Source organism: Sphingomonas sp. 2378 (assembly GCF_038084995.1).
Lineage (GTDB): Bacteria > Pseudomonadota > Alphaproteobacteria > Sphingomonadales > Sphingomonadaceae > Sphingomonas.
The window spans coordinates 169442-223544 of record NZ_JAXCMJ010000002.1; the positions used below are offsets into that span (position 1 = coordinate 169442).

At 67.6% G+C, this 54103-nt stretch carries 60 protein-coding genes and 1 tRNA gene (2 of these 61 cut by a window edge); 38 read left to right on the forward strand and 23 right to left on the reverse strand.

The genetic code is table 11. The features are described from left to right. Positions 1 to 163: the 3' portion of a DnaJ domain-containing protein gene (locus SM191_RS01940; RefSeq protein ID WP_341504729.1), read on the forward strand. 107 nt of this gene lie to the left of the window's left edge; only the last 163 of its 270 coding nucleotides appear in the window; its start codon lies beyond the left edge, outside the window; it ends in the stop codon at positions 161 to 163. Next, positions 156 to 1529: a phosphoglucomutase/phosphomannomutase PgmG gene (gene pgmG, locus SM191_RS01945; RefSeq protein ID WP_341504730.1), complete on the forward strand. Its 1374-nt coding sequence runs from the start codon at positions 156 to 158 to the stop codon at positions 1527 to 1529. The genes SM191_RS01940 and pgmG overlap by 8 nt, the downstream gene beginning before the upstream one ends. A gap of 136 nt (positions 1530 to 1665) precedes the next feature. On the opposite strand, the gene SM191_RS01950 is transcribed toward pgmG, so the two are convergent. Both SM191_RS01950 and SM191_RS01955 read right to left on the reverse strand, forming a co-directional pair. After that, the gene (locus tag SM191_RS01950) at positions 1666 to 2772 is read right to left on the reverse strand and encodes a M14 family metallopeptidase (protein ID WP_341504731.1); all 1107 of its coding nucleotides are present in this window, start codon (positions 2770 to 2772) and stop codon (positions 1666 to 1668) included. 4 nt (positions 2773 to 2776) lie between these two features. Then, entirely contained in the window at positions 2777 to 3394 is a 618-nt protein-coding gene (locus SM191_RS01955; protein ID WP_341504733.1) for a DUF4136 domain-containing protein, read from the reverse strand. Between the two features lie 203 nt (positions 3395 to 3597). On the opposite strand from SM191_RS01955, the gene ykgO reads away from it, so the two are divergent. Beyond that, positions 3598 to 3723: a type B 50S ribosomal protein L36 gene (gene ykgO / locus SM191_RS01960; RefSeq protein ID WP_003046794.1), complete on the forward strand. Its 126-nt coding sequence runs from the start codon at positions 3598 to 3600 to the stop codon at positions 3721 to 3723. Positions 3724 to 3732: 9 nt separating this feature from the next. After that, the gene (locus tag SM191_RS01965; RefSeq protein ID WP_341504734.1) at positions 3733 to 4392 is read left to right on the forward strand and encodes an HAD family hydrolase; all 660 of its coding nucleotides are present in this window, start codon (positions 3733 to 3735) and stop codon (positions 4390 to 4392) included. A gap of 145 nt (positions 4393 to 4537) precedes the next feature. Here the strand turns inward: SM191_RS01965 and SM191_RS01970 are convergent, their stop codons facing one another. Beyond that, the gene (locus SM191_RS01970) at positions 4538 to 5140 is read right to left on the reverse strand and encodes a L,D-transpeptidase family protein (protein WP_341504735.1); all 603 of its coding nucleotides are present in this window, start codon (positions 5138 to 5140) and stop codon (positions 4538 to 4540) included. A 197-nt stretch (positions 5141 to 5337) separates the two neighbouring features. On the opposite strand from SM191_RS01970, the gene SM191_RS01975 reads away from it, so the two are divergent. The 13 genes from SM191_RS01975 to SM191_RS02035 all read left to right on the forward strand — a co-directional run bounded on the left by SM191_RS01975 (position 5338) and on the right by SM191_RS02035 (position 18342). Further along, on the forward strand, positions 5338 to 6057 hold the full coding sequence (locus tag SM191_RS01975; RefSeq protein WP_306997749.1) for a murein L,D-transpeptidase catalytic domain family protein: 720 nt from the start codon (positions 5338 to 5340) through the stop codon (positions 6055 to 6057). A 189-nt stretch (positions 6058 to 6246) separates the two neighbouring features. Beyond that, positions 6247 to 6909 carry an ATP phosphoribosyltransferase gene (gene hisG / locus SM191_RS01980; protein WP_306997747.1) on the forward strand — a complete coding sequence of 221 codons (663 nt, stop codon included), beginning with the start codon at positions 6247 to 6249 and terminating at the stop codon, positions 6907 to 6909. Then, positions 6906 to 8201, forward strand: a complete 1296-nt coding sequence (gene hisD / locus SM191_RS01985) for a histidinol dehydrogenase (RefSeq protein WP_341504736.1) — start codon at positions 6906 to 6908, stop codon at positions 8199 to 8201. Before hisG ends, hisD begins: the two co-directional genes overlap by 4 nt. A 302-nt stretch (positions 8202 to 8503) precedes the next feature. Further along, complete coding sequence (gene nusB / locus SM191_RS01990; RefSeq protein ID WP_341504737.1) at positions 8504 to 8959, forward strand: transcription antitermination factor NusB; 456 nt, start codon at positions 8504 to 8506, stop codon at positions 8957 to 8959. Between the two features lie 16 nt (positions 8960 to 8975). After that, positions 8976 to 9881: a thiamine-phosphate kinase gene (gene thiL / locus SM191_RS01995; RefSeq protein WP_341504738.1), complete on the forward strand. Its 906-nt coding sequence runs from the start codon at positions 8976 to 8978 to the stop codon at positions 9879 to 9881. Positions 9882 to 9959: 78 nt separating this feature from the next. Next, positions 9960 to 11927, forward strand: coding sequence for an alpha/beta hydrolase family protein (locus SM191_RS02000; protein WP_341504739.1), 1968 nt, complete (start codon positions 9960 to 9962; stop codon positions 11925 to 11927). Positions 11928 to 12207: 280 nt separating this feature from the next. Continuing rightward, positions 12208 to 12426, forward strand: a complete 219-nt coding sequence (gene infA / locus SM191_RS02005) for a translation initiation factor IF-1 (RefSeq protein WP_007403889.1) — start codon at positions 12208 to 12210, stop codon at positions 12424 to 12426. 14 nt (positions 12427 to 12440) lie between these two features. Next, a complete protein-coding gene (locus SM191_RS02010) occupies positions 12441 to 13010 on the forward strand; it encodes a Maf family protein (protein ID WP_341504741.1) in 570 nt (189 codons plus the stop codon). Further along, a complete protein-coding gene (locus tag SM191_RS02015; RefSeq protein ID WP_341504742.1) occupies positions 13003 to 13956 on the forward strand; it encodes a ribonuclease in 954 nt (317 codons plus the stop codon). Before SM191_RS02010 ends, SM191_RS02015 begins: the two co-directional genes overlap by 8 nt. A gap of 67 nt (positions 13957 to 14023) precedes the next feature. Further along, on the forward strand, positions 14024 to 14191 hold the full coding sequence (locus SM191_RS02020; protein WP_341504743.1) for a DNA gyrase inhibitor YacG: 168 nt from the start codon (positions 14024 to 14026) through the stop codon (positions 14189 to 14191). 31 nt (positions 14192 to 14222) lie between these two features. Beyond that, a tRNA-Phe gene (locus tag SM191_RS02025) sits at positions 14223 to 14298 on the forward strand. 291 nt (positions 14299 to 14589) lie between these two features. After that, entirely contained in the window at positions 14590 to 17502 is a 2913-nt protein-coding gene (locus tag SM191_RS02030) for a sensor histidine kinase (RefSeq protein ID WP_341504744.1), read from the forward strand. Positions 17503 to 17634: 132 nt separating this feature from the next. Next, positions 17635 to 18342: an alpha/beta fold hydrolase gene (locus tag SM191_RS02035; RefSeq protein ID WP_341504745.1), complete on the forward strand. Its 708-nt coding sequence runs from the start codon at positions 17635 to 17637 to the stop codon at positions 18340 to 18342. An 83-nt stretch (positions 18343 to 18425) separates the two neighbouring features. Here SM191_RS02035 and SM191_RS02040 read toward each other — a convergent pair whose 3' ends face one another. Next, a complete protein-coding gene (locus SM191_RS02040; protein ID WP_341504746.1) occupies positions 18426 to 19628 on the reverse strand; it encodes an MFS transporter in 1203 nt (400 codons plus the stop codon). A gap of 216 nt (positions 19629 to 19844) precedes the next feature. On the opposite strand from SM191_RS02040, the gene SM191_RS02045 reads away from it, so the two are divergent. After that, positions 19845 to 20051 (forward strand): hypothetical protein, encoded by a 207-nt coding sequence (locus tag SM191_RS02045; RefSeq protein WP_341504747.1) that lies wholly within the window; start codon positions 19845 to 19847, stop codon positions 20049 to 20051. 51 nt (positions 20052 to 20102) lie between these two features. Here SM191_RS02045 and SM191_RS02050 read toward each other — a convergent pair whose 3' ends face one another. The 3 genes from SM191_RS02050 to SM191_RS02060 all read right to left on the reverse strand — a co-directional run bounded on the left by SM191_RS02050 (position 20103) and on the right by SM191_RS02060 (position 22064). After that, positions 20103 to 20663 (reverse strand): AraC family transcriptional regulator, encoded by a 561-nt coding sequence (locus SM191_RS02050; RefSeq protein WP_341504748.1) that lies wholly within the window; start codon positions 20661 to 20663, stop codon positions 20103 to 20105. A gap of 149 nt (positions 20664 to 20812) precedes the next feature. Then, positions 20813 to 21442, reverse strand: a complete 630-nt coding sequence (locus SM191_RS02055; RefSeq protein ID WP_341504749.1) for a response regulator transcription factor — start codon at positions 21440 to 21442, stop codon at positions 20813 to 20815. Between the two features lie 19 nt (positions 21443 to 21461). Then, complete coding sequence (locus tag SM191_RS02060; protein WP_341504750.1) at positions 21462 to 22064, reverse strand: M17 family peptidase N-terminal domain-containing protein; 603 nt, start codon at positions 22062 to 22064, stop codon at positions 21462 to 21464. A 235-nt stretch (positions 22065 to 22299) separates the two neighbouring features. On the opposite strand from SM191_RS02060, the gene SM191_RS02065 reads away from it, so the two are divergent. After that, entirely contained in the window at positions 22300 to 22590 is a 291-nt protein-coding gene (locus SM191_RS02065) for a UBP-type zinc finger domain-containing protein (protein ID WP_341504751.1), read from the forward strand. Between the two features lie 83 nt (positions 22591 to 22673). Here the strand turns inward: SM191_RS02065 and SM191_RS02070 are convergent, their stop codons facing one another. Then, entirely contained in the window at positions 22674 to 23495 is an 822-nt protein-coding gene (locus SM191_RS02070; protein ID WP_341504752.1) for an alpha/beta fold hydrolase, read from the reverse strand. A gap of 81 nt (positions 23496 to 23576) precedes the next feature. Here SM191_RS02070 and SM191_RS02075 point away from each other — a divergent pair, with 81 nt between their 5' ends. Together SM191_RS02075 and SM191_RS02080 are read left to right on the forward strand one after the other, a co-directional pair. Continuing rightward, positions 23577 to 24236 carry a response regulator transcription factor gene (locus SM191_RS02075; RefSeq protein ID WP_341504753.1) on the forward strand — a complete coding sequence of 220 codons (660 nt, stop codon included), beginning with the start codon at positions 23577 to 23579 and terminating at the stop codon, positions 24234 to 24236. A 76-nt stretch (positions 24237 to 24312) separates the two neighbouring features. Beyond that, on the forward strand, positions 24313 to 24690 hold the full coding sequence (locus SM191_RS02080; protein ID WP_341504754.1) for a response regulator transcription factor: 378 nt from the start codon (positions 24313 to 24315) through the stop codon (positions 24688 to 24690). On the opposite strand, the gene SM191_RS02085 is transcribed toward SM191_RS02080, so the two are convergent. The 6 genes from SM191_RS02085 to SM191_RS02110 all read right to left on the reverse strand — a co-directional run bounded on the left by SM191_RS02085 (position 24610) and on the right by SM191_RS02110 (position 31520). Beyond that, positions 24610 to 26265, reverse strand: coding sequence for a sensor histidine kinase (locus SM191_RS02085; RefSeq protein WP_341504756.1), 1656 nt, complete (start codon positions 26263 to 26265; stop codon positions 24610 to 24612). The two genes, SM191_RS02080 and SM191_RS02085, sit on opposite strands and share 81 nt — an antisense overlap. A 122-nt stretch (positions 26266 to 26387) precedes the next feature. Further along, positions 26388 to 26954 (reverse strand): carboxymuconolactone decarboxylase family protein, encoded by a 567-nt coding sequence (locus tag SM191_RS02090; protein ID WP_341504757.1) that lies wholly within the window; start codon positions 26952 to 26954, stop codon positions 26388 to 26390. Between the two features lie 23 nt (positions 26955 to 26977). Then, the gene (locus SM191_RS02095) at positions 26978 to 28636 is read right to left on the reverse strand and encodes an FAD-dependent oxidoreductase (RefSeq protein ID WP_341504758.1); all 1659 of its coding nucleotides are present in this window, start codon (positions 28634 to 28636) and stop codon (positions 26978 to 26980) included. Then, entirely contained in the window at positions 28636 to 29499 is an 864-nt protein-coding gene (locus SM191_RS02100) for an alpha/beta fold hydrolase (RefSeq protein ID WP_341504759.1), read from the reverse strand. The genes SM191_RS02095 and SM191_RS02100 overlap by 1 nt, the downstream gene beginning before the upstream one ends. Then, the gene (locus tag SM191_RS02105) at positions 29496 to 30512 is read right to left on the reverse strand and encodes an MBL fold metallo-hydrolase (protein ID WP_341504760.1); all 1017 of its coding nucleotides are present in this window, start codon (positions 30510 to 30512) and stop codon (positions 29496 to 29498) included. Before SM191_RS02105 ends, SM191_RS02100 begins: the two co-directional genes overlap by 4 nt. Positions 30513 to 30545: 33 nt before the next feature. Continuing rightward, complete coding sequence (locus SM191_RS02110; RefSeq protein ID WP_341504761.1) at positions 30546 to 31520, reverse strand: alpha/beta fold hydrolase; 975 nt, start codon at positions 31518 to 31520, stop codon at positions 30546 to 30548. 440 nt (positions 31521 to 31960) lie between these two features. Here SM191_RS02110 and SM191_RS02115 point away from each other — a divergent pair, with 440 nt between their 5' ends. From SM191_RS02115 to SM191_RS02160, 10 genes are all read left to right on the forward strand, one after another. Then, positions 31961 to 32275, forward strand: coding sequence for a hypothetical protein (locus SM191_RS02115; RefSeq protein WP_341504762.1), 315 nt, complete (start codon positions 31961 to 31963; stop codon positions 32273 to 32275). Positions 32276 to 32429: 154 nt separating this feature from the next. Next, positions 32430 to 33089: an isochorismatase family protein gene (locus tag SM191_RS02120; RefSeq protein ID WP_306997691.1), complete on the forward strand. Its 660-nt coding sequence runs from the start codon at positions 32430 to 32432 to the stop codon at positions 33087 to 33089. A gap of 3 nt (positions 33090 to 33092) precedes the next feature. After that, positions 33093 to 33350: a XapX domain-containing protein gene (locus SM191_RS02125; RefSeq protein ID WP_341504763.1), complete on the forward strand. Its 258-nt coding sequence runs from the start codon at positions 33093 to 33095 to the stop codon at positions 33348 to 33350. A gap of 80 nt (positions 33351 to 33430) precedes the next feature. Beyond that, positions 33431 to 35278, forward strand: coding sequence for an amidohydrolase (locus SM191_RS02130; RefSeq protein ID WP_341504794.1), 1848 nt, complete (start codon positions 33431 to 33433; stop codon positions 35276 to 35278). Positions 35279 to 35292: 14 nt separating this feature from the next. Then, positions 35293 to 36189, forward strand: a complete 897-nt coding sequence (locus SM191_RS02135; RefSeq protein ID WP_341504765.1) for a VOC family protein — start codon at positions 35293 to 35295, stop codon at positions 36187 to 36189. Continuing rightward, positions 36186 to 36623, forward strand: coding sequence for a DoxX family protein (locus SM191_RS02140; RefSeq protein ID WP_341504766.1), 438 nt, complete (start codon positions 36186 to 36188; stop codon positions 36621 to 36623). The genes SM191_RS02135 and SM191_RS02140 overlap by 4 nt, the downstream gene beginning before the upstream one ends. Before the next feature lie 28 nt (positions 36624 to 36651). Further along, positions 36652 to 38007: an alginate export family protein gene (locus SM191_RS02145; protein WP_341504795.1), complete on the forward strand. Its 1356-nt coding sequence runs from the start codon at positions 36652 to 36654 to the stop codon at positions 38005 to 38007. Between the two features lie 10 nt (positions 38008 to 38017). Further along, positions 38018 to 38725: a YoaK family protein gene (locus tag SM191_RS02150; protein WP_341504767.1), complete on the forward strand. Its 708-nt coding sequence runs from the start codon at positions 38018 to 38020 to the stop codon at positions 38723 to 38725. A gap of 94 nt (positions 38726 to 38819) precedes the next feature. Continuing rightward, on the forward strand, positions 38820 to 39641 hold the full coding sequence (locus SM191_RS02155) for an alpha/beta fold hydrolase (RefSeq protein WP_306997682.1): 822 nt from the start codon (positions 38820 to 38822) through the stop codon (positions 39639 to 39641). A 7-nt stretch (positions 39642 to 39648) separates the two neighbouring features. Continuing rightward, positions 39649 to 40824, forward strand: coding sequence for a sensor histidine kinase (locus SM191_RS02160; protein WP_341504768.1), 1176 nt, complete (start codon positions 39649 to 39651; stop codon positions 40822 to 40824). A 28-nt stretch (positions 40825 to 40852) separates the two neighbouring features. Here the strand turns inward: SM191_RS02160 and SM191_RS02165 are convergent, their stop codons facing one another. Beyond that, positions 40853 to 41449 (reverse strand): TMEM175 family protein, encoded by a 597-nt coding sequence (locus tag SM191_RS02165; protein ID WP_341504769.1) that lies wholly within the window; start codon positions 41447 to 41449, stop codon positions 40853 to 40855. Further along, the gene (locus tag SM191_RS02170; RefSeq protein WP_341504770.1) at positions 41442 to 42371 is read right to left on the reverse strand and encodes a LysR family transcriptional regulator; all 930 of its coding nucleotides are present in this window, start codon (positions 42369 to 42371) and stop codon (positions 41442 to 41444) included. The genes SM191_RS02165 and SM191_RS02170 overlap by 8 nt, the downstream gene beginning before the upstream one ends. A gap of 112 nt (positions 42372 to 42483) precedes the next feature. Here SM191_RS02170 and SM191_RS02175 point away from each other — a divergent pair, with 112 nt between their 5' ends. Then, a complete protein-coding gene (locus tag SM191_RS02175; RefSeq protein WP_306997676.1) occupies positions 42484 to 43182 on the forward strand; it encodes a pirin family protein in 699 nt (232 codons plus the stop codon). 104 nt (positions 43183 to 43286) lie between these two features. Here SM191_RS02175 and SM191_RS02180 read toward each other — a convergent pair whose 3' ends face one another. The 5 genes from SM191_RS02180 to SM191_RS02200 form a co-directional block, all read right to left on the reverse strand. Then, positions 43287 to 43955 carry a sensor histidine kinase gene (locus tag SM191_RS02180; RefSeq protein ID WP_306997674.1) on the reverse strand — a complete coding sequence of 223 codons (669 nt, stop codon included), beginning with the start codon at positions 43953 to 43955 and terminating at the stop codon, positions 43287 to 43289. Between the two features lie 344 nt (positions 43956 to 44299). Further along, positions 44300 to 45199, reverse strand: coding sequence for a pirin family protein (locus tag SM191_RS02185; RefSeq protein WP_341504772.1), 900 nt, complete (start codon positions 45197 to 45199; stop codon positions 44300 to 44302). Further along, positions 45192 to 45653, reverse strand: coding sequence for an NUDIX hydrolase (locus SM191_RS02190; RefSeq protein ID WP_306997669.1), 462 nt, complete (start codon positions 45651 to 45653; stop codon positions 45192 to 45194). The genes SM191_RS02185 and SM191_RS02190 overlap by 8 nt, the downstream gene beginning before the upstream one ends. Beyond that, positions 45650 to 46342 (reverse strand): glutathione S-transferase, encoded by a 693-nt coding sequence (locus tag SM191_RS02195; RefSeq protein WP_341504773.1) that lies wholly within the window; start codon positions 46340 to 46342, stop codon positions 45650 to 45652. Before SM191_RS02195 ends, SM191_RS02190 begins: the two co-directional genes overlap by 4 nt. Before the next feature lie 4 nt (positions 46343 to 46346). After that, a complete protein-coding gene (locus SM191_RS02200; RefSeq protein ID WP_341504774.1) occupies positions 46347 to 46631 on the reverse strand; it encodes a BolA family protein in 285 nt (94 codons plus the stop codon). 39 nt (positions 46632 to 46670) lie between these two features. Here SM191_RS02200 and SM191_RS02205 point away from each other — a divergent pair, with 39 nt between their 5' ends. From SM191_RS02205 to SM191_RS02225, 5 genes are all read left to right on the forward strand, one after another. After that, positions 46671 to 47285, forward strand: a complete 615-nt coding sequence (locus SM191_RS02205; protein WP_341504776.1) for a J domain-containing protein — start codon at positions 46671 to 46673, stop codon at positions 47283 to 47285. 146 nt (positions 47286 to 47431) lie between these two features. Next, entirely contained in the window at positions 47432 to 48436 is a 1005-nt protein-coding gene (cobS, locus tag SM191_RS02210; RefSeq protein WP_294269930.1) for a cobaltochelatase subunit CobS, read from the forward strand. A gap of 5 nt (positions 48437 to 48441) precedes the next feature. Next, on the forward strand, positions 48442 to 50265 hold the full coding sequence (gene cobT, locus SM191_RS02215) for a cobaltochelatase subunit CobT (protein WP_341504777.1): 1824 nt from the start codon (positions 48442 to 48444) through the stop codon (positions 50263 to 50265). Continuing rightward, a complete protein-coding gene (locus tag SM191_RS02220) occupies positions 50262 to 50507 on the forward strand; it encodes a ribbon-helix-helix domain-containing protein (RefSeq protein WP_306997656.1) in 246 nt (81 codons plus the stop codon). Before cobT ends, SM191_RS02220 begins: the two co-directional genes overlap by 4 nt. Positions 50508 to 50868: 361 nt before the next feature. Beyond that, on the forward strand, positions 50869 to 51921 hold the full coding sequence (locus SM191_RS02225; RefSeq protein ID WP_341504778.1) for a PepSY-associated TM helix domain-containing protein: 1053 nt from the start codon (positions 50869 to 50871) through the stop codon (positions 51919 to 51921). On the opposite strand, the gene SM191_RS02230 is transcribed toward SM191_RS02225, so the two are convergent. Both SM191_RS02230 and SM191_RS02235 read right to left on the reverse strand, forming a co-directional pair. Continuing rightward, positions 51864 to 52220, reverse strand: a complete 357-nt coding sequence (locus tag SM191_RS02230; RefSeq protein ID WP_341504779.1) for a GntR family transcriptional regulator — start codon at positions 52218 to 52220, stop codon at positions 51864 to 51866. The genes SM191_RS02225 and SM191_RS02230 overlap by 58 nt on opposite strands. A gap of 71 nt (positions 52221 to 52291) precedes the next feature. Continuing rightward, complete coding sequence (locus tag SM191_RS02235; protein ID WP_341504780.1) at positions 52292 to 52894, reverse strand: nitroreductase family protein; 603 nt, start codon at positions 52892 to 52894, stop codon at positions 52292 to 52294. Positions 52895 to 53022: 128 nt separating this feature from the next. Here SM191_RS02235 and SM191_RS02240 point away from each other — a divergent pair, with 128 nt between their 5' ends. Beyond that, on the forward strand, positions 53023 to 54103 hold the 5' portion of the coding sequence (locus SM191_RS02240) for a peptide MFS transporter (RefSeq protein WP_341504781.1). Its footprint extends 506 nt past the window's final position; 1081 of the gene's 1587 nt are visible here — the first part of the coding sequence; the start codon lies at positions 53023 to 53025; its stop codon lies beyond the right edge, outside the window.

Genomic DNA, 54103 nt, shown 5'->3' on the forward strand with positions numbered 1-54103 from the left:
GCTGGCGGTCCTCGACCTGCCGCCCAATGCCGATCCCGACGCGATCCGACAGGCGCATCGGCGGCTTGTGACGCAGGTCCATCCCGATCGCGGCGGCTCGGCTGACCTGACGCGCCGGGTCAATGCCGCGCGCGACCTGTTGCTGGCGCGCCGTGATGGTTGAGCGGGTCGCCGCGATCCACCCCAGCGCCTGCCGCGAATATGATGTGCGCGGCACCGTGCCAGAGACGCTGGACGAAGGCGCGGCCTATGCGGTCGGGCGGGGCTTCGCGACACGGGTGCGGCGGGCGGGCGGCACCCGCGTCGCGGTGGGGCGTGACGGGCGGCTGAGTTCGCCCGCGCTGGAGGCCGCGCTAGTCGAGGGGCTGACCGACAGCGGCGTCGACGTCGTCCGGCTGGGCCTGGGCCCCACGCCGATGGTCTATTTCGCCGAGGCGACCCTAGGGGTGGACGGTGCCGTACAGGTAACGGGCAGCCATAATCCCCGCGACGACAATGGCTTCAAGATGGTCCTTCGCCATCACCCCTTTTACGGCGAGGACGTGCAGGACCTGGCGCGCATGGCCGCCGCGCGCGACTGGACGCAAGGGGCGGGCGTGGTCGAGGATCGCGACATTCTCGACGCCTATGTCGACCGGCTGATGGCGGGCTATGCGGGCGGCGAGTTCCGCATCGGCTGGGACTGCGGCAGTGGCGCGGCGGGGCCGGTCGTGGAAAAGCTGGTCCAGCGCCTGCCGGGTGAGCATCACACGCTGTTCACCGATGTGGACGGTCATTTCCCGCATCATCACCCCGATCCGACGGTCGAGGCCAATCTAGAGGCGCTGAGGGCACTGGTCGCCGAGAAGCGGCTCGATTTCGGATTCGCTTTCGACGGCGATGGCGACCGGATCGGTGCGGTCGATGGTCGGGGGCGGGTGATCTGGGGCGACCAGATACTGATGCTGCTGGCGAGCCCCGCCCTGGTGGATCATCCCGGCGCGCCGATCGTCGCGGATGTAAAGGCCAGCCAGACGCTGTTCGACCATATCGAAGGCCTGGGCGGCCAGCCGGTGATGTGGAAGACCGGCCACAGCCTGATGAAGTCCAAAATGGTTGAAACCGGTGCTCCGCTGGGTGGCGAGATGTCGGGCCATATGTTCTTCGCGGGCGAATGGTACGGCTTTGACGACGCGCATTACGCCGCGATCCGCCTGATCCGCGCGGTGCATCTCGCGGGCCGATCGATGACCGACTTGCGTGGTGCGATGCCTGCGACGGTCGATATCCCCGAGACGCGGATCGCGGTGGCGGAGGCGGACAAGTTCGCCTTGGTCGAGCGGGTGGCGGCGGCGCTCGCCCGGGACGGCGCGGAGGTCAACGATACCGATGGCGTCCGGGTGCGGACGGCGGATGGCTGGTGGCTGTTGCGCGCCTCCAATACCCAAGCCGCGCTGACCGTGCGGGCCGAGGCGGGGGATGCGGACGCGCTGGCGCGGGTGCTCGCGGATCTGGACCGGCATTTGTCGGCACAGGGGGTTCGGCGGTAGTTCGGGGCGTGGCCTTCGACTTCGCTCAGGCTGAACGGAGGTTAGATTACTTGGCTGGAATTCCCCCACTCCGTTCAGCCTGAGCGAAGTCGAAGGCCAAGGGAAGCCCTTTACCAAGGACTCCCCCAAAACCCCGTCAAATCTCCGCGATCAACCCGGACAGCACCTCCAGGCACGACACGCCCAGCTTGGCCGAACGCTCGCCCGACCAGCCGTGCACCGCATCCGGGTTCGGATCATGGTCCTTGAACGGCATTTCCAGCGTCACCGACACCGCGCCGAATCGCTCGGCCAGCTGGTTGGTCGACATGGCGAGGTTGGCATTGCCCGCGCTCGACTTCTCATAGCCCATCTGGGTCTGGAAATCGGGCGTATGCGCGGCCAGGCGGCGGCCATATTCATAGAATTTGGCGCCCTGCTCCTCGGTCCAGCTCGGAATCCCCTCGAACCCCGCGATGAAGTTCGCCGGGATCGCCTCGTCCCCATGCGCGTCGATGGCGAAGTCGACGCCGGTCCGGTCCATCCGATTGCGCACGCACAGCACTTCCGGGCTGCGCTCCGGGGTCGGGTCATGCCATTCGCGGTTGAGGTTCACCCCGGCCGCATTGGTGCGCAGATGCCCGCGCCGCGTGCCGTCGGGGTTCATGTTGGGCACGACATGGACGGTCGCCGCCGCCAGCAGATCCGCCGCCGCCGGGCCGGTCAGCCAGTCGAGCGCACCCTCCATCCACCATTCGGCCATCGATTCGCCCGGATGCTGGCGGGCATAGAGCCAGACCTGTTTGGGGCCGTCGCCAAAGCGGAAATAGTCGATCGGCTGACCGTCCAGGCTCTGGCCGATCTCCTCATGATGGACGCCCCGAGCCGCGATCCGGGCGACCAGATCATGGTGCCGCTCCATCGTATAGGGCTCGAAATAGGCGAACCAGACCAGGTCCGACTCGCCCGTCCACTGCCATTCGATCACGCCATCGGCATAGGTCGTCGGCGTCATCCGCCAATCCCGCCGATTGGTGGAGGCACGGACGTGGTAGCCGGGCCAACCTTGCGGAAAGGCCGACCCCGCGCCGTTCAGGATGCGGAAGGTGAGCGTCCGCCCCTTCGCCCCGCCGACGCGGAAATAGAACCACTGGTAAAAGTCCGAATCCTTGTCGGCGATGATCTCCAGGTCGACACGGTCGCCCTCGATCCCGACCAGGCGGATATTGCCGCCGTCGAACGCGGCACTGATGGTCAACGTCATGCCCTTACTTCACCTCGACCGTGCGGCCCGACTCGCCGGGGAATTTGGTGAACAGCGCATCGGCCAGCTTCGCCGCTTGCGCCTGGGCATCGATCCGGGCCAGCGCCTGCACCGGCGCGATGTTGCGGGCGCTGCCTTCCCAGATGGGCGACTGGTCGGCGCGGCGCTTGATCTGGACCGACAATTCGGTGCCGATGATCTCTTGCGGGCGGCTCTTGCCGATGGGGAAGCTCAGGCCGCCACCCAGCCCGACACCGCCGCCGCGACCGCCCGAGAAGCTGCCGCCCCCCAGACCGACCGAGAAGGGCGAGGGGCGCGGCGGGCCGAGTCGGTTGGCGCGGGTGAAGGCGACGGTCGCGATGAAATCGGGCTGCGCATCACCCTGCGCCACCGAATAGCCGTTGCGCAGAAGCGCGGTTTCCACGGCGGCGGCATAGGTCTTGAACTCGATGCTGGCGGGGCCGGTGTTGGACAGCGGCTCGACCCGGATCGTGCCGCGCGCGATCGGCTCGCCCAGGTGATAGCGAATCACCTCGGTCGGGGGCAGGCGCCCACCCGTGGTGGAACAGGCGGCCAGCGTTCCGGCGGCGGCCGCGAGGATCAGGAGCGAACGGGCTTTCATGGACAGGAGCACCTTGGAGGATGTTACGGATGGGCAACGCATGACATATGGGGGTTGATCCGGCGGCGGAAGAGCCTGTGTGGATCGTGACGCGCCTGTCATCCCCCAGTCGGTCATGCCCCCAACCTTGACTTGGTGGCCCTTTGTCACTAGGCGGCGACGCTTTCCAGATCACCCTCCAGTTCAAAAGAAGCGAATCGATCATGAAGATCCGCAATTCCCTGAAGTCGCTCAAGGATCGCCACCGGGACAACCGCGTGATCCGCCGTCGCGGCCGCACCTATGTCATCAACAAGACCAACCGTCGTTTCAAGGCGCGCCAGGGCTAATCAGCCCTGATGCCGATCGATTCGAACGGGACGGGCACCCTGCCCGGACTGCGTGCCGATCGGCCGACCGCCGTCATCTTCGATGTCGGTCGCGTCCTGTACGACTGGGATCCCCGGATCCTGTATCAGCGCCTGATCGCGGACGATCGGGCGCTCGATGCGTTTCTGCGCGATGTCGTCACGACCGAATGGCATTTCCAGCATGATGCGGGACGCGACTTCGCCGACACCTCGGCGGAGTTGATCGCGCTGTATCCGCAGCATCGCGACCTGATCGCCGCCTGGGGACCGCGCTTCAACGACAGCATCGGCGATCCGATTCCGGGGATGCACGAACTGGTCGCCGAACTCGATTCGGCGGGCGTGCCGTTGTTCGCGATCACGAACTTCAGCCATGAATTCTGGCTGCCCTTCCGTGCGCGCGAAGCGGCGCTGTTCGACCGATTCCGCGACGTAGTAGTATCGGGGGCCGAAAAGCTGGTGAAGCCCGATCCCGCCATCTACGCTCTCGCGCTCGCCCGTTTCGGGCTGGAGCCGCATGAGGCGGTGTTCATCGACGACAGTCGCGCCAATATCGACGCGGCGGCGGCGATGGGCATTCATGCGCTGCACTTCACCGATGAGGCGACGTTGCGGCCCCAGTTGCGGGCGTTGGGATTGGTTGCATAGGCCAAACGTCATCCCGTGCGCTTCGACTTCGCTCAGCGCGAACGGAGGGGCGGAGATCAATCCAACGTCCGTTCAGCCTGAGCGAAGTCGAAGCCTGTCCTGATCGCCTGCCTTCGCATGCAGTCGAAGGGGCCACGCTCAACCCTCACCGCTCCAACGACGCCATCTGAGTCCGATTCGCCTGCATCGTTTCGGTTTCCAGCAGCGCCGGATCGAAATGATCCCCAACCATCTGATCGGTGACGATCACCGTCGTGCCGACCGTAGTTATGGCAAACAGCTTCTTCGCAAAGGCGGTCGGCAGGCGGATGCAACCATGCGAATCCGGAAAACCGGGATTGTTGCCAGCATGAAGCGCGACACCGTCCCAGGTCAGCCGCTGCATGAACGGCATGGGCGCGTCGTTATAAAGATTGCTGCGATGCATTTCGCGCTTTTGCAGGATCGGGAAAACGCCGGTCGGAGTGTCCTTGCCGTCCTTGCCGGTCGATACCGAGGCGGCGGCGATCATCGCATCGCCACGATAGACATAGGCGCGCTGCATCGGCAGGCTGACCACGACCGTCACCGGCTGCGCCACCGGGTCGACCGCCGTCATCTGCGAATCGGTCCAGACGAATCGGTTGGGGGCCAGCGCGGCGGCGGCCTGGGCGACCGTGACGGTGCCCGGCCCCTCTTCGGCGATGGCGGGTGCGGCGAAACCCAGCGTCGTGACGCCGAGCAGGGCGGCAAGAGCGAGTGCCTTCATGTCCCTTTTCCTTGGCGAGTTCATAATTTCTTAAACCCGTCAATAGACAATTTGTGCCGAGCGAAATTTTTTGCGCTGGAGCGGAACTTTCGCCGAATCGATGGAACCAAGCGATCAACCGAGACGGGACGGGGAGAAAAACCGCCCCTTCTCTGCTACATCGGAGTCGCGGGATTTCTGGGGTTTGAAGGATCATAATGTTCGATAATCTGGACGCTGCGCCGGGTCGGCGCGCGCTGCTGAAGAACGCGCTGGTCTTGGCCGGTGCGCTCGCGGTTCCGGGGGCGGCAGGTGCTCGCGAACGGCTGACGGCCGGTGATTTGCGGCCCGTTCGCCAGCCGCCGCTGCCCAGCCATCCGACGATGCCCTCGCCCATTCCGGCGCAACCGATCCTCGCCTCGTCGCGGGTGGTTCGCCCGGCGCTGCTGCGGGCCGCGATGGCCTCGCTGCAACAACATGGCGCGCGGGTGCGCCAGCGCGACCGGATGGCGATCGTCGATTTCGCGGTCGGCTCGTCCGAACCCCGGCTCCATCTGGTCGATCTGGTCAGCGGCAAGAGCACCTCGCTGCTCGTCTCGCACGGCAGCGGGTCGGACCCATCGCACAGCGGCTATCTTCAGCGCTTTTCCAACGCGTTCAACTCGAATGCCAGCTCGGAAGGCGCGTTCCTGACCGACGATTATTATGTCGGCAAACATGGCCGGTCGCAGCGTCTGATCGGGCTGGACCCGACCAACGACAACGCGCTGGGTCGCGCGATCGTGGTGCATTCGGCCTGGTACGCCAATCGCGACATGATCAAGACGCACGGCATGCTCGGCCGCAGCCAGGGTTGCTTCGCGGTCGGCGAAAGCGATCTGGACCGGGTGTTCGCCAATCTCGGTCCGGGCCGGATGATCTACGCCGCCAAGGTGTGATCCAATCCTCCCCAAGCTCCGCTTGGGGAGGGGGACCGTGCCCTTCAGGGCGTGGTGGAGGGGCATCGCCGCAAGCGACGTACTTTGCCGCATGCCCCCTCCACCCCCGCTGCGCGGCGGTCCCCCGCCCCGTTCCGGGGAGGATAAGAATTGCGATCCCCCACCGGGGTGGGTAAGTCCCCGATCCTCATGGTCCAGCCGCTCATCATCGCCGTCCCCAAGGGACGCATCCTGGCCGAGGCGCTGCCGCTGCTCGCCGCCGCCGGAATCCGGCCCGAACCGGCCTTCACCGACAAGGACAGCCGCGCGCTTCGCTTCGCGACCGATGTGCCGGGCATCGAGCTGATCCGCGTCCGCGCCTTCGACGTCGCCACCTTCGTCGCCCATGGTGCCGCGCAACTGGGGATCGTCGGCTCCGACGTACTGTCCGAATTCGGCTATTCCGAGCTTTATGCGCCGGTCGACCTGAAGATCGGCCATTGCCGCATCTCGGTCGCGGAGCCCGCCGCAATGGCGGAAAGCGACGACCCGCGCGGATGGAGCCATGTCCGCGTCGCGACCAAATATCCGCATATCACCAGCCGCCACTTCGCACGCCGCGGGGTTCAGGCCGAGTGCGTCAAGCTGAACGGCGCGATGGAACTGGCCCCCACGCTGGGCCTGGCGCCGCGCATCGTCGACCTGGTGTCGTCGGGCCGCACGCTCAAGGAGAACGGGCTGGTCGAGGTGGAGGTGATCGAGGAAGTCACCTCGCGCCTGGTCGTCAACCGCGCCGCGATGAAGACGCGGGCGCAGGTCGTGCCGCTGGTCGAGGCGTTCCGCCGCGCCGTGGCCGAAAGGCACGCCGCATGATCCGTCTCGATACGCAGGAACCGGGTTTCGCCGCCGCGTTCGACGAACTGGTCGATGCCCGGCGCGAAAGCGATGCCGATGTCGCGCGCGACGTGCAGGTGATCCTGCGCGCGGTCCGCGACGATGGCGAGGCGGCGGTGGCAGCCTTCACCAGGCAGTTTGACGGCCATGACCTGGCGGAGAGCGGCTGGCGGATCGAGCCCGCCGATTGCCGCGCCGCCTATGAGGCGCTGGAGCCCGAACTCCGCCACGCGCTCGACCTCGCCGCCGCGCGCATCCGCGCCTATCACGAGAAGCAGAAGCCGACCGACACCGACTATGTCGATGCGCAGGGCGTGCGGCTGGGCGCGCGCTGGACGGCGGTGGATGCGGCGGGAATCTATGTCCCCGGCGGGCGGGCGGCCTATCCGTCCTCGCTGCTGATGAACGCGATTCCGGCCAAGGTGGCGGGGGTCGAGCGGCTGGTCATGGTCACGCCGACGCCCAAGGGCGAGATCAACCATCTGGTCCTCGCCGCCGCGCATCTGGCAGGGGTGGACGAGGTGTGGCGGGTCGGTGGCGCCCAAGCCATCGGCGCACTGGCCTATGGCGCAGGGAGAATCCAGCGGGTCGATGTCGTCACCGGCCCCGGCAATGCCTGGGTCGCCGAGGCCAAGCGCCAGGTGTACGGCATGGTCGGCATCGACATGGTAGCGGGCCCCTCCGAGATCGTCGTGGTCGCAGATGGCAAGAACGACCCCGACTGGATCGCCGCCGACCTGCTGAGCCAGGCCGAACACGACACGGTCACCCAGTCGATCCTGTTCACCGACGATGCCGATTTCGCGACCCGCGTTGCCGAAGCGGTCGACCGGCAGATTCCCGAACTGGCGACCGCCAGCGTCGCGCGCACCGCCTGGGACGCGAACGGCGCGATCATCGTCGTCGGGTCGCTGGAGGCGGCGATGCCGCTGGTCGATCGCCTCGCGCCCGAGCATCTGGAACTGGCGGTGGACGATCCGCAAGGACTGTTCGACCGGTTGCGCCATGCCGGATCGGTGTTCCTGGGACGGCATACGCCCGAGGCGATCGGCGATTATGTCGCGGGGCCGAACCATGTCCTGCCGACCGGGCGGCGGGCGCGCTTCGCCAGCGGGCTGTCGGTGCTCGATTTCATGAAGCGGACCAGCTTTCTGGGGCTGACCGAGACGGCATTGGCGGAACTGGGTCCGGCGACGGTGGCGCTCGCCCATGCCGAGGGGTTGCCCGCGCATGCCAAGTCGGTGGCGTTGCGGCTGCGGCTCAACCGGTAATGCTCATTCCTCCCCCGCAAAGGGAGGTGGCCCGGTAGAGCCCTGACGGAGGGGGGATCGCCGTTCGCGTGGGCCCTGCCCCTCCACCATGCTTCGCATGGTCCCCCTCCCCATCGGGGATGGGGAGGATTGGGGTTCGGTCCTTGGCCTTCGACTTCGCTCAGGCTGACCGGAGTTTGGGACGTTTGGCCACACGCCACTCACGCCGTTCAGCCTGAGCGAAGTCGAAGGCCACGCCCCGCCCGCCCCCACACATCCCAAAAGACGTGACGGATCGGTGACGGCCCGGTAAAGGCCCGCGAATGACTCGTCCCACCGCCCGTACCCAGGCGCGCGCCGCCGCGCGCCTTGCCGCCGTTCAGGCGCTTTACCAGCACGATATGGAACAAACGCCGCTGGCGACGCTGCTGCACGAATTCCACAATCACCGCATCGGTGCGACCATCGAAGACGTCGAATATGCCGATGCCGACACCGATTTCTTCGACGATATCGTCAAGGGTGTCCATGCCCGGCTGGGCGAGATCGATCGGGCGATCGAGGGCAAGCTGGCCTCGGGCTGGACGCTCAACCGGCTGGACAAGCCGATGAAGGCGCTCCTGCGCGCCGGCACTTATGAACTGCTGGCGCGTCACGACGTGCCGGTGGGCGCGGTGATCAGCGAATATGTCGACGTCGCCCACGCCTTTTACGAAAAGCGCGAGGCGGGCTTCGTCAACGGCCTGCTCGACGCGATCGCCAAGGTCGCTCGGGCCTGACGCCAGGATCCGCCCGATGAACGAGGCGGACTTCCTCGCCGCGCTGCGCCGGTTGCCGCTGCACCCCGGCGCGCGCGGACTGGTCGATGACGGGGCCGTGATCGACGCCGCCCCGCTGGTCGTCACGACCGACACGCTGGTCGAGGGGGTGCATTTCCTGCCCCACGATCCCCCCGCAGATGTCGCCTGGAAACTGGTTGCCACCAACCTGTCCGACCTCGCCGCCAAGGGCGCGCTGGTCGAGGGGGTGATGCTCAACTATCCGCTGGGCGAAGCCGATTGGGACCGCGCGTTCCTCGACGGGCTGGGCGTGGTGCTGAACCGCTTTCATGTCCGGCTGATCGGCGGCGACACGGTGTCGCTGCGCGGTCCGCGCGTCCTGACCCTGACCGCCTTCGGTCGCGACGCGCCGGCCCCCGCGCGCGACGGCGCCAAAGCGGGTGACGCGCTCTGGGTCACCGGCACGATCGGCGATGCCGGGCTGGGCCTGGCGATCGCGATGCGCGGCTATGGCCCGATCGCGCTGCGCGACGCCTATCGCCGCCCGATGCCCCGGCTGACCGAGGGTCGGGCGTTGGGCCCGGTGGTCCATGCGATGATGGACGTGTCGGACGGGCTGCTCATCGACGCCGCGCGGATGGCGCGGGCGAGCGGGCTGTCGGTGGCGGTCGATCTCGACGCCGTCCCGCTGTCGGCGGAGGCGCGCGTCCATGGCGGAGAGGATCGCATGGCGCGTCTCGCGGCGGCGACGGCGGGGGACGATTACGAATTGCTGTTCGCGCTGCCCGCCGACACGACCCCGCCCGTGCCCGCGACCCGGCTGGGCGTCTTCGGGATGGGCGATGGCCTGTCGCTCCATGACGGACAGGGGCCCGTCCCCCTGCCCCCTCGCCTGGGCTTCGAGCACATAGCCGGACACTGAAACCCCTTTCGCCTCCGCGCGGCGGTGATATTCTGTCGCGACCGGACCCTGGGGAGATGGTCCGGCCAAGGGGGAAGAATGACTTTGGGTGTGACGAGGATGCTGGGCGCGTCGGTGGCGGCGCTCGCCCTGATGGCGTTGACGGGGATGACGCAGGAACCGGCCAAGCCCGCCGCCGCATCCGCCCCCGCCGCCAAGCCGGGACCGCAACCGGTCGAGGCCTTCGCCGCGCTGCCCGAGTTCGAAAAGCCCTCGCTTTCGCCCGACGGCACCCGGATTGCGGGCAAGCGCGCGCTGAACGGCCAGCAATATCTGATGGTCGTTCCCCTGGTCAAAGGACAGAGCAAGCCGGCCATCGTCCCGATCGGCGAGAAGGTCGACGTCAACTGGTGGCGCTGGGTCAATGACGAATGGCTGCTGGTCGGGCTGGGTGCCAAGCAGGTGATCGAGGGCGAGGAATATTACATCACCCGCATGCTGGGCATCCGCGCCGACATGGCGAAGACGACCCGCATCGACTGGGATCGGTCGGGCTTCCGCGCCGACGAGGTTCTATGGGTCGCCAGGGACGGCAGCCCGCGCATCCTGTTCGCCAAGCAGACCGGCATCTATTCGATGGAGGATGCCTATCCGTCCGTCTTCGAAGCCGACATCTCCACCGGCAAGGTGAAGCGGATCGTCAGCGGGCAGACCGATGTGTGGGACTGGTATGCCGATGGCCAGGGCCAATTGCGCATGGGCGTCCGCTATTCCGATTCGACGCGGCAGAAGAGTCTGCTTTATCGCCAGTCCAACGCCGAGTCCTTCCGCACGATCGCACGTGCCGATGCGCGCAAGGACGAATCGGTTCTGGTGCCCAGCATCTTCCGCCCCGACGGCACCGCGCTCGCGATCGACGACAGCGACGGCTATGACGCGCTGTACGAGGTGACGCTGCCCGACCTGAAACTGGGTCGCAAGCTGAGCAGCGTGACCGGTTACGATATCGACGGGATCATCGGGAACGAGGCGGGCGACGATATCTCGGCGATCCGCTACACCGACCAATATTATCATGACGCCTGGACCGACCCGCGCATCAAGGACTTGCAGGCACAGGTCGACAAGGCGGTGGCGCCGCGCCGGGCGGAGATCATCTCATGGAACCGCGCCCGCACCCGCTTCCTGATCGATGTGAGCAGCCCCTCCACGCCGGGTGCGCTCTATTATTGGGATACCGATTATGGGAACATGCAGTTCCTGTCCTGGGACAATCCGCAATTGAAGGGCCAGCGCCTGTCGCCCGTGCGCACCCTGCGCTACCCGGCGCGCGACGGGACGCAGATCGAGGCGATACTGACCCTGCCGCGCGGTCGCGGGGACAAGAACCTGCCGCTGATCGTGCTGCCGCATGGCGGGCCGTTCGCGCGCGACTCGGAAAGCTGGGACTGGTGGAGCCAGTATCTGGCCGAACTCGGCTATGCCGTGATCCAGCCCAATTATCGCGGTTCCTCCGGTTACGGCACCGCCTTCGCGCTGAAGGGCCAGGGCGAATGGGGCCTGAAGATGCAGGACGACTTGAACGACGCCGTCACCTGGCTGGCCAAGCAGGGAATCGCCGATCCGAAACGGGTGTGCATGGTCGGGGCCTCCTATGGCGGCTATGCCGCGATGCGCGCGGCGCAGCGTGACGGGGCGCTGTACCGCTGTGCGATATCCTATGCCGGGGTGTCCGATCTTCAGGCGATGAAGCGCTACGACTCGCGGTTCCTGTTCAGCAAGACGCGCGCCGACTGGCTGCACAAACAGGCCCCCGACTACCGCGCCGTCTCGCCGCGTTTCGGGGCCGCCGACATGACGATCCCGCTGCTGATCGTGCACGGCAAGGAAGACAAGCGCGTACCGGTCAACCAGTCGCGGATGATGGTCGCCGCGCTGAAGGCGGCGGGCAAGCCGGTGAACTATATCGAACAGCCGCTGGCCGACCACCATTTCACCCGCTCGGAGGATCGCCTGGAATTCCTGAAGGCGATGGCGGCGTTCCTGGCGGAGCATAACCCGGCGTGACCATCCGTTCCTCCCCTGCAAGGGGAGGTGGCAGGCCGCAGGCATGACGGAGGGGTGTCACGGTTTGCGAGGTAAAACCAAACTCGCCACCGGGGACACCTCCCCACCACCGCTTCGCGGCGGTCCCCCTCCCCTTTCAGGGGAGGATCGCGCGCCTTGCCCGAACCCTAAACCGACCCCATATCCTGGGTTGATTCGGCGCGCCTTTCCTTTTGGGGCCTTTGCGGCTATGGCGGCGCCTCTTCGACATACCCTAAAACAAGACGAACCGAGGTATTTTTTGGCCAAGGAAGAACTGCTCGAGATGCGCGGCCGCGTGGTGGAACTCCTCCCCAACGCGATGTTCCGCGTCCAGCTCGAGAATGATCACGAGATCCTGGGACATACGGCGGGCAAGATGCGCAAGAACCGCATCCGCGTGCTGGTCGGCGACGAAGTGCTCGTCGAGCTGACGCCGTACGACCTGACCAAGGGCCGGATCACCTACCGCTTCAAGTGAGCGAACGGCCCATCATGCCGGTCGTCCTTGCATCCTCCTCCCCGCGCCGCCGCGATCTGCTGGCGCGGCTGGGAGTCGTGCCCGAGCGCACCGCCTCGCCCGATATCGACGAAGCGCCCCGCCCCGCCGAGCTTCCGCGTGTCTATGCGCTCCGCCTGGCGGTGGAGAAGGCGCACGCGGTGGAGCGTGCCGAGGGCGAGATCGTCGTCGCGGGCGACACCACCATCGCCGTGGGACGCCGCATCCTGCCGCCCGCCGAAACGGAGGATATCCAGCGCAAGCTGCTCCGCCTGCTCTCCGGGCGGCGGCATCATGCGCTGTCGGCGGTGTGCGTGATCGACACCACCGGCAAGGCTCGCACCCGGCTGGCCGACACGATCGTCGCGTTCAAACCGCTCTCCGAGGAGGAGATCGACGCCTATATCGCGTGCGGCGAGGGGCTGGGCAAAGCCGGTGGCTATGCCATCCAGGGCCGCGCCGAAGCGTTCGTGCGCTTCCTTCAGGGGAGCCATTCGGGCGTGATCGGCCTGCCCCTGTTCGAGACGCGGGCGCTGTTGAAGGCCGCCGGACTGCCGCTTGTCTGAATGGCTCTATGAGGCCGGGATCGGCGAGGCGCGCGCCGCGCTGGTCGAGGATGGCCGGATCGTTCAGGCCGCGATCGAACTGACCGGCACGCTGACGGTCGGCACGGTGGCCGAGGGGCGGCTGGTCGAATTGCTCCCCGGTCGGCAAGGCCGGGTGACGCTGAACCAGGGCGGCGACGTGCTGCTCGCCCCGGTGCCCAAGGGGATGACGCAAGGCTCAGGCCTGACCGTCATCGTCACGCGCGAGGCGATTCCCGAACGCGGCCGCTCCAAATTGCCCAAGGCGCAGGTCGCCCCGGAGGATGCCCCCCCCGGCCCCGGCCCCGATCTGCGCGCCCGCATTGTCGCCACCGGCATTCCCGTCCGCGAAATGCTGGCACATCAACCCGACGATCTGGAAGCGGCGGGCTGGTCCGAACTGCTCGACGAAGCGGTGACGGGCGAGATCGGCTTTGGGCCCGGCGTGCTGCGGATGACGCCGACCCCGGCGATGACCTTGTTCGACGTCGATGGCTCGCCGCCGCACGAAGCCCTGTCCATCGCCGCCGCCCGCGCGGTGGGTGAGGCGATCCTCCGCCACGGGATCGGCGGGTCGATCGGGATCGACTTCCCCACGCTGGAGGGCAAGGGGCCGCGTCAGGCGGTGGCTGAGGCGCTGGATGCTGCCCTGCCCCTCCCCTTCGAGCGGACGGCGGTCAACGGCTTCGGCTTCCTCCAGATCGTGCGCCCGCGTCCCCGCGCGTCGATCCCCGAGCGGCTGGGGATCGACCCGATCGGCGCGCGGGCCCGTGCGCTGCTGCGGCAATGGGAGCGCGAACCGGCGGGCCCGGCCCCCGTGCACCGGCTGTCCGGCTCCCTATATGATCGATTGATGGCGAACCCTGGCTGGCGCGACGAGGTCGCGCGCCGCACCGGTCGCCCGCTGCAACTGGAACGAGCGTCATGACCACCTGCCCCATCTGCGACGAGGTCGCGCGCCGCACCGGTCGCCCGCTGCAACTGGAACGAGCGTCATGACCACCTGCCCCATCTGCGACAAGCCGACCGCCGCCGACCACGCCCCCTTCTGCTCGCGCGGGTGCAAGGACCGCGACCTGCTGCAATGGCTGGGCGAGGGTTATCGCATTCCGGTCAAGGAAAGTGACGAAGAAGGGCTGGACAGGATCGAAAACCACCCCTAAAGGCACGCCTCCAATCGCAATCGCGGTGTGGGCCCAAGTAGCTCAGTTGGTAGAGCATGCGACTGAAAATCGCAGTGTCGGTGGTTCGATCCCGCCCTTGGGCACCATTTTCCTGACATCGATGATCGTGCTGCCATAGGGCACTCCGTGGATGCGATCGCGCGCCGGGTCGCATTGTCGTGCCGAACCGACATTCCGGAACCGAATCGCCACTGGATCACCTCCATCGGCACTGCCATGATGCTACGATGCAAAAGGGCGGGGTCACGGGAAGAGCGGAGGCGCGCGGGCAAGGCTGGCCCAGGCTATTGACGTTCCCTGCTATTCTTGCCGCTTGTTCCCGTTTGCCCACGCACCGTCGAACGCTCCGACCGTCGCTGTGCCTGAGCATCGCGGCAATGCTGCCCGGCCCCGCCGTTTCGGCGGCGGCGGCGGCGGACCGGCCCGCCCTTACCGACTTGCGCCATAGCCGATGGACGTTGGGCGACGGCGCGCCGGGCAACATCCGGGCGATCACGCAAGGGCCGGACGGCTTCCTCTGGCTCGGCACCTCGACCGGGCTCTACCGCTTCGATGGGATCAGCTTCGAGCGCATCCTGCCCAGCGACGAACGACGGCGGCGCTCGCTTCAGGTGACGGCCCTGCTCGCGGCGCGCAACGGCGACATATGGGTCGGCTATGACAGCGGCGGCATCGCCGTGGTCCGCCATGGCGTCCTGCGGGATGCCAATCCATGGACACCCGATGGCGGCGTCGATTCGATCGTGCAGGCGCGCGACGGCTCGATCTGGGTGACGGGCGACAGCCGGGGCGTGCTGCTGGTCAGTCGGCTCAAGGATGGCCGATGGATGCGGATCGGCCCCCGCCAAGGCTATACGCCGGGAGAGATGGGTCCGATCCTCGCGGCGGCGGACGGCAGCGTCTATCTGTCGTCTCCGCCCGCCGTGCTACGCCTGCGTCCGGGCATGGACCGTTTCGAAACGCTCCCCTTCCAGGCCGCACCTTATGCCACGCTGGCGGAACAACCCGTCGGAACCATATGGCTGGCCGATGACAAGGGGCTTCGTCGGCTGGGCGGAACCGGCGGACCGGTATCGCTTGCTGGCGCGAACACCCCGTTCGCCCGGCGAACCATGCGGGCCGACCGGGACGGCCACCTCTGGATCCTGGCGCAGGACGACGGGCTGACCCGTTTCACCCCGACGCGGGACGGCCCCGGCCCGGCGGAGCGGATGACCGTCGAGCAGGGCCTGACCTCGACGCTCAGCCTGTCGACCTTCGAGGATCGCGAGGGCAATATCTGGGTCGGCACGGCATCCGGCCTGGACCGCTTCTCCCCCGCGAACGTCGCCCAGTCCCCGGTCAGGGAAGGCATCGTCACCGGCTTCGTGCGATCGCGCACCGGCAGCCGTCTGTTCGTTGCGGGACTGTCAGGCATCTATCGCATCGACGCCGGTCAGCCGACGCCCCGGCTCATCTTCCGCAAGCCCTCGATCGGCGTGCTGTGCGGCGACGACCGGCACCTGCTGACCTTCAGCCTCGAAGGGCATTATCGTCTGGACCTCACGCCATCGGGATCGGTCGGCCATGTCCGCAAGGTGGGCGACCCGCTCTCGATTTCCTGTGTGCTCGACCAGCAAGGCCGGTTCTGGACCGGTCGCGACCGACTCTACCAGCTGATCGGATCGCGGCTGGTTCCGGCAGCGGGGGTCTCCGGCGAGAAGAAGGGGACGTTGGGCAAGCTGCGGGTCGATCCGGCGGGCGGCCTGATCTTCAGTCGACCGAGCACCGGCTTTCGCCGACGCCTCGGCACGACCGAAAGCGCGCTCTGGCCGCGCAGGGCGCCGACCATCGGTGCGATCTCGACCATGGCGTTCGACGGCCGCATGATCCTGTCCGGGGCCGAAGCGGGTATCGGACGATGGGATGGCCGGGTCTTCGCCAATCTGCGTCAGCGGGACTATCCGTTCCTGGCCGACATCACCGGCATCCTGCCGACCCCGGACGGGTCGACATGGCTGATCGGCGTCGACGGGATCGTCCGCACCTCGACCAAGGCGCTGAACGCGGCCTTCGATCGTCCGGGCCGTCCGTTGCCGATCGAACGCTTCGGCTATTATGAGGACTTCGCCGCCCGCACCTATATGAACCAGGCGAACGACGCCGCGCAGGACGCGAGCGGGCGCATCTGGTTCGCGACGAACAAGGGGCTGGCCTATGTCGATCCCGCCGGCATCGTGAAAAACATGCTGCCGCCCCCCGTCACGATCCGGTCGCTGACCGCCGCCGGACGGGTGTGGACGCCATCGGACACGCGGATCGCGCTTCCCGCCGGAACCGACCGCGTGCAGATCGACTATACCGGCCTCAGCCTGACCGATGCCAAGGCCAACCGCTTCCGGTATCGTCTGGAGGGGGCGGACACGGTCTGGACGGATGCGCAGGGGCGGCGGCAGGCGCTCTATACCAATTTGGGGCCGGGCGTTTACAGCTTCCATGTGCTCGCCGCCAACAATGACGGGGTGTGGAACCGCGAGGGCGCGGTCCTCCGCTTCGAGATCGCACCCCGATTCTATCAGACGATATGGTTCGCCCTGCTCTGTGCGCTCGGTGTGGGGGGTCTGTTGTGGCTGCTCTACCGCCAGCGGCTGCGGATCATCGCCGACCGCACCCGGGCGGGGTTCGAGGCGCAGTTGTCGGAACGCGAGCGAATCGCGCGTGAGCTTCACGACACGCTGCTTCAGGGATTCCAGGGCCTGATGCTGCGGTTCCAGGCGGCGGCCGAGAAGCTTCCGCCCGGCGGTGAGGCTCGTACGGCGCTGGAAGGGGCGCTGGACCGCGCCGACGACGTGCTGCTGGAGGGACGCGATCGGGTCAGGGCCCTGCGCGAGGATATGGAGCCGGTCGAGCTGCGACCGCGCCTGTCGGCCCTCGCGGCCGCCATCCTTCCGGCGGACATGGATTTCGCGATAGACGAGAAGGGTCGCGCGCGTCCCGTCTGTGCCCCAGTGGCGGACGAGATCGCCTCCATCGTCGCCGAGGCGCTGGCGAACACCGCGCGCCATGCCCATGCCTCGAACGTGCATGTCGGGATCGTCCACGGTCTGGACAAATTGACGGTCACGGTGCGGGATGACGGTCGGGGGCTGCCCGCCGACGTGCTCACCGCCGGGCACCGCGAAGGTCATTTCGGCCTAGTCGGCATGCGGGAACGGGCGATGCGGCTCGGCGGCACGCTGTCGATCACCTCGCCGCCCCAGGACGGTACGCATATCGCCATCGTCATGCCCGCCCGCATCGCCTATCGGTGAGGGCTGCCCCTCAGGATTTTCGAGGGGCGCGATGCAGCAGCTTTGAGCAACTCGGCTGCCGATCCGACAAGCCGCCCCATGCCCCGACGCCTAGCGTGGCCTGCATCATTCACCGCAGGAGTACGCATCACCATGGCCGACACCGCAACATCCCCGCCCACCGTCGTCCTCGTCCACGGAGCCTGGGCCGATGGCTCCAGCTGGCAGCGCGTCATCCCGATCCTGCTCGATCGCGGCATTCCGGTCGTCGCGGTGCAGAACCCGACCAGCTCGCTGGCGGACGATGTCGCAGCGACCCGGCTGGTGCTCGATTCGGTGCCGGGGCCCGTGGTCCTGGTCGGCCATAGCTGGGGCGGCGCGGTGATCACCGAGGCGGGGACCGACGAGAAGGTCCAGGCGCTCGTCTATGTCGCGGCATTCGCGCCCGCCGCGGGGGAGACGGTCGGCGAACTGGTAGGGAAATTCGCCAATCCTCCGGGACTGGCCAAGATCGTCGATGACGGGAAGGGCAATCTCAAGCTCAGCGCCCAAGGCTGGGTGGAGGATGTGGGGCAGGACCTGCCCGAAGCGGAGGCCCGCATCCTCGCCACGCTGCAACCACCCCTCCCCGCCAGCACGTTCGGCGAGGCGATCAGCCGTGCCGCCTGGGAGGATCGTCCGAACTGGTACATCGTCTCCAGCGAGGATCGCGTCGTGAACGTCGACCTGGAACGCATGTTCGCCGCACGGATGAGCGCGAAGACGACCGAGCTGAAGGCCAGCCATCTGTCCCTATTGTCGCAGCCCGAGGCGGTAGCCGCCGTCATCATGGAAGCGGTCGAGAGCATCGCCGCCGCCTGAGCGCCACGAACCGGAAGGTGCTCCCCGTCCTGTCCGGACAGGGGGCGCCTTCATGCCCACGATCGCAGTGACAGGCTCGACCTTCACCGCCGCCGCAGGATGCTTCGGCTCTGGAGAGCGACCGCGACCGCCGCCAGTGCGATGCCCAGCCACGCGACGGCGGACCAGCCGCCCGCCTTCCACGCCGCGGTGGCCGCCGCCGATCCGCCCGCGCCGCCCAGGAACATCGCCCCCATGAAGATGGTGTTCAGGCGCGCCCGCGCCTCGGGACGAAGCGCGTAGACGACATGCTGGTTGGACACGAGCGCGCTCTGCACCGCGAAGTCGAGCAGGATCACCCCGACGACCAGACCGGCGAGCGACTGCCACAGCCCGAACACGGCCCAGGAGAGGAGCGTCAGCGCCGCCCCGATCGCGATCACCCCGTGCGGTCCGCGCCGATCGGCCATCCGCCCGGCGATCGGTGCGGCGAGAATCCCGACCGCTCCGACGATGCCGAACAGCCCGGCCACATCGGCACCGAGTGCGAAGCGGGGTTCCTGCAAATGCAGCGCAAGGATGGTCCAGAAGGCGGTGAAGGCACCGAACAACAACGCCTGGGTCACGGCCGCCAGCCGAAGCTCCGCGAACTCGTTCCACAGATGCCGCAGCGAACCCAGAAGCTGGCCGTAACGCAGATCGCTGTCCGGATGACTGCGCGGCAGTGCCGCCGCCATCAGCCCCCCTGCGCCGAGCGCCATCGGCACGCCCAGCCAGAACATCTCGCGCCAGCCCGCATGGGTGGCGACGAAGCCGGCAAGCGTCCGGCTGAGCAGGATGCCGCACAAAAGGCCCGACATCACGGTTCCGACCGTCGCGCCCCGCTTCTCGGGCGAGGCGAGATGCGCCGCGAAGGGCACGATCTGCTGCGCCACCGTCGCTGCCACGCCGAGCAGGAGCGAAGCGAACACCACCGCCCAGGCATTCGGCGCGACGGCGGCGGCGACCAGCGCCATGGCCAGCATCAGGAATTGCAGGACGATGAGCTTCTTGCGCTCGATCAGGTCGCCCAGCGGCACGAGCAGGAACAACCCGGCGGCATAGCCGAGCTGCGTCGCGGTCGGGATGAGCCCGGTCGCCGCACCGGGCAGATCCCGCTCCATCACCCCCAGCATCGGCTGGTTGTAATAGATGTTGGCAACAGCAATCCCCGCCGCGACCGCCATGGCGAAGGTCAGCCCCCGTCCGAGGGCCGGGCTCGACGCTGGCGAGGCGGCAAGCGGCGTCGGGGGTGTCGATATGGTCATGCGATCCTCCAGTCGAAAACCCGATCCCCGAAGATTGTCGGATACGAGGCTAGGTTACGCGGCCACCGGGTATCAGCCCGCCGATGGCCACGTCTTGTATATCCCGAACGGATACACCGCCGAGCGGCAGTTTGCGGATGAAAAGCCAGCCTATTCCGTTGGATAGCGGCACCGTGGCTTCCGTTCCGCGTTTGAAGCAGCGTGAAGGAGCCGGATATGGAAGACAAGTCGAACGAAGAACGCGTGCTGTACGTCCCCGACAGCCCCAATGTCGGGGCCGCCGACCCGGACGAGAATGCGGACAACCCGAAACAGGCCGCCAAGGATCAGGCCCGGGCGGACGATCTGGCCGCGAAGGTCGCGATCGGCGACGAGCTATCGGCCTATGAACGCGTGGCGGGCCGCGGCGTCGTGCCGCAATAGGCTGAACCGATCCCTCCGGGCCCTCGGGCGGATACCCCAGGGCCGGGAAGGTCACGCGGCCTGCCAGGTCCGGCGCCAGGCCAGCGGCGTTTCGTTGACCAGGCGGCGGAACAGGCGGGTCAGATGCGCCTGGTCGGTCAGCCCGCAGGCACAGGCGATCTGGCTGAGCGAGTCGCGCGTGCTCAGCATCAGGGTCTGCGCGCGACGAATGCGCTGGCGGACGATATAGCCATGCGGCGTGTCGCCGGTGCTGGCCTTGAACGCGCGGCAGAAATGACCGGGGCTGAGCCTGGCCACATTAGCGAGGTCCTCGATCAGGATCGCGCTTTCCAGATGCCGCTCGACATGGTCGCGCACCCGGCGGATCTGCCAGGCCGCCAGACCGCCCTTGGTCGGCCCGTTGCCATCCACCGGAACCGCGCTGGGCAGCAGCACCCGGTCCATCGGATCGGTCCCGCCGCCCGAGAGTAGGTCGCGGACCTCGTCCAGATAGCGACGGGTGAGCGCGGGATCGTCCTCGATCGCACGCTCCGCCCGACCGATCAGTTCCAACAGATAGGGCGGCGCGGCGTTCGCATCGGTGTGCGAAAAGGCCCTGGCGTCCGAAAGCATCGCGTTTCTCCCGAATTCAATGTCCGGGAGGCGTTATCGCCCTCGAAGATCGTCCAAAAAATCGAACGGGGGTTTGCCGCGACCCTGCACCTTGGCCGCAGCAACCCCCAACCAAGGTTCAGCTTGCGCGGCGGGATGTCGGCAAAGGGTCAGAGCGTGATCATGCCCCGCCGTGCGGCGATGGTGACCGCATGGGTGCGATCGGACGCTCCCAGCTTGGAATAGATGACCTTCATATAGCCCTTGATCGTATCCTCGGAGAGGCCGAGGCGGCCGCCGATCTGCTTGTTGGAATTGCCGCCCGCCGCCAGCGTCAGCACCTCCACCTCACGCCCCGACAGCGCGTCCTCCATGGCGTGCAACGCGATGCCGGTGGCGACCTCGGCGGTCAGGTGGCGTCCCCCGGCATGAACCGAGCGGATCGTGTCGAGCAGTTCCTTGCGCAAGGCGTTCTTCAGCAGATAGCCCGCCGCACCAGCCCGGAGCGCCTGCATCGCCTGCGCGTCGCCGGAATAGGTCGTCAGGACAACGATCCGCGCATTGGGATAGGCGCCGCGGATCCCCGTGATCGCCGCCACGCCGCCCATGCCGGGCATCTGGAGATCCATCAGCACGACATCGGGCCGATGGCGTTCGAACAGGGTGATCGCGGCCTCACCGCTTTCCGCCTCGGCGACGATGTCCATATCCGGCTGGGGATCGATGACGGCCCGCACGCCCTCCCGCAACATGGGATGGTCGTCCACGATCAGGATGCGGATAATATCTGTCTGTGCCATCGGAATACCTGTCCCTCCTTCAGCCCGTCGGAGGTTCATCGCCTATAGCGCGGTTGAAGGCGATCCTGAAACGCTCGGCGAACCGCTCCAGATCGGTGGGGCGGCTGAGGAACGACCATCGGCGCACGGGCTGCGTACTGGCCCGGAGCACCGCTTCGATGCCTGCGATGGCCGCCCACAGATGCGGCATGGCGAGCGTCGAGGCATCGGCTCCACCCTCCCCGCCGCACGCGGATGCGACATGCCCGACCTTCATCCGCGTCGCCTGCTCGGCGGCGGCCTGCGCGGCGCGGCGCACGGTATCCGCCGTGATCGCCTCGGTGGTCCCGAGCCCCAGGATCAACACCGCCCCGGCGCGGATCGGCCCCGGTGGCCTGGACAGGAGCAGCGTCTCGCCGAGCCGTCCGGACAGCAGGCCGGCATGGCGCAATCCCTGCACGCCGCCTCCCAGGGCCCGCTCCAGGCCGACCAGTATCGTCGGCGCGGGGTCCCGCAAATGGATGCCCGCCACGGCCAGATCGGCCTCGACCCGCCAGAGCGTGCCGGGAACGATGTCCAGGGTGCAGCCGTGCAGCACGCCGATCACCCGCGACCCGCCGATGGTTCCTGGGCCCTTCGTCACCGGCAATCCCGCCCCATCGCCCTCTCGCTCCGATCGCTATCCTTTGCCCCGGAGCACAACATGGGCGACGGACCAGGGCCTTGGACGGGATGGATGCTTCTTGGACGGGGCTGCCCAAACAGCGATCGTACCGCCTGGAAACCCTTCCCCGCCGGATAAAAGAGATTTATTTTCAGACCGTTAGACGAACGTCCGAGCTTCCGGGAGATTCAGCATGACGGCAATGTGCAGGCATATGGACCGCACCACGGTCCGGCATGTGACGCCCAGCGCAAAGGGATGCGAGGAATGCCTGAAGATCGGCAGCGTCTGGGTGCATCTGCGGCTGTGTCGCGAATGCGGCCATGTCGGCTGCTGCGACGACTCGCCCCATCGCCATGCGCGGGCGCATTTTCACGACACGCGCCACCCGATCATCGAAGGCTATGATCCGCCGGAAGGCTGGGGATGGTGCTACATCGACGAGGCGTTCGTCGCGCTACCCGACCGGACGCCCCAAATCGGCCCGATCCCGCGCTTCGTGTGATCCCATCCCCCGAACCGGCATGGACGCGAGCAACGCCGCAACCCCCCGGGGTCGCGGCGTTGCGGTGGGCGGATCCTCGGGGATCAGCCGCGCAGGAACGCCAGCAGATCGGCGTTGTAACGGTCCTTGTGCGTGACGACGAGCGCATGGGGCGCGCCTTCATACACCTTCAGCTCGGAATGCGGGATCATGCGGTGCGCCTGCTCCGCCGTGGGTTTGATCGGCACGACCTGATCGGCGTCGCCATGGACGATCAGCGTGGGCATGATGAAGGCCGCCATGTCCGGGCGGAAATCCGACTCCGAGAAGGCACCGACACAGTCATAGGTGCCCTTGATCCCGCCCATCAGCGCGATCTGGAGCGTCTGCTTCAGGATGCCATCGGACACCGCGTCGGGGTTGTTGTTCGTCCCGTAGAAGAGCGCGTTGAAATCATCGAGGAACTGCGGCCGGTCCTTCAACAGGCCCTGGCGGATGCCGTCGAAGATTTCGGGCGGCGCGCCATCGGGATTGTCGTCCGCCCTCATGAAGAAGGGGGTCACGGCGGAGGTCAGACAGGCCTTGGTGACGCGCGCGCCCTTGTAGCGCGAGATATAGCGCGCGACATCGCCGCCGCCCATCGAGAAGCCGACCAGCGCCACCTCCTCCACGCCCGCGGTTTCGAGGACCAGCGCGATATCGTCGGCGAAGCTGTCATAGTCATAGCCGCTCCATGGCTGGCTGGAGCGGCCGAAGCCCCGGCGATCATGGGCGATCACGCGGAAGCCCGCCTCTCCGAAGAACATCATCTGCTGCTCCCACATGTCCGCGCTGAGCGGCCAACCGTGGCTGAAGAAGATGGCGGGTCCGGTGCCCCAATCCTTATAGTAGATTTCGGCTCCATCCTTGGCAGTGACGTAAGGCATCGGTAGAAACTCCTGGCGAGGTCGCGATCGGTCGCGAGCCGTCGCGCCCATCCCTATTCAGGCGAGCAGATCGAGGATTGTATGGACGGCACCCAATTTGCGCGTTCGGCACCGGGCGATGCCGACCGCGCGCCCTCGCCGCACCTGGTCATCATCGTCGATGACGATCCCCTGGTGCGCGCCTCGCTGGACAGCCTGTTCCGCTCGGTCGGGTTCGCGACGCGCCTGCATGCGAACGCCCGCGAGGCGCTCGACGTCGGCGCCGGGGACCAGCTCGCCTGCGTCGTCACCGATGTGCGCATGCCAGAGGTGGGGGGCTTCGAGTTCCAGTCGGCGCTGAACGCCAGCGGGGCGGACCTGCCCGTCATCTTCATGACGGGTCATGGCGATATTCCGATGAGCGTGCGCGCGATGAAGGCGGGGGCCGTCGACTTCCTGAGCAAGCCCTTCCGCGATCAGGACATGCTGGACGCCGTCAACCTCGCCTTCGAACGCGCCCGCGCGGACCGGGCCGCCCATCAGGGCTCGGCCGACGCCAGGGCACGCTATGACCTGCTCACGCCCCGCGAACGCCAGGTGATGGATGGCGTCGTGCGCGGCCTGCTCAACAAGCAGATCGCGCACGAACTCGGCATCGCGGAGATCACGGTCAAGCTCCACCGATCGAGCGTGATGCGCAAGCTGGGCCTGCGCCGCGTGCCCGATCTGGTGCGCCTGGCGGATCAATTGTCCAGCACCTAACCGATCGTATGGCTCGCCAGCCCCCCTCCCCGGGTCTTAAGGTTCGGCAATCGTCATCGCTGGACGGGAGAGACTATTGAAACCCGGCCTCATCGCCATCGTGGATGACGAGCCCCTGGTCAGGTCCGCGACGTCAAGCCTGTTGCGATCCCTCGGCTTCGACTGCCACACTTTCTCTTCCGGCGAGGATGTGTTGCGCCAGCCGCTCGCCTCCTTCGCCTGCGTGCTCAGCGACATTCAGATGCCCGGCATGACCGGGGTCGTGCTGGCACAGCATCTGCACCACCGCGCCCCGGAACTGCCGATCATACTCATGACCGCCTATCCCAATGAGCGTGCGCAGACGCTGCGGGACGCCGGATGCGTCGTGGACCTATTGGAGAAGCCGCTCGACGGCGATCTCCTCCAGGCGACCATCGAGGCCGCCATCCGGGCCAGGCTCCACGCCGACTAAGGGCAGCGCGACCTCCACCATCGCCCCGCCGCCGCCACCGCGACGAAGCGCGATCGAGCCGCCATGCCGTTCCAGCGAGGTGCGGCTGATCGACAGGCCCAGTCCCATCCCATGTTCCTTGGTGGTGTAGAAGCTGCCGAAGACCTTGGCCTCCGCCGCCGCCGCCCAGCCGGGACCCCAGTCCTCCACGATCGCCACCGCCTCGCTGCCGCGCCGGTTCAGCCGAAGCGCGACGAGCCGTCGATCCGACGGAACGCCCTCCATCGCCTGGATGGCGTTGGTGACGAGGTTGACGAACACCTGCTTCAACAGGATTCGGTCCCCCCGCACCATAAGCGGCCCCGCCGACGCCTCCACGTCGAGCGATATGCGGGTTCCCGCCTCGACGGCGTCGCGTTCCATGAGCCGCACGGTCGTCGACAGGAGCTCGCCGATATCGATATCGTCGAACGCGATCCGGGCGTTGCCGACCAGCGAGCGGACGCGGTGCATCACCGTCCGCGCATGGCCGACCGCCTGTCCGAGCCCCGCCAGCGCGGCCGTCGTCTCGTGCAGATCGGGCGGCGTTCGCGCCATCCAGCGCCGCGCGGCGTCCGCATAGCTCTGGATGGCCGACATGGGCTGATGGAGTTCATGGGCGATGGACGCCGACATCGCCGCCAACGCGCCGTTGCGTTGGGCGTCGGCCAGATCGGCCCGCGCCTTTCCGATCTGCGCTTCGAGGGCCTTGCGGCCGGTCACGTCCAGAATGCTGCCGGGCACCCTTTCGAGACAGGCCTCTGGCCCGAGGCCGAAGGCGACGATGATCTGGCGCGGCTCCCCGCTACGCGACACGACCACGGTTTCCGCCTGAAAGAGATGGCGGCGTTCGTCCAGGGCGATGATGCACTCGGCGAAGCTCTCGTCGGTCTCGGGCAGGAAGTCCCCCAGGCTGGAGAAGAACTCCTCCTTGCTGGCGACACCCATCATCTTCAGCGCCGCCAGGTTGACGTCCGTGATGCGAACCTGTCGCCGCATGTCGATCACGAACTGCGGATTCTGGTCGAGGAAGCGGCGCAGATCGATGACGCCGGAGGCGCGCAGGCGCCTGATCCCCTCGACCACCGGCGTGAAGTCATGCTCCCATATGGCCATGGCCAGCGTGTCGAAGATGCTGCGATAGCGGCGCTCGCCCAGCCGCGCCGCCATGTCCATCGCGCTCGCGCGCAGCAGCAGGATCGAGGTCGCGACGAGGATGACGACGCTGATCGCCAGATGGGCGATGGCGAGCGGCGGCGCGCCCCGCATCTCGAATATGCCGAAGCCCAGGACCGAAAGCGCTAGGCAGGCCGCCGACCAGAGCGTGATGCGGCGGCGCCTGTTCGCCCCGCCCCCCAGCGCCGCCGTCAGCAGGACCAGCACATAGAGGCCCGCCACGGCGAGCGCCTGCGGCATGAAGGCGTCGAGGCAGAAGATCGATGCGGCAAGAATAGCGGCGACCATCTGCGTCCAGGGCAGGGTCGTGGCCGCCGGCACGAGTTCAACGCGCCCCGCGCCGGAGCGGGGAACCGTCGAAGAGGCAATCCCGCGTGACATGCCAATACCTTAGCCCGCCGCCCGAAGCGCGCATCCCCCGATGGCGTGACGCAGGATCACACGATCGGGTGGAGGATGATCCGGCCGAGGGGAACACGGGGGTCAGCTATCCGTCACGCGCGTCATTCGGCGGGCACGGGCACGGCGAAGCCGTTCAGGGTCATCGAGACGAAGCCATAATGCCCGACCAGGTAGATCAGCTCGTTGACGCCCGGCTGACCGAAACGGTCGAGTGCCGCCCGGTAAAGCGGGTCGGGCAGGACGCCGCCCCGCAGCAGCGCCTTCGCGACATCGTGCGCGACCGCTTCCTCATCATCCAGGTCCTCCGGCCGCTCCCCCGCTGCCAGCGTGGCGATCCGGCGCTCGCTCATGCCATGCGCCTTGGCGGCGACCGCGCCATGCGCATAGACTTCGTAAGCCGCCCCGAAATGCGCGCCGACCACCAGGATCGCGACCTGCCGGGGGCGGTCGGGAATCCGCCGCGCCCTGGTCATCGCCTGGGTCACGGTCCAGAATGCCTGTCCCAGTTCCGGGTCGTGCAGCCAGGCGTTCCACGGCCCCAGCAGCGCGCCGTCCGCCCGCATCGTGGTGAACAGGTCGTATTTGGCGGCCACGCCCTCCCGCATGGCGGCGAACAAGGGCTGCTGTGCAGCGGAGAGGTCGGCGGGAGCGATTGGCGCCAGGCGCATGATATGTCCTCTTTTCTTCTGGATCAGGTGCGGGACAGGCGTTCGAGGAAGCCGTGGATCGCCTGGACGACCACCGACCCTTCGCCGACCGAGGACGCGACCCGCTTGATCGAGCCCGCGCGGACGTCCCCCACCGCGTAGATTCCGGGCCGCGACGTCTGATAGGGCGAGCCGAGCGCGCGGCCTTCGCGATCGGCCCCGGTCATGACGAAGCCGCTCGCGTCCAGGGGCAAACAGTCGCGGAGCCAGTCGGTGTTCGGCTCGGCCCCGATCATGACGAACAGCGCGCCGCATTCTATCCGGGTCCGCTCGTCGGTGCGCACGTCGCGCCACTCGACCTCGCGAAGCGCCTCACCCCCTGTGAGTGCGCTCACCTCGCTGAACGGGTGCAGCGTGATGGTCGAGGAAAGCGCGATCCGCTGGACGAGATAGTCGGACATGGTTGCCGCCAGGCTCTCCTTGCGGATCAGCATGTGCACATGCCCGACATGACGCGACAGGAAGACCGCCGCCTGACCGGCGGAATTGCCGCCACCCACGACCACCACCTGCTGGCCTTCGCACAGCGCGGCCTCCATCGCGGTGGCCGCATATTGGATCCCGGCCCCCTCGAAGCGTTCGTAATCCGGCACGGACAACCGGCGGTAGCGGGCCCCCGTCGCCACCACCACGGCGGACGCGGTGACGATCTGTTCGTCCTCCAGTTCCAGCCGGTACGGATGATCGGAACAGTCCAGCGCCGTGACCTTGCGGGAGACGGCGATGCGCGCGCCGAATTTCTGCGCCTGCACCTGCGCCCGCCCGGCCAACGCCTGGCCGGAGATGCCGGTCGGGAATCCCAGATAATTCTCGATACGGCTGCTCGTGCCCGCCTGCCCGCCCGGCGCCAGCGCCTCGATCACCACCGTGCGCAACCCTTCCGAGGCGGCATAGGTCGCGGCCGCCAGACCCGCAGGCCCCGCGCCGACCACCGCGACGTCCCACCGTTCACCCGCCTCGAACCGCTCGGTCAGGCCCAGGCGATCCGCGAATTCGGCGGTGCTGGGGTTGCGCAGGATCTGGCGGTCCGGCGTGACCACGGCGGGCAGGTCCATGAGATCGATCCCCAACTCGGCCAACAGGTCCATCGCCAGGGGGTCCCGCGCGGTGTCCACCAGCCGGAAGGGGTAGCCGTTGCGGATGGCGAAACGCTCCAGCCGCAGCGTGTCGGGCGTCGCGCCCGCGCCGATGATCGTGATGCCCGCCTCGCCATGATGGAGGAACCCCATCCGGCGCAGGATGAAGGCGCGCATGACGATCTCGGCGATGTCCGCCTCGCCGGACAGGAGCCTGCGGAAATCGCCCGAGGGGATGCGGATCAGCCGCGCGGCGGTCAGCGCCCGAGCGGTCACCAGCAACGCCCGCGCGCTGACATGGTCGAGCTCGCCGGTGAACTGGCCGCCGCGATGGACCGTCAGCAGCCGCTCGTCGTCGTCCACCGAACCGGCATGGAAGATGCCGACCTCCCCGGCCAGGATCAGGAAGAAGTCGGCATGCCGGTCGCCCCGGCGGAACAGGGTGGTTCCGGCGGGCATCTTCTCCTCGACCCCGTAATGCCGCACCCGCGCGATCATCTCCTCGGAGAGGATCGGATAGATCTGCCCCGTCCGCGCATAGGGATCGGGTTCGGGTCCGCCGGCCATCAGCCCGCCCACCCGTCGAGAAAGTCGAGCAGCAGCGCGTTGACGGCTTCCGGTCGCTCTTCGTGCGGCAGGTGTCCGCACCGCTCGATCGGCACCGCGCGCAGATGGTCGGCCATCTCGGCCCAGACCTTGGGCATGTCGAACATCTCGCCGACCGCGCCGAAGTTCGCGCCCCATAGCGCCAGTGTCGGACAGGCGATCTTCACATCGGCATCGGCCTGGTCCTGCGCGACATCCTCGGCATTGGCGCGATAGTCCGCCATGGCCCCCCGTACCGCGCCGGGCGCGCGATAGGCGCGGACATAGGTATCGAACGCCTCGCCCGTGATCGCCGCCGGATCATAGGTCCAGTCCGAGAAGAACCAGCGCAGCCACTGCTCCTCCTTCCCCGCGATCAACGCCTCGGGCAGGTCGGGGACCAGATGGAAGAGGAAGAACCAATAGGCCTTGGCGATACGGGCATCCAGGTCGCGCGCGACGATGCGGGTGGGCACATTGTCCATCACCACCAGCCGGTCGACCCGATCGGGAAAGTCCTTCGCGAACCGGGTCGCCACCCGCGCGCCGCGATCATGGCCGACCAGAGCGATACGCCCGATCCCCAGTATGTCGAGCAGTGCGGCCAGGTCCCGCGCCATGGTGCGCTTGTCATAGCCGCTGGCGGGCTTCTCCGTCTCGCCATAGCCGCGCAGGTCGGGGGCGATGATCCGGTAAAGCTCGCCCAGCACCGGCACCTGGTGGCGCCACGCGAAATTCGTCTCCGGAAAGCCGTGGAGCAGCACGACGGGCGCACCGGCCCCGGCATCGATGTAGTTCTGGCGTATGCCGTTGGCGCGCACCGTGTGGTTGGCGATGGAGATCATGGACGGCCCCGATTCAGCGTATAGTTGGCGGGCACGAACGCGTATCCGTCGCCCCGATCGCGCCGCACATGCCCGATGCCGGGGAAGGAGATATGCGCGCCCGCGACCAGCCAATGCCGGTCCGCGGCCATCGCGAACAACGTCCGGCGCGACGCGACGGCCATGGGCACGTTCCAGTCATAGCGGATGGCGACCTTCGGATGAGGTAGCTGGACGGGCGCCATGTGCACGGTGTCACCCCAGAATAGCAGCGACTGGCCCGCGTCACTTAGAAGATAGGCCGTGTGACCGGGCGTATGGCCCGGCGCGGCGATCGGCGTCAGGCCGGGAAGCAGCGCCGCCCCCTCCTCGAAGGGCGAAACCCGCCCGGCCCGCCGATAGGGTGCCAGGACACCCTGCACGGCGGGGAAGAAGGGCTTGAGCAGGTCATCGACACCGGCCCGGTTGCGGTCGTCGAGCCAGAAGTCGGCATCCTTGCGGGGGATATGGATGGTGGCACGGGGAAACACCGGCTGGCCGTCCAGCACCAGCCCGCCGACATGATCCTCGTGCAGATGGGTGACGAAGACGTCGGTCACCTGCTCGGGCGTATAGCCTGCCGCGACAATGGCCTGTCTCAGCCCCCCGCCCTCGGTGCCGTAGAGATTGCCCGCTCCCGAATCGATCAGCACCAGTCGCCCGTCTATGTCGATGAGGAAGGCGTTGATCATCCCTTCATATCGCAAGGGAAGGAACGCCTCGCCCAATGCCTTCTCGACCTCCGCCCTGGTCGCGCCGATCGCGACCCTGTCGGATGGGAAGGGATGCGTCCCGTCCAGCAGGGCCGTCACCTCGAAGCGACCGACGAACAGCCGGTAATAGCCCGGTGCCTGCCCCCCGACCGGCTTCGTCGCGCCGGTGGCGACCGGTTGCGGAAGCAAGGGCGGCGGAACCGGGCCGGGGGCGGTGGCCGCCGGCTGGGTCGTTGCCAAGGCCGCCAGGGCGGCGGCGATGATCATGCGGCGAGCGGGCATGGCGAGTCTCCCGGAACCTGTTTCCACCTCGGATCAGCTTTTCAGGAAGCTCAGTATGTCGGGATTGATCGTCTCGCCGTTGAGGGTGAGCATCCCGTGTGAGAAACCGGGATAGATTTTCAGCTTGCCGTTCGGGACCAGCTTGGCCTGGAGCAACGCGGCCTGCTTATAGGGTACGATCTGATCGTCATCGCCCTGGAGGATCAGCGTCGGGACGCCCATCGCCTTCAGGTCCGCCGTCTGGTCGGTTTCGGAGAATGCCTTGATGCAGTCGTAATGCGCCTTGGCACCGCCCATCATGCCCTGCCGCCACCAATTCTGGCGCACCCCCTCGATCACAGGCTTGCCCGGCCGGTTGAAGCCGTAAAACGGGATCGGCACCTGCCAGTAGAAGTCGGCGCGATTGGCGGCAAGTTGCGCCCGGAAACCGTCGAATGCCGACCGGGGCAGACCCCCGGGATAGTCGGGGGTCTTGAGCATGATCGGCGGCACCGAGCTGACCAGCACGGCCTTGGCGACGCGGCCCTGGCCGTGGCGCGCCACATAGCGGGCGACCTCGCCGCCGCCGGTGGAATGACCGATATGGATCGCATCGCGCAGATCGAGTTTGCGGACCACGGCGTCGACATCGACGGCATAGGTGTCCATGTCGTTGCCGGTCGCGGTCTGCGACGAACGGCCATGGCCACGCCGGTCCATCGCGATCACGCGATACCCCTTGGACAGGAAATACAGCATCTGTCCGTCCCAGTCGTCCGCCGTCAGCGGCCAGCCGTGATGGAAGAAGATCGGCTGGCCGCGTCCCCAATCCTTGTAATAGAGGCGCGCGCCGTCGCTCGCGGTCGCATAGCCTTCCCCGCCCGGCGTGACTGACGGTTCAGAGGGTTGCTGGGCGACGCCCTCCCCCGCGGAGGTGAGCGCGACGGCACCGACCGCGAGCCCGGCTCCGGCGAACAAGGTGCGGCGTGTCAGTTCGGCGTGGCCGGATCGATCCTGATGATGAAGCATGGCGGGTTTCCCTTTTCGGTTTCCCGCACCCTGCCCCGATCGATCGCCCGGCGATTGTAGAAGCGCGTTGCAATTGGCACGATCCGCACGTCGGCTGCCCCCCTGTCAGGCGAAGTCGCCGGTCGCGGGCGGATCGCTGGCCGGGAAACTCTCCTCGATCGCCTCGTCGAGCCGTTCCTCGCGCCCATCCTCATCATCGTGATCCGGTTCCGGTCCCATGTTCGTCTCCCTTGGTCGGGAGCGAGGTGCCCCGGATGACCGGACCGGTGATTGCATATCCGATGCGCCACTTGCACGAACGGGCGGGCGGCTCTCGCTGTGCGTCGAGGCCCCGTAAGCCGCCGCTTTTCCATTCGGTCGAACAAATGAATCGGACTTTTACGGCTGCCGCTTCGGGACCGGGGCGCGCACGATCGGGTTGCCATAACGGGAGCTTGTCCATGTCCGCCACCGCCGAACCCACGCTGTCCCGCCACGAATGGGCCGCCGTCTCCATCGCCCTTCAGGACGCCGAACGCTGTGGTTGCGCCGCGCAGGCCCGGGATGCACCGGCGGGCATCCTCGGCCGGGCGGCGGCGCTGGTCTTCGGCCAGAACCGCCCCACATCGCTCGCCGATCCCCGGCTGGAGGCGGTGCGCCGGTTCGTATGCGCGAGCCGCCGCCAGCGCCGGGCCGCCGATGACCTTGCGCCGCCGCTGGCGACCCATGGCTTCTCGCAGGCGCAGATCGATGCGCTGGGCCTGTTGTCACGCTGATCGCGGCGCGTTCGCCACATCCTCTTCGCGTCACGATCGTCCAAGACCGCCGACTGACGCGCCACCACAAGACATCCGAACACCGCAGATCCGAACCCTGCCCCGGACCGGGGTCCGGGCCGGATGCGCGCAGCCGAAGAAAGGAAATCGAGCCATGCCGATCACCGCCACACCGACCCCGGGCAAGTCGCTCATCACCCCCACCGACCACATGCTCGTCCTGATCGACTTCCAGTCGCAAATGTCCTTCGCGACCAAGTCCATCGCGCCCGAACTGCTCCGCAACAACGCCGCGCTCGTCAGCCATGCGGCAGCCGCATTCGGCGTGTCCACGATCCTGACGACCGTGGCCGAGAAGAGCTTTTCCGGCCCGATGTTCGACGAGGTCACCGCGCCCTTCCCCGGCCAGGCGATGTTCGACCGCACCTCGATGAACACCTGGGAGGACGCCGCGGTGATCGGGGAGGTCAACCGCATCGGCAAGGAGCGGATCGTCTTCGCCGGTCTGTGGACCAGCGTCTGCATCGTCGGGCCGGTCGCGTCGGCGATCGACCAGGGTTTCGACTGCTATTTCATCTCGGACGCCTGCGGCGACATTTCGGAGGAGGCGCATGAGCGCGCCTGCCAGCGGATGATCCAGCTTGGCGCCAAGCCGATGACCGCGCTTCAATATCTGCTGGAGTTGCAGCGCGACTGGGCGCGGACCGAAACCTATGACGCCACCACCGGGGTCGCGAAGAAGTTCGGCGGCGGCTACGGCCTGGGCATCACCTATGCCAGGACGATGTTCGGCGCCTCCGAAGGCGGTCACTGAGCCATGCGGCCGTACCTGATCTCGCTCGCGGCGGGCGTGCTTGTCGGCGTCATCTACGGGCTGCTCAAGGTACGGTCGCCCGCTCCACCGGCGATCGCGCTGGTGGGGTTGCTGGGCATATTGGTCGGCGAACAGGTCGTACCGCTCGCCAAGAGCCTGTTCGCGAGCCGACAGGAGGCCGCGACGATCCGCACCTCCTGCTCCGAGCATGTGCTGGGCCGACTGCCTTCCAACAACGAAGCCGCCGAGCGCGCGGCATGACCGCCACCCGGCGCGCCGTCGTCCTGGGCGGTGCCGCCACCGCCATGCTTCCGCTGATCGCCGCCAACAGGAATCCGCCCATGACCGACCTGCTGATCCTCAACGCCCGCGTCGCGACGCTCGACCGCGAGAACCCGCAGGCCGAGGCGATCACCATCCGCGACGGCCGCTTCCTGGCGGTCGGCAGCGAGAGCGAGGCTCGCGCGGCGGCCAAGGCCGACGCCACCGTGATCGACGCCGGCGGGCGTCGGGTGATCCCGGGGCTGATCGACAGCCACATGCACATCATCCGTGGCGGGCTGAACTATAATATGGAGCTGCGCTGGGACGGCGTGGCGACGCTGGCCGACGCCATGGCGATGCTGAAGCGACAGGTGGACAACACGCCCGCGCCGCAATGGGTTCGCGTCGTCGGCGGCTTTACCGAGCATCAGTTCGCCGAGAAGCGCCTGCCGACCATCGCCGAACTGAACGCCGTGGCGCCCGACACGCCGGTCTTCATCCTCCACCTCTATGACCGCGCGCTGCTGAACGCCGCGGCGCTCCGCGTGGTCGGCTATACAAGGGACACGCCGAACCCGCCCGGCGGTGAGATCGTGCGCGATGCGCGCGGCAACCCGACCGGCCTGCTGCTGGCCCAGCCGAACGCGACCATCCTCTATTCGACCCTTGCCAAGGGGCCCAAGCTGCCGCCCGACTATCAGATCAACTCGACCCGCCACTTCATGCGGGAGATGAACGGGCTGGGCGTGACCGGGGTGATCGACGCGGGCGGCGGCTTTCAGAATTATCCCGACGACTATCGGATCATCGAACAGCTCCACGCCGACGGCCAGCTCACGCTGCGCATCAGCTACAATCTGTTCACCCAGAAGCCGAAGGAGGAGCTGGCCGACTTTCAGGGCTGGGTGAAACAGGTGAAGCCCGGCCAGGGCGACGACAGCTATCGCCACAATGGCGCGGGCGAGATGCTGGTCTACTCGGCGGCGGACTTCGAGGATTTCCGCGTCGAGCGACCGGACATGCCGCCCAGCATGGAGGGCGACCTCGAACCCGTGATCCGTCTGCTGGCCGAGCATCGCTGGCCCTGGCGGCTTCACGCGACCTATGACCAGACGATCGGCCGCGCGCTCGACGTCTATGAAAAGGTCCATCGCGACATTCCGCTGACCGGCATCAACTGGTTTTTCGACCATGCCGAGACGATCAGCGACCGCAATATCGACCGGATCGCCGCCCTGGGCGGCGGCATCGCGGTGCAGCATCGCATGGCCTATCAGGGCGAGTATTTCGTCGAACGCTATGGCGCCAAGGCCGCCGAGCGGACGCCGCCGATCGCCCGGATGCTCGCGGCGGGCATTCCGGTCGGCGCGGGCACCGATGCGACGCGGGTCGCCAGCTATAATCCCTGGGTGTCGCTGAACTGGCTGGTGACGGGAAAGACCGTCGGCGGCCTCTCGCTCTACCCCGGTGCCAATCGCGTCAGCCGCGAAAAGGCGCTTCGGATGTGGACGCACGAGAACACCTGGTTCTGCAACGAGGTCGGCAAGAAGGGGCAGATCAAGGCGGGGCAACTCGCCGATCTGGCGGTGCTGTCCGACGATTATTTCGCGGTGCCGGAAAGCGCCATTCCACACATCCGCTCCGTCCTGACGCTGCTGGGCGGCCAGGTCGTGCACGGCGACGGCGACTTCGCGACGCTCGCGCCCGCCCTGCCGCGCCCGATGCCCGACTGGTCGCCGGTCGCGACGTTCGGCGGCTATCACCGCGCGCCCGAGGCGAGCGCGAAACTCGCCAGTGCCTGTGGTTGCGCCAGCGCCTGCTCCGTCCACGGCCACGACCATGCCGCCGCCCTAGGCGCGAACGTGCCGGCGGCGGACGTGCAGAGCTTCTGGGGTTCGCTCGGCTGCGGCTGCTGGGCGGTATGAGGGAGAACAAGACGATGAAGCGCACGATCCTCCTGCTCGCCGTCGCGCTGTTCGGTGCGACGCCCGCCGTGCCGGTCGCGGCCCGCCAGCCTGCGAGCGCGGACTATTCGGTCGGTCCGCAATATGACACGACCCATGTCTATGTGCCGGTCGCCGACTTCGACCGGTTCATCCAGAGCTTCGTCGCCACCTTTGGCGGCAAGCCCAATCCGGGCGGCATTTTCCAAGTGACGCCGACCCCCAGCCGGACGCGGTCGCAAGTCGTCATCACGCCGGTCGGCAGCGTCTCGGTCTTCGGCTTCGTGACGCCGATCCCCTATCCCTTCGGCGATGAGCGCGTCGGCTATCTCGTCAAGGACATGGACGGTGCCGTCGCCGCCGCGCGCGCCGCCGGTGCGGTCCGGGTGGTCGACACCTTCCCCGACCCGATCGGCCGCGACACGCTGGTCCAATGGCCGGGCGGCAGCGTGATGCAACTCTACTGGCACACCAAGACGCCCGATTACCCCGCGCCCGCCAGCGTGCCGGAGAGCCGCGTCTACCTGACCGCCGACACGGCGGATGCCTATGTCCGCAGCTGGACCCGCTTCGCCCACGCCAGCATCCTGTCCGACGATCGCGCGGCCCCCGGCGAGGAGATCGGCCAGCCGGGCAAGCCCTATCGCCGCATCCGGCTGACATCCGGTTATGGCCGAACCACGCTGCTGGTCACCGATGGCGCGCTGACCTGGCCTTACGGGCGCGAGCTGACCGGCTATGAGGTTGCGGACTTCGACGCCACGCTGGCCCGCGCGGTGGCCGCCGATGTGAAGGTCATCGTCCCGCCCTATACCGTCGGCGATCGCCGCGCCGCCATGCTCCAATTCCCCGGCGGCTATATCGCCGAGGTGCATGCGGGCAGCGGGAAGTGACGCCCGGCCGCCCCTCCGGCGAACCGCGCTTCGTCGACGCCGTCCTCGAATGGCGTCCGACCTGGTTCCTCGCGCGGCTGCTGCTGGTCGGCGCCTATCTGCTGGGCGGTGTGGTGAAGGCGAGCGACTGGCCCGCAGCGGTGGCCGAACAGGCCCATTTCGGGATGAACCCGCCGCAGCTTTGGGCCGCGCTCACGATCGCCGTCGAGATCGTCGGACCGCTGCTGATCCTGTCGGGCCGCCTGATCTGGCTCGGCGCGGGTATGCTTGGCGTGTTCACATTGCTCGCCGCCTTCACCGCCAACGCCTTCTGGACCATGCCTGCCGGGCAGGACCGCTTCATGGCCACCAACGCCTTTTTCGAGCATCTCGGCCTGATCGGCGGCTTCGTCCTGGCGGCGCTGGTCGCCGAGCGCGAACGGCGTCGTGCGTAGCGTAGCGCTCCCGGCTTCGGCGCTGGCGATGGGCCTTGCGGTACCCGTCGCCGCGCAGACGCTGGAGGCATGGCAGCCCCCGACCCTGACCACGACCCGCTATGACGAGGACTGGTCGCATCTCGCCGATCCCGCCGACCGCACCGGTCGCTGGACCGAGACGTTCAAATACATCCCGCTTGCCGAGGATGCCTATGCGACGACCGGCGTCGAACTGCGCGTCCGCAACGAAAGCTATCGTGACAATCTCTGGGGTGGCGCCGCCGCTCCGAATGACGGCTATCAATGGGTGCGGCTCGTCCCCCATGCCGATCTGCACATGGGTCGCGTGCGCGCCTTCGTCCAGCCGATCGCCGCCTATGCCATCGGCGTCGCGCCACAGGCCGGGCCGATCGACCAGACGCGGGTCGATCTGCTCCAGGGCTTTGCGGACGTGCGTCTCGGCGACGCCATGACCGGCGATCGCGAAGGATATGGCATGACGCTTCGCGCCGGGCGCCAGATGATCGCGCTCGGCACCGAACGGCTGGTCGGCACGCGATACGGGCCCAACGTGCCGCTGGCGTTCGACGGTTTCCGCGCGCTCGCCTCGCTGGGCAGCGCGACGGTCAGCCTGATCGCGGTCCAGCCCTTGCAGCCGGGCATGGGGACGTTCGACGACCGACGCTCGCGCACCAGGTCACTTTGGGGGGCCTATGCGTCCCGCGGCGGGATCGACCTCTATTATCTCGGCTATCGCAACCGCGCGGCGCGGTTCGGCGGGACGGAGGGGCGCGAGTTGCGCCACAGCCTCGGCGCGCGCTTGTCCGGCAAGCGGGACGGCTGGCACTGGAATGCCGAGGGCGTGTACCAGTTCGGGCGCTTCGCCGACCGACCGATCTCCGCCTGGACCGTCGCGGTCGAGGGCGGGCACCGGTTCGATCAGCTACGATGGATGCCCGACGCGACCCTGCGCATGAATATCGCCAGCGGGGATCGCAATCCCGACGACCGGCATCTGGGCACGTTCAACGCACTGTTCCCCAAGGGCAAATATTTCGGCGAATTGTCGCCGGTCGGCCCCTACAACATCATCTCGGTGAACCCGCGGGTCACCGCGTCGTTCGGCGGCAACGTCTCGGGCAGCGTCGCGACGATGGCCTATTGGCGCTTCGCCAAGGCCGATGGCCTTTACGACATCCCCGGCAACCTCATCCGCCCCGCAGGATCGGCGACCGCCCGCTTCATCGGTACGGAGGCGGAAGCGGCGATCGACTGGCAGGCGACGCCGGAACTCAACCTGTCCGGGTCGCTGTCGGCCTTCGCGCCCGGCGATTTCATCCAACAGACCGGCCCGGCGCGCACGATCGTGATGCTGGGGCTGGAGGCGAATTTCCGATTTTGAGGAGACTATCATGGCACCAGCCGCCGCGCCCGCGACCTCCCCCTCCCCGTTCCCCAAATTGCTGCTGCTCCTGTCGGCGACGACCGGGCTGGTCGACGCCGCGAGCGTGCTGGGCTTGGGCAAGGTGTTCACCGCCAACATGACAGGGAATATCGTGTTCCTGGGCTTCGCTGCGGCGGGCACGCCCGGCTTTCACTGGCTGGTCTATGTCGCGGCGATCCTCACCTTCATGCTCGGCGCGCTCCTCGCGGGCCGGATGGCGCGCCGCCAGGTCGGAAAGCCGCTCGGCGGCTGGCTGATCCGGTCGGCGCTGATCGAAGCGGGGCTGCTCTGGGCGGCGGCGCTGATCGCGGTCGGGTTCGACATCTCCGCGCCCGATCGCCTCCGCGTCTTTGCGATCATCGCGCTGACCGCAATCGCGATGGGCTATCGCAACGCCACCATCCGCCAGCTCAAGGTGCCCGACCTGACGACCACCGTGCTGACCCTGACGATGACCGGCATCGCGGCGGACTCGGCGGCGGCCGGCGGCACCAACCCGAACTGGTCCCGGCGCCTCGGCGCGGTCTTCGCGATCTTCCTCGGGGCGTTGCTCGGAGCAGTCCTGATGCGGAGCTTCGGGCTGGCGGCCCCGCTCGCGCTGGCCGGTGCGACCATATTCGGCGGCACGCTGGCCTGCACACGCCACCCGTCCGCGCGCCAGCCCGCCGGGGGCTGATCCACCCTTTCGTGTGGGCCAGGACACACCCGATCGGGGGAAGCCCCGATCCCCTGCCCAGGCTAGTTTCGGGGTGCGGGACGGGAGAAATATCATGCCGATGCTGACCCTTGGGGATGGAACCCGGCTCTATTACAAGGACTGGGGCACGGGCGATCCGGTGGTCTTCGCCCATGGCTGGCCGTTGAACGCGGACATGTGGGAAAACCAGATGATGTTCCTCGCCTCGCACGGGTATCGCGTGGTCGCGCACGACCGTCGCGGTTTCGGCCGTTCGGATCAGCCCTGGGACGGTTACGATCACGACAGCTTCGCCGACGATCTGGCCGAACTGCTCGATCACCTCGATCTGCGCCGTGTCACGCTGGTCGGCTATGCCATGGGCGGGGGCGAGGTCACCCGCTATGTCGGGCGGCACGGATCGGCCCGCGTGGCGCGCGTCGTCCTGATCGGCGCGACCACCCCCAAGCTGGGCCAGAGCGAGGATTATCCGTGCGGCGTGCCACAGATCGTCTTCGACAATGTCCGCAGCGGATTGCTGGAGGACCGCGCCGAGTTCCTTCGCGGCTTCGCCCGCCTGTTCTTCGCGACGAACGATCCGAACAGCGAGGTTTCGGAGGGCAGGCTCGCCCATGTCCACCATATGGCCTTGCAGGGATCGCTCAAGGCCGCGCACGATGCGGTGACGGCGTGCGCCACGACCGACTATCGCGACGACATCGCGGGCTTCGACGTGCCGGTGCTGGTCATCCACGGCGAACAGGACGCCTTCGTTCCCTTCGACGCCACCGCACGCCAGGCTGCCGAGCTGTTCCCGAATGCGACCCTCAAGGTCTATGAGGGTGCTCCCCATGGCGTGCTCTTCACGCACAAGGACCGGCTCAACCAGGACCTTTTGCAGTTCATCGCCGACTGAGGGGCCCATGCCGCCGCGCCTTCCCCTGACGGCATCGAGCCGCATGGTCGACGCCATGGGCCTCGCGCTCGGGCGGCTCGATGCCACCACCGCCGAACCGCTCGTCACCGCGCTGGCGGAGCGGGGCCTGACCACGGCCAAGCGGCATGATCTGTTGCGGCGGCTGTTCGGGGAAACCCGTCTGGTGGCGGTGAATTGCCGCGCGGGAACGATGCTCGGCATCGCGGAGAGCGACCTGCCGGTTCCGGTCGCCACCGTCTGGCCCTTCGCCGAGGCGGATCATCTGGTCCAGGCCATCGCGGCGTCGGCCGAGCCGCAAGCCTGTTTCCGGGCACGGCTTGCTCTCAAGGCCCCCGGCGCGACCCTGCATGTCCGCTTCAGCAGCTGGCATGAGGAGGACGCCCCGCCGGGCGCGCTGACCTTCGGCCTGGTGGATGTGAGCGATCAGGTGCTGGCGGAGAAGGATGCGGTCCATCTGCGCGCCCGGATGGCCCATGCCGACCGGCTGTCGACGCTGGGCATCATGTCGGCGACGATCGCGCATGAGGTGCGGCAACCGCTGAGCGCGATGATGACATCGGCACAGGCGGCACTGCGATGGCTGCGACAGCCCCAGGTCGATCTCCGCCAGGTCGAGGACTGTCTCGACACGATCGTACTCGGCGCGGGCAAGGCGGAGGAGACGGTCGCCCGGCTTCGCGCGATGGCAGCCAACAAGCGCGAGGAACGCGCGCGATGTGCGGTGCGGCCCCTGATCGAGGAGACGGTCGACTTCCTGCAACAGGAATTCGCCAGCCGCCAGGCGACACTGTCGCTCGACCTGCCCGTCGACCTGGGTTCCGTATGGGCGGACGGCGTTCAGTTGCGACAGGTGCTGATCAACCTGATGATGAACGCCGCACAGGCCATGGCGGAGGCCCGCTGCTGGAGCCGCGCGCTCAAGGTCCGGGGTCGGCGGGACGGCGGCATGATCGTCGTCGAGGTCGAAGACAGCGGACCGGGCATCTCCGCATCCGATCGGGAGCGTCTGTTCGAGGGCTTTCATTCGACCAGGGCGACCGGTCTCGGCCTGGGCCTGCGCATCTCGCGCCAGATCGTGGAGGATCATGGCGGCACGCTGGAGCATGTCTCGAAGGCGAGCGCGGGGTCGATATTCCGCTTCGCGCTGCCGCAGGTCGAATGACACGCCTTCGCATCGAAACGGGGGCCGATCAGCCTTCCAGGATACGGGCGATCCGTCGATCCGGGACGAACCACAGGGCGACCACCCCGACATACAGGGCGATCGCCACCCATCGGCTGACATAGGCGAGCGGCACGGCCGCGGCATAGACCGCGATGCTCCCCCAGCCCTTCCCGTCGCGCCGGATCGCACGGGCGACCGCCGATCCCGGTCCGTTGCAGGCGATGATCGCCCGTTCGGTCAGCTGATACCCGACCGAGGACATGCCGAGCACGATTCCATAGGCCGCCGTGGCCCCCGCCGCGAAGCCGCTGTCGTCGAGCCAGCGTATCACGAACGGCACGAGGCTGAGCCAGAACAGCAGGAACAGATTGGCCCACAGCACCTGTCCGTCGATACGGTCGGTCGCGTGCAGCATGTGATGATGGTTGTTCCAGTAGAGACCGACATTGATGAAGCTGAGGACATAGGCGAGCAGAAGGGGCGCGATGCCCTCCAGGTCGCGGAGATCGCCGCCTGTCGGCACCTTCAGTTCCAGGACCATGATGGTGATGATGATCGCGACGACGCCGTCGGTGAACGCCTCCAGCCGCGTCGGCCTCATCCCGCCCCGCCGGTCAGACATCGCCCCTACCCACCGGATCGCCATCGCCATGGCCGAGTTCGACCATATGCCGGATCAGCCAGGACGCGGCGGGTCCGGGCGGGGTGTCGCGGCGCCAGATGCCGCAGAAGCGGTACATGCCGCCGGGATCGTCCGGCATCGCCAGCCGCTTCAGCGTGCCCGCGACCAGATCGGGGGCGATCAACGGCAGCGGCATGTTGCCCCAGCCGATACCCTCGCGGAGCAGTTGATGCTTGGCGCCCAGGTCCGCCAGCCGCCATGTGCGCGGCGACAGCACGGCGAAATCGCGCCCTTCGGTCAAGGGCGACCGGTCGGTCAGGACCAGCTGGACATGCTCGCGCCCGGCCCCCGGCGGGATGCGGTCATATCGCGCAAGTGGATGGTCGGGCGCCGCGACGGGCACCATCTCGACACTTCCCGCCGCCAGGGATTCCAGTCCGTCGAACCCGCTGGCGAGCGGACCGGACAGGCCGACCACCGCCCTTCCCTCCAGCACCAGCGCCGCGACCGCCCCCAGTGCCTCGACATGCAGCCGCAACGTCACCGTGGGGAAGCGGGCGGCGAAGGCGCGGAGCACCTCGCCCAGCCGTCGCGCGGGCAGCATGACGTCCACCGCCAGATTCACCTCGGCTTCGAGCCCGTCGAGCAGCCCCTTCACCTTGGCCTTCAGCCCGTCGATCCCACCCGCGACCATGCGCGCCTCGGCCAGGACGGCCTGGCCCGCCTCGGTCAGCCGGGGCTTCCGCGTGCCCTCGCGATCGAACAGCGTGACGCCGAGTTGCGCCTCCAAATTGGTGATGCCGTAGCTGATGACCGACACCGCGCGGTTCAGCTTGCGGCCCGCCGCCGCGAAGCTGCCGGTGTCCACCACCGTCAGGAAGATGCGGAGCTGGTCGAATGTCGGGGTGCCCGGTTCGCTCATTTCAATTTCCTCGAAAAGAGCGAGCGAATTTATCCGGCTGATCGGGACGATCCTGCCCGCCTACATCCTCGTCATCGGCCGACGATCCAGCGCACGGCCCCGGAGAAACGCCATGATCGAACTTCGCCCCTTCAGCAGCCTCGGCGGTGCCAACCACGGCTGGCTCGACGCCAAGCATCATTTCTCGTTCGCCAACTATTATGATCCCGCCCGCACGAGCTGGGGCAATCTGCGCGTGTGGAACGACGACACCATCGCGCCGCAGTCCGGCTTTCCGCCCCACCCGCACCGCGACATGGAAATCATCACCTATGTCCGCGAGGGGGCGATCACCCATCAGGACAATCTGGGCAATTCGGGCCGCACGGAAGCGGGCGACGTCCAGGTGATGAGCGCGGGCACCGGCATCGCCCATGCCGAGTATAACAAGGAAGACGTCACGACGAAGATCTTCCAGATCTGGATCCAGCCCACCCGCACCGGCGAAAAGCCGAGCTGGGGCGCCCGTCCCTTCCCCAAGGGCGAACGCGCCGGACAGTTCGTCATCCTCGCCTCGGGCTTCGACGACGACACGGACGCGCTGCCGATCCGCACCGATGCGCGGGTGGTCGGCGCCACGCTGAAGGCCGGGGAAACCGTCGAATATCCGATCGGCAAGGATCGTCGCGCCTATCTCGTCCCCGCGACCGGCGCGGTCGAGATCGACGGCATCGCCGTCAACGCACGCGACGGCGCCGCCATCAAGGATCAGGATGTGATCCGCGTGACGGCGATCGAGGACAGCGAAGTCGTCATGGTCGACGCCGCCTGATCCGCAACCGGGTCGAAAGGCAGAGAGGGGAGGTCGGGCATCGCCGCCCGGCCTCCCCTTGCCATGGAATGCGAGGGCGTCGGGCGGCCCGGCGGCGGACAAGGTCACGCCGGGATGAGGCCGGTCATCATATAGGTCGTTCCCGCGCGACCCTCCGAATAGCCGCCCCGCGCCTTGAGCCGCCGGGCCATCAGTTCGAGCAGACGATCCCCCAGCCCGTCGGATCGCGCATCCGCTGGCCTGCCATGGCCATGGTCGCGGACGAGGAGCGAGAAGATGCGCTCCGGCCCCGTGGTCACGATCACCTCGATCCCGCCGGGCTGGTCGGGATGGTAGGCGTGCTTGCAGGCATTGATGACCAATTCGGTCACGACGACGCCGATGATCGCCGCGAAGCTGGCGGGCACGACCGCGGGCTCGACCTCCAGGTCGATGCGGCGATGGCGGGCGTCCGCCGAGAAGCTGCGCCGCAGGCCCTCCACCAGATCGACGAGGTAGCCGGCAATGTCGACCCGATCGCGTTCCTGCGAAAGATAGAGTTGGCGATGGACACCGGCGATCGCCGCGACCCGCTGCACCGAGCGGTCCAACGCATCCCGGGCGATCGGGTCCGCCAGTTCGCGGACCTGCGAGGACAACATCGCCGAAACCAGTTGCAGGCTGTTCGCGATCCGATGATTGGCCTCCTGCGCGCCGCCCGCGTCGAGCGCCCCGAAAGGAATGACGGCACCGGTCCGCTGACCCGCATCCTGGCTGCAAGAACTGAATGGCATCGCGCGCTCCTTCCGATGGCCTCTTTTCGGCGCTTTGACGGCACCGCGAAACCATACGGAGGTTTGGGCTCGACCATTGGCTGGCCCTGTATCGCGGATCGAGACTGGGGGGAGCCTTTTCCCATGGCCTTCGACTTCGCTCAGCCTGAACGGGGCGGGGAATCAGGCCGGTATTCCAACCTCCGTTCAGCCTGAGCGAAGTCGAAGGCCACGCTGAACCCTCTCCACACACTCTCCCCTCCCGCAAGCGCGAGGGGCCGGGGGAGGGCAAGGGATCTCACCGGGACCAGCACTCGCGGCCCTTGCCCCTCACCACCCCTACCGGGAGAGGGGCTTGAACATCCTCACGGATAACTCACCGTCTTCGGCACCTCCGGTATCTCGATCCGCTCCAGGTCATCGCCCGGCACGGTCGGAAATTCCCGCGCCTTCCACGCCCGCTTTGCCTCCTCGATCCGGTCACGGCGGGAGGAGACGAAATTCCACCAGACATGGCGGGGCGTGGTGAAGGCATCGCCGCCGCACAGCATCACCCGCCCGCCGCCTTCCGACCGCAGCGTCGCCGCGATCCCGGGCTTCAGGATGTAGAGCCGCTGCGGCTCCAGCGTCATGCCCTCCAGGCTCGCCTCGCCCAGCGCGCAATAGACCGCGCGCTCCTCCGCGCTCGCATCGATCGGTATACTCCCGCCCGGCTCCAGCGCGATGTCGGCATAGATGGTGCCCGCATAGGTCGTGGTCGGCGCGCGCTCGCCCCACAACTCGCCCATGATGATCCGTGCGGTCGCGCCCTGCCCCTCGATCTTGGGCAGTGCACTGGCGGGGACATGCTCGAACGCCGGGTCCATTTCCTCCTGCGCTTCCGGAAGCGCCAGCCAGGTCTGGATGCCCGACAGCATCGGCCCCTGCGGCCGGGCCTCGCTCGGCGAGCGTTCGGAATGGACGATGCCGTGGCCCGCCGTCATCAGGTTCACCGCACCCGGCTCGATCACCAGATCGCTGCCCAGCGAATCGCGGTGGCCGATCGCACCGTCGAACAGATAGGTGACGGTCGCCAGGTTGATATGCGGATGCGGGCGCACATCGATGCCGGAGCCGGGCAGCAGTTGCGCCGGGCCCATCTGGTCGAAGAACAGGAAGGGGCCGACCATCGTCCGCTCCTTGTTGGGGAGCGTGCGGTGCACCTTGAACCCGCCCAGATCATGCGTCGAGGGTTGCAGGGTGCGCAGCAGGAAATCGTCAAACATATCTTTGCTCCGTAGGGGTCGGCTCCGTCGCGTCGAGCAAGTCGATCAGGTCGGTCGGGAAATAGGGTTCGGCGTGCGCCGCCAGTTCCGCGCGGGAGAACCAGCGCCAGCTCTGCATGACCCGCTGTTCGAGCGCGGTGTGGCCCGCGCCCGTCACCTCATGCGCATCGATGTCGACGCGGAAGTAGCGCTCGTCCGCCTCGACCTCGACACCCTCGATGGTGCGGAACTCGACCTGACGCCTTGCGACCTGCGGCCCGCAATCGCGGTCCAGCCCGGTTTCCTCCAGCAATTCGCGACGGGCGGCGTCCTCGTAAGTCTCGCCGGGATCGACCGCGCCGCCGGGCGTGCACCAAAAGGGCGGGCGATCATCGGGGGTGAAACGGAACATCAGCGTCCGTCCGACCGCATCGACCAGCAGGATGCGCGCGGCGGGACGGGGCTGGCGAATCATGCGGCATCAAGCTCCGGGTAATGGCGGAAAATTCCATCCTCATTGAACGCCTGTCGGCGGTCTCTGTCCAGATAGGTGGCGATAGCGGGCAGCGTCTTCACCCGGTCGTGAAGCGCGATCAGCGCGGGATAATCCCCCTCGACCGCCGCCATCCGCTTCGGGAACATGTAGCGCAAACCCCCGATCAACTGGAACAGCGAGGTGTCGACCGGCGACCAGCGGCCGCCCGCCATCCCGTCCCGGTCGTCTAGCGAACGCTCGAAATAGCCGAGGAATTTGGGGATACGGTCCCTGCGGAACTGTTGGGCGGCGCGGGCGGCCTCGGGCTTCTGCTCATGATAATAGGTGCCGGTCGCGACCGGGTGATGCACGTTGTGCACCTCCGCCACCATGTCGCTGATCGTCAGTTGCAGTTGGTGGAGCCAGACGCGGTCGGCCTGCGGCGCGAGATCATGCCGCTCGGTCAGCCAGTGGAGGATGTTGGCGACCTGGGCGATCGCCTGTCCCTCAACCCGCAGATAGGGCGGCGCGAAGGGCGGGCGCTCGCCCCGCTCCATATCGGCGAGCAGCGCCTCGGCCCCCTCTTCCGGACCACGGTCGCGGTAGGGAAGTCCCGCGGCCTCCAGCGCCAGCCGGACGAACTCGCCGCGTCCCGGCAGGCCGGGCCAGTACCACAGGTCATAGGACATTCGCTTATTCTCCGGGTGCCTTTGCGCTGATCGCCAGCGCATGGATACGCTCGGACAACAGATCGGCGAGCGCGCGGTTCACCAGACGCTGGCGGGCGACGCGCGACTGGCCGGCGAAAAGCGGCGATTCGACGATGACGCGGAAATGGCTCTCGCCCGTGCCGTCATCGCCCAGATGGCCGCGATGCATCGCGCTTTCGTTGATGACGTCGAGCAAAGTGGGCGACAGCGCCGCCGTCAGGCGGGCGGTGATCTGATCGGCGACGGGTGCGGTGGTGATATCGGTCATGGCCCCTATATAGACGGTTTTTCGGGACAAGCGGACAAAGTGACTCGTCGGTCGAGCAGCGATACCCCCAAGGACAAACCGGGCGCGCGTTTCCATGGCCGCGTCGAGAATACGGGCCGCGCCTGCGATCACGCCGGTTGCGAACAGGCGGGCGAGTTCCGCGCGCCCCCGCCCGAGGGCACACGCAGCGGCGACGGGCCGGGCCGGTTTCGTTGGTTCTGCCTGGAGCATGTCCGCGCCTTCAACAGCCGCTACAATTTCTTCGACGGGATGAGCGCGGACGAGATTCACCGCGCCCAACGCCCCTATTCGGGTTGGGAGCGCGAGACGCGCGCCTTTGCGCAAGGCGGCACCGATCCGGGGCCGCGCTGGGCCGATTTCTCCGATCCGCTCGACGCCATCGCCGCCCGCTATCGCCGCGAGGCCGCGCCGGAACGGTCGGACGGCAAGCCGCTATCGGGGCAGGATCGCGAAAGCCTGAAGGTGCTGGGACTGGAGGCGGACGCAGACCGGGGCGCGCTCCGGCGGCGGTACAGCGAATTGGTCCGGCGCTATCACCCCGACCGGAATGGCGGCGACCGGAGCCAGGAGGCGCGGCTGCAAAAGGTCATCGCCGCCTACCAACAACTCCGCCAGGCCCCCGCCTTCGCCTGATCGATCCTCCCCGGCACGGGGAGGATTAACTCTCGCAGCCCAAACCGCGCCCACGCAATCGCCCGCGCCGTGCTTCTTGACGATCCTTGCCATTGAGTCGGGAGCCGCCATTGCCCTAAGGCGTTGAGCGACGAGACGAGGGCCTGATGACCAACATCCCGAATACGCTTCCCGACAGCCGCGACACGACGATTCTCGATGCGCCCGACAAGATGGTGTCGGTGCGCGACCTGTTCGGCATCGATACCGATATGGAGGTGCCCGCCTTCTCCGAAGCGGACGAGCGCGTCCCCGATCTCGATCCCGCCTATGTGTTCGATCCCGACACGACGCTGGCGATCCTGGCGGGCTTTGCACACAACCGCCGCGTGATGGTGCAGGGCTATCACGGCACCGGCAAGTCGAGCCATATCGAACAGGTGGCCGCGCGCCTCAACTGGCCGTGCATCCGCATCAACCTGGACGCGCATATCAGCCGGATCGACCTGATCGGCCGCGACGCCATCGTCCTGAAGGACGGCCAGCAGGTGACCGAGTTCCGCGAGGGCCTGCTCCCATGGGCGCTCCAGACGCCGACCGCGCTCGTCTTCGACGAATATGACGCGGGCCGCCCGGACGTGATGTTCGTGATCCAGCGCGTGCTGGAAACGGAGGGCAAGCTGACCCTGCTCGACCAGAATCGCGTCATCCGCCCGAACAAGTGGTTCCGCCTGTTCGCCACCGCCAACACGGTGGGCCTGGGCGACACGAGCGGCCTGTATCACGGCACGCAGCAGATCAACCAGGGCCAGATGGACCGCTGGAACATCGTGGTCACGCTCAACTATCTGCCCGCCGCGACCGAGGCGCAGATCGTGCTCGCCAAGTCGGGCGAATATGACAAGCCCGACGGCAAGCAACTGGTCGAGAACATGGTCCGCGTCGCCGACATGACCCGCAAGGGCTTCATCAACGGCGACATCTCGACCGTGATGAGCCCGCGCACCGTCATCACCTGGGCGCAGAACACGCTGATCTTCGGCGATCCGGGCTTTGCCTTCCGCCTGTCCTTCCTCAACAAGTGCGACGAGAACGAACGCGCGCTGGTGGCGGAATATTATCAGCGCGTCTTCGGCAAGGACCTGCCCGAAAGCGTCGTCGGCCGCGCCTGATCCCGATGGCTAACGACACCCCCCTCGACCGGTTCAAGGCGGTTCTCGGCGGCACCGCGCGCACGATCGCGCAGGAGCCGGAGGTGGAGCTGGCCTTCACCGCCGATGCGCCGACCTCTTCGGGCAAGCATATCCGCGTGCCCATGCCCGGCCGCGCGCTGCCCGCCGATCAGGTGGCGGAGGCGCGCGGCTTTGCCGACGCCTTCGCGCTCCGGCTGAAGCTGCACGATACCGCCCTCCATGCCAGGGCCGCGCCGGTCGAGGCGGTGGCGCGCGCTGTCTATGACGCGGTCGAGACGGCGCGGGTCGAGGCGCTGGGCGCGCGCGGCTATGCGGGGATCGGGAATAACCTCGCCCATGCGCTCGACGTCAGGTTGCGCTCCGATCCGTTGACGCGGGCGCGCAACCGGGACGAGGTGCCGTTGTCGACCGCGCTCGGCCTGCTGCTGCGCGAGCGGATGACGGGCCGCCCCTCCCCTGCTGAGACGGCCCCCGCACTGGCTTTGGTCCGCGACTGGCTGGAGGGCGCGACCGATCTCGACGCGCTGGCGGGGGCGATGGACGACCAGAAGGCGTTCCAGACGCTCGCCGCGCGGATGCTCGCCGACCTCGAACTCGCCGAGCCGCCCGCCGAACCCGAAGAGGCGGATGAAGGCGGCGACGATCAGGAGGGCGAAGAACAGCAGAACGAGGACGAGAGCGACGAGGATAATGACGAACAGGGCCAGGGCGAAGGCGAGGTAGAGGCGCGCGCCGAGAAGCGCGATTCCGACAGCGAGGACGGCGAATCGCAGGACCAGAGCCAGGAGTCCTTCGACGATCTCGACGGCGACCCCGGTGACGAGGGCGACGAAGGCAGCCAGCCGACCCGCCCCAACCGCCCGTTGAACGATCCGTCGGCGCAGTTCGACTATAAGCCCTGGACCACCCAGTTCGACGAGGTGATCGCGGCGGGCGAACTGTGCGACGCGGACGAACTGGCGCGGCTTCGCGGCTATCTCGACCAGCAATTGGCGCATCTGCAATCGGCGGTGTCGAAACTCGCCAACCGGCTGCAACGGCGGTTGATGGCGCAGCAGTCGCGGTCCTGGGACTTCGATCAGGAAGAGGGCATCCTAGACGCGGCGCGGCTGGCGCGCGTGGTGGTCAATCCCGGCCTGTCGCTGTCCTACAAGATCGAGCGGGATACCGATTTCCGCGATACCGTCGTGACGCTGCTGATCGACAATTCGGGGTCGATGCGCGGGCGGCCGATCGGCATCGCCGCCATCTCCGCCGACATCCTCGCGCGCACGCTGGAGCGGTGCGGGGTGAAGACCGAGATCCTCGGCTTCACCACCCGCGCGTGGAAGGGCGGACAAGCTCGCGAAACCTGGCTCGCCGCCGGGCGGCCGCCGCATCCGGGGCGGCTGAACGACATTCGCCACATCGTCTACAAACAGGCCGACGAGCCGTGGCGGCGCGCGCGCAACAATTTGGGCCTGATGATGCGCGAGGGGCTGCTCAAGGAGAATATCGACGGCGAGGCGCTGCTCTGGGCGCATGGCCGCCTGGTCGCGCGGCCCGAGGAGCGGCGCATCCTGATGGTCATCTCCGACGGCGCGCCGGTGGACGACTCCACCCTGTCGGTCAATTCGGGCAGCTATCTGGAGCGGCATCTGCGCCAGGTGATCGGCTGGATCGAAACCAAGAGCCCGGTCGAACTGGTCGCCATCGGCATCGGCCATGACGTGACCCGTTACTATGCGCGCGCGGTGACGATCATGGACGCCGAGCAACTGGGCGGCACGATCATCGAGCAACTGGCCAGTCTGTTCGACACCGAATGAGCCGGATCGCGGCCCCGGCGCAGGGCTTTGTCGGGCCGGTGAAGCGGTCGATCACCATCGCCGGGCACCAGACCTCGATCAGTCTGGAACCGGTGTTCTGGACCGCGCTGGAAGAGGCGGCGGTGGCGCACGGCCTGCCGCTATCGGCGCTGGTGGCGGAAATCGATGCGTTGCGGATCACGGCGGACGACCCGCCCAATCTGGCGAGCGCGATACGGTCGTGGCTGTTCCTGCGGCGGTGATATCGCGCGCGGGGGACGCAGGGCGTGGGCTTCGACTTCGCTCAGCCTGAACGGAGCGGGGATGCAGGCGAGACGGGAATCCACCACGTTTCGCGCATACGACGCCGTCGTGGAGTTCCCGCTGCCCTGAACATCGGAGCCAATACCCCCTCCGTTCAGCCTGAGCGAAGTCGAAGGCCAAGGGAATCGCTATGCCCTGCGCAACTCAGCTGGCGGCGCGGACAGGACGCGGGCTCCGATCCCGCTCAAGCTGTACGGAGGCGTGGGCTGGAGTCCGATTGACGCCACCCCTCCGCTCCGGCAGGGCGCGCCGTCTGTTTCGGGGTTTTATGTGGCCGGAATCACCTTTCCTTTTGGCGGAATGCGTGTCCATCGCTGGCTGGGGCTGGCGATCGGGCTGGTCGCCTTGGCCGTCGCGCTGTCGGGGGCGATTTTGGTCTGGGCCCCCGTGCTCGATCGGATCGCCGCGCCCGCGCATTACCGGGTCAGCGGCGAGACGCGACTGGCCCCCAGGGCCTATGTCACGGCCGCGCGATCCGCGATGGCGCCGGGTCAGCGGATCGCCAGCCTGTCGCTGGAGTCGGGATCGACCCCCGTCCTCGTCCTGCTGAGCGACGCGCATGGGCAGGACCAGCGCCTGCTGTTCCTCGATCCCCCCACCGCGCGGGTGCTGGGCAAGGGGGCGCATGGCGGCGGGGCGAGCGGATGGCTGCGACGGCTGCACGACGGGCTGTTCCTGGGCGACGCGGGGCGAGCCATCGTCGGGGTGGCGGGCGTCATGCTGGTGCTGCTCTGCCTGACCGGCCCCTGGGTGCGGCCTCGCGACAGGGCCAGGCGCACCGCCCGAAAATCCGAATCCGGGGCGGCAAGATGGCATTGGCGCATCGGCCTGTGGTCGCTGCCGCTGGTGCTGGTGATGATTCTGACCGGCACCGCGCTCGCCTTTCCCGGACTGTTGGCGACGCTGACCGGCGAGGGGGTGGCATGGCGATCGGATCACGTCGCGCCGCCGGTAGAGCGCACGACCCTGTCGGTCGAGCGCGTCGTCGCCAGCGCGCGGCATGAGGCGTGGGGACGGCTGGTCTCGCTCGACTGGCCGACCCAGCGCTCCGCCGACTGGACGGTGCGCTTTGAAGGGCCCCATGTCATCAAGGTCGCGGACGACAGCGCCACGGCGGTCGCCGCGCCCGAGCGTGCCGCACCCGCCAGCCTGTCCTGGGTGCGGCGGCTTCACACGGCACGCGACATGCCGTGGTTCTGGCGAGCCATCGCCTCGATCGCCGGGCTGGCGGCGGCGATGCTGGCGATGACGGGACTGATCGGCTGGGCGACGCGGTGCCGGACCGCCCCCCGCCGTCAGATCCGCTCGACGCGCAGCAGATCGGTGGCGTCGAGGCCCAAAAGTTCGATGTGATCGCGGATGCGCGGCCATTGCACCGTCAGGAAACTCTGCCGCTCGGCGGCGCGCAGGCGATCGGCGGCGCCCGGCATCACGAACATGCCGACCCCGCGCCGCACCTCGACATAGCCGTCGTCCTGAAAGCTCTGATAGGCCTTGGCGACCGTCAGGGGATTGGCCCCCTGCTCCGCCGCCAGCGCACGCACCGAGGGAAGCTGGTCCCCCGTCCGATAGGTGCCATTCAGGATACCCGCCGCGATCGTCCCGCGCAGACGGATATAAACCGGGCTGTCGTCACCGCTAAGAGCTGTCATGCCGAGTTAATACAGCGGCTTGGACGCGATGTCGAGGGCGGACTGCGATAACGTTTGCAGTCTCGTCGCGCTCAAGCCTCGCGCGATCCGTTCCAGATCGATACGATCCGCGCCATATCGGGGCGCGGCCGTTCCTCCAGGGCGCGGCCGGGCGTGCCGAGGAAGACGAAGCCGACGATCCGCTCCGGCGCGGCCCCGAACGCATCGCGCACCGCATCCGAAAAGGCGGGCCAGCCGGTCAGCCAGCCCCCGGCATAGCCCATGGCATGGGCGGCATGGAGCAGGTTCATGCACGCCGCGCCCGCCGACAATTCCTGTTCCCACAACGGAATATGGCTGTCGGTCTTCGGGCTGGACAGGACGACGACAAGGCCGGGGGCCTGATGCGCGAATTGTTCCAGCGCGGCGATCTCCGTACCGCTCGCCTGTGGCCGTTCGGCGCGATAGGCGGCGGTGATGACCTCCGCCAGTCGGGCCCGCGCCTCGGTCCGCACGATCACGAAACGCCATGGGGCCAGCTTGCCATGGTCGGGGGTGCGCGCCGCGATCGCCAGCATCTCGGCCAGTTGCGCGTCGTCGGGGCCGGGTGCGACCAGATCGCGCGGCTTGCCCGATCGGCGGGTGGCGAGCAGGGATAGCGGGGTCGAGCGGTCGTTGAAGGTCGTGGGTGTCATGCGATCGATCCTTACGTCGTCGCGCATGATATTTACAGTCGCGGCTTTGGCGTTAGGTTACCGACCATGACGCCCCCTCCGTGCCGCCCGGCGCGCGACGGGGCGGTCCCGATGGAGTAAACGCCGGCATGGCGACTGCGTATGAGGCCGCCGCGCGCGGCAAGACGGTTTTGGGCCATCCCCGAGGCCTGTTCCTGTTGTTCTTCACCGAGATGTGGGAGCGTTTTTCCTTCTACGGAATGCGCGCCATCCTGGTCTTCTACCTGACCAAGCATTTCCTGTTCACCGACGAACCGGCCTTCGGCGTCTATGCCGCCTATATGTCGCTGGTCTATTTCACCCCGGTGATCGGCGGCTATCTGGCCGACCGCTATCTGGGGGCCAGACGCGCGGTGCTGGCGGGCGGGGTGTTCATCGCCTTCGGCCATCTGCTGATCGCCGCGATGGAAGGGCCGCAAGGTTCGCAGGGCGTCTATCTGGAAGGATTCTATCTGGCGCTGGCGGCGATCGTCATCGGCACCGGCTTTCTGAAGGCCAATATCTCGGTGCTGGTGGGACAGCTTTACGCGCGCGACGACATGCGCCGCGATCCCGCCTTTTCGATCTTCTATATGGGCATCAACGGCGGCGGCGCGCTGGGGCCGATCGTGTGCGGCGTGCTGGGCGAGACGGTGGGCTGGGCCTATGGCTTCGGCGCGGCGGGCATCGGCATGTTGCTGGGGCTGATCGCCTTTATCGGCCTCAAGCGTGAACTGCACGGCGCGGGGGAGGCCCCCTCGCTCCCTATGCTGCGCGCGCCGGTGGTGGCCGGTCTGTCGCGCGAGTGGCTGATCTATCTGGGGGCGATCGTCGCGACGCTGGTGACGTGGCAGTTGATCCGGCATCAGGATGCGGTCGGCATGCTGCTGATCGTGTTCAGCATCGGCACCATCGGCTTCATCCTGTGGCGCGCCGTGTTCACCCTGCCCCGCGTCGACCGCGACCGCATATTGGCCGCGCTGTTCCTGATCGCGCTGTGCCCGCTCTTCTGGGCCCTGTTCGAGCAGGCGGGTTCTTCGCTCAACGTCTATACCGACCGCTCGGTGGATCGCAGCCTGCTCGGCTGGACGATCCCGGCCTCGGCCTTCCAGTCGGTCAATTCGATCTTCATCATCCTGCTCGCCCCGGTCTTCGCCGCGATCTGGACGATCCTCGCCAAGCGCGGGCTGG

Excerpts from the sequence above, each read along its gene's own strand:
- SM191_RS02180 (WP_306997674.1), bottom strand. The coding sequence starts at position 43,955 with ATGCCATTCAGTTCTTGCAGCCAGGATGCGGGTCAGCGGACCGGTGCC.
- SM191_RS02120 (WP_306997691.1), top strand. The coding sequence starts at position 32,430 with ATGCCGATCACCGCCACACCGACCCCGGGCAAGTCGCTCATCACCCCC.
- SM191_RS02050 (WP_341504748.1), bottom strand. The coding sequence starts at position 20,663 with ATGCTTTCGGACGCCAGGGCCTTTTCGCACACCGATGCGAACGCCGCG.
- SM191_RS01970 (WP_341504735.1), bottom strand. The coding sequence starts at position 5,140 with ATGAAGGCACTCGCTCTTGCCGCCCTGCTCGGCGTCACGACGCTGGGT.
- SM191_RS02170 (WP_341504770.1), bottom strand. The coding sequence starts at position 42,371 with ATGAGCGAACCGGGCACCCCGACATTCGACCAGCTCCGCATCTTCCTG.
- SM191_RS02055 (WP_341504749.1), bottom strand. The coding sequence starts at position 21,442 with ATGGCACAGACAGATATTATCCGCATCCTGATCGTGGACGACCATCCC.
- SM191_RS02030 (WP_341504744.1), top strand. The coding sequence starts at position 14,590 with ATGCTGCCCGGCCCCGCCGTTTCGGCGGCGGCGGCGGCGGACCGGCCC.
- SM191_RS02230 (WP_341504779.1), bottom strand. The coding sequence starts at position 52,220 with ATGACAGCTCTTAGCGGTGACGACAGCCCGGTTTATATCCGTCTGCGC.
- SM191_RS02035 (WP_341504745.1), top strand. The coding sequence starts at position 17,635 with ATGGCCGACACCGCAACATCCCCGCCCACCGTCGTCCTCGTCCACGGA.
- SM191_RS02085 (WP_341504756.1), bottom strand. The coding sequence starts at position 26,265 with ATGTCACGCGGGATTGCCTCTTCGACGGTTCCCCGCTCCGGCGCGGGG.
- hisG (WP_306997747.1), top strand. The coding sequence starts at position 6,247 with ATGGTCCAGCCGCTCATCATCGCCGTCCCCAAGGGACGCATCCTGGCC.
- pgmG (WP_341504730.1), top strand. The coding sequence starts at position 156 with ATGGTTGAGCGGGTCGCCGCGATCCACCCCAGCGCCTGCCGCGAATAT.
- SM191_RS01950 (WP_341504731.1), bottom strand. The coding sequence starts at position 2,772 with ATGACGTTGACCATCAGTGCCGCGTTCGACGGCGGCAATATCCGCCTG.
- SM191_RS02075 (WP_341504753.1), top strand. The coding sequence starts at position 23,577 with ATGGACGGCACCCAATTTGCGCGTTCGGCACCGGGCGATGCCGACCGC.
- SM191_RS02175 (WP_306997676.1), top strand. The coding sequence starts at position 42,484 with ATGATCGAACTTCGCCCCTTCAGCAGCCTCGGCGGTGCCAACCACGGC.
- thiL (WP_341504738.1), top strand. The coding sequence starts at position 8,976 with ATGAACGAGGCGGACTTCCTCGCCGCGCTGCGCCGGTTGCCGCTGCAC.
- SM191_RS02010 (WP_341504741.1), top strand. The coding sequence starts at position 12,441 with ATGCCGGTCGTCCTTGCATCCTCCTCCCCGCGCCGCCGCGATCTGCTG.
- SM191_RS02040 (WP_341504746.1), bottom strand. The coding sequence starts at position 19,628 with ATGACCATATCGACACCCCCGACGCCGCTTGCCGCCTCGCCAGCGTCG.
- SM191_RS02125 (WP_341504763.1), top strand. The coding sequence starts at position 33,093 with ATGCGGCCGTACCTGATCTCGCTCGCGGCGGGCGTGCTTGTCGGCGTC.
- SM191_RS01965 (WP_341504734.1), top strand. The coding sequence starts at position 3,733 with ATGCCGATCGATTCGAACGGGACGGGCACCCTGCCCGGACTGCGTGCC.
- SM191_RS01955 (WP_341504733.1), bottom strand. The coding sequence starts at position 3,394 with ATGAAAGCCCGTTCGCTCCTGATCCTCGCGGCCGCCGCCGGAACGCTG.
- SM191_RS02065 (WP_341504751.1), top strand. The coding sequence starts at position 22,300 with ATGGACCGCACCACGGTCCGGCATGTGACGCCCAGCGCAAAGGGATGC.
- SM191_RS02195 (WP_341504773.1), bottom strand. The coding sequence starts at position 46,342 with ATGTCCTATGACCTGTGGTACTGGCCCGGCCTGCCGGGACGCGGCGAG.
- SM191_RS02155 (WP_306997682.1), top strand. The coding sequence starts at position 38,820 with ATGCCGATGCTGACCCTTGGGGATGGAACCCGGCTCTATTACAAGGAC.
- SM191_RS02150 (WP_341504767.1), top strand. The coding sequence starts at position 38,018 with ATGGCACCAGCCGCCGCGCCCGCGACCTCCCCCTCCCCGTTCCCCAAA.
- SM191_RS01975 (WP_306997749.1), top strand. The coding sequence starts at position 5,338 with ATGTTCGATAATCTGGACGCTGCGCCGGGTCGGCGCGCGCTGCTGAAG.
- SM191_RS02020 (WP_341504743.1), top strand. The coding sequence starts at position 14,024 with ATGACCACCTGCCCCATCTGCGACAAGCCGACCGCCGCCGACCACGCC.
- SM191_RS02200 (WP_341504774.1), bottom strand. The coding sequence starts at position 46,631 with ATGACCGATATCACCACCGCACCCGTCGCCGATCAGATCACCGCCCGC.
- SM191_RS02165 (WP_341504769.1), bottom strand. The coding sequence starts at position 41,449 with ATGTCTGACCGGCGGGGCGGGATGAGGCCGACGCGGCTGGAGGCGTTC.
- SM191_RS02225 (WP_341504778.1), top strand. The coding sequence starts at position 50,869 with ATGCGTGTCCATCGCTGGCTGGGGCTGGCGATCGGGCTGGTCGCCTTG.
- SM191_RS02190 (WP_306997669.1), bottom strand. The coding sequence starts at position 45,653 with ATGATTCGCCAGCCCCGTCCCGCCGCGCGCATCCTGCTGGTCGATGCG.
- SM191_RS02115 (WP_341504762.1), top strand. The coding sequence starts at position 31,961 with ATGTCCGCCACCGCCGAACCCACGCTGTCCCGCCACGAATGGGCCGCC.
- SM191_RS02095 (WP_341504758.1), bottom strand. The coding sequence starts at position 28,636 with ATGGCCGGCGGACCCGAACCCGATCCCTATGCGCGGACGGGGCAGATC.
- SM191_RS02135 (WP_341504765.1), top strand. The coding sequence starts at position 35,293 with ATGAAGCGCACGATCCTCCTGCTCGCCGTCGCGCTGTTCGGTGCGACG.
- SM191_RS02105 (WP_341504760.1), bottom strand. The coding sequence starts at position 30,512 with ATGCCCGCTCGCCGCATGATCATCGCCGCCGCCCTGGCGGCCTTGGCA.
- SM191_RS02070 (WP_341504752.1), bottom strand. The coding sequence starts at position 23,495 with ATGCCTTACGTCACTGCCAAGGATGGAGCCGAAATCTACTATAAGGAT.
- SM191_RS02130 (WP_341504794.1), top strand. The coding sequence starts at position 33,431 with ATGACCGACCTGCTGATCCTCAACGCCCGCGTCGCGACGCTCGACCGC.
- SM191_RS02000 (WP_341504739.1), top strand. The coding sequence starts at position 9,960 with ATGACTTTGGGTGTGACGAGGATGCTGGGCGCGTCGGTGGCGGCGCTC.
- SM191_RS02220 (WP_306997656.1), top strand. The coding sequence starts at position 50,262 with ATGAGCCGGATCGCGGCCCCGGCGCAGGGCTTTGTCGGGCCGGTGAAG.
- SM191_RS02100 (WP_341504759.1), bottom strand. The coding sequence starts at position 29,499 with ATGATCTCCATCGCCAACCACACGGTGCGCGCCAACGGCATACGCCAG.
- cobS (WP_294269930.1), top strand. The coding sequence starts at position 47,432 with ATGACCAACATCCCGAATACGCTTCCCGACAGCCGCGACACGACGATT.
- hisD (WP_341504736.1), top strand. The coding sequence starts at position 6,906 with ATGATCCGTCTCGATACGCAGGAACCGGGTTTCGCCGCCGCGTTCGAC.
- ykgO (WP_003046794.1), top strand. The coding sequence starts at position 3,598 with ATGAAGATCCGCAATTCCCTGAAGTCGCTCAAGGATCGCCACCGGGAC.
- SM191_RS02110 (WP_341504761.1), bottom strand. The coding sequence starts at position 31,520 with ATGCTTCATCATCAGGATCGATCCGGCCACGCCGAACTGACACGCCGC.
- SM191_RS02235 (WP_341504780.1), bottom strand. The coding sequence starts at position 52,894 with ATGACACCCACGACCTTCAACGACCGCTCGACCCCGCTATCCCTGCTC.
- SM191_RS02145 (WP_341504795.1), top strand. The coding sequence starts at position 36,652 with ATGGGCCTTGCGGTACCCGTCGCCGCGCAGACGCTGGAGGCATGGCAG.
- SM191_RS02185 (WP_341504772.1), bottom strand. The coding sequence starts at position 45,199 with ATGTTTGACGATTTCCTGCTGCGCACCCTGCAACCCTCGACGCATGAT.
- SM191_RS02160 (WP_341504768.1), top strand. The coding sequence starts at position 39,649 with ATGCCGCCGCGCCTTCCCCTGACGGCATCGAGCCGCATGGTCGACGCC.
- cobT (WP_341504777.1), top strand. The coding sequence starts at position 48,442 with ATGGCTAACGACACCCCCCTCGACCGGTTCAAGGCGGTTCTCGGCGGC.
- nusB (WP_341504737.1), top strand. The coding sequence starts at position 8,504 with ATGACTCGTCCCACCGCCCGTACCCAGGCGCGCGCCGCCGCGCGCCTT.
- SM191_RS02045 (WP_341504747.1), top strand. The coding sequence starts at position 19,845 with ATGGAAGACAAGTCGAACGAAGAACGCGTGCTGTACGTCCCCGACAGC.
- SM191_RS02090 (WP_341504757.1), bottom strand. The coding sequence starts at position 26,954 with ATGCGCCTGGCGCCAATCGCTCCCGCCGACCTCTCCGCTGCACAGCAG.